General features: G+C 59.9%; 52 protein-coding genes (1 of these 52 only partly in view). 38 read left to right on the top strand and 14 right to left on the bottom strand.

Annotated features, from left to right (window positions below):
• The 12 genes from ugpQ to E6W33_RS17290 form a co-directional block, all read left to right on the top strand.
• Positions 1-379: the 3' end of a glycerophosphodiester phosphodiesterase gene (ugpQ, locus tag E6W33_RS17345; protein ID WP_136418576.1), read on the top strand. 392 nt of this gene lie to the left of the window's left edge; the window shows 379 of its 771 coding nt (coding positions 393-771); the start codon falls outside the window, past its left edge; the stop codon is at positions 377-379.
• A gap of 116 nt (positions 380-495) precedes the next feature.
• Positions 496-1,083 (top strand): hypothetical protein, encoded by a 588-nt coding sequence (locus tag E6W33_RS17340; RefSeq protein ID WP_136418575.1) that lies wholly within the window; start codon positions 496-498, stop codon positions 1,081-1,083.
• 146 nt (positions 1,084-1,229) lie between these two features.
• Positions 1,230-3,851: an alanine--tRNA ligase gene (alaS, locus tag E6W33_RS17335; protein ID WP_136418574.1), complete on the top strand. Its 2,622-nt coding sequence runs from the start codon at positions 1,230-1,232 to the stop codon at positions 3,849-3,851.
• Positions 3,848-4,372 carry an NUDIX domain-containing protein gene (locus E6W33_RS17330; RefSeq protein ID WP_136418573.1) on the top strand — a complete coding sequence of 175 codons (525 nt, stop codon included), beginning with the start codon at positions 3,848-3,850 and terminating at the stop codon, positions 4,370-4,372. Before alaS ends, E6W33_RS17330 begins: the two co-directional genes overlap by 4 nt.
• 92 nt (positions 4,373-4,464) lie before the next feature.
• Positions 4,465-4,692, top strand: a complete 228-nt coding sequence (locus tag E6W33_RS17325; RefSeq protein WP_136418572.1) for a sulfurtransferase TusA family protein — start codon at positions 4,465-4,467, stop codon at positions 4,690-4,692.
• Between the two features lie 257 nt (positions 4,693-4,949).
• Positions 4,950-5,699, top strand: a complete 750-nt coding sequence (locus E6W33_RS17320) for an electron transfer flavoprotein subunit beta/FixA family protein (protein WP_136418571.1) — start codon at positions 4,950-4,952, stop codon at positions 5,697-5,699.
• A 24-nt stretch (positions 5,700-5,723) separates the two neighbouring features.
• Positions 5,724-6,653, top strand: a complete 930-nt coding sequence (locus E6W33_RS17315; RefSeq protein ID WP_136418570.1) for an FAD-binding protein — start codon at positions 5,724-5,726, stop codon at positions 6,651-6,653.
• 148 nt (positions 6,654-6,801) lie between these two features.
• Positions 6,802-8,595, top strand: a complete 1,794-nt coding sequence (locus E6W33_RS17310) for an acyl-CoA dehydrogenase (protein WP_136418569.1) — start codon at positions 6,802-6,804, stop codon at positions 8,593-8,595.
• Positions 8,596-8,724: 129 nt separating this feature from the next.
• Positions 8,725-9,162 carry a DUF4864 domain-containing protein gene (locus tag E6W33_RS17305; protein ID WP_136418568.1) on the top strand — a complete coding sequence of 146 codons (438 nt, stop codon included), beginning with the start codon at positions 8,725-8,727 and terminating at the stop codon, positions 9,160-9,162.
• Between the two features lie 196 nt (positions 9,163-9,358).
• Positions 9,359-9,577 (top strand): DUF1059 domain-containing protein, encoded by a 219-nt coding sequence (locus E6W33_RS17300; RefSeq protein WP_136418567.1) that lies wholly within the window; start codon positions 9,359-9,361, stop codon positions 9,575-9,577.
• Between the two features lie 24 nt (positions 9,578-9,601).
• Positions 9,602-10,228 carry a DUF1326 domain-containing protein gene (locus E6W33_RS17295; RefSeq protein ID WP_136418566.1) on the top strand — a complete coding sequence of 209 codons (627 nt, stop codon included), beginning with the start codon at positions 9,602-9,604 and terminating at the stop codon, positions 10,226-10,228.
• Positions 10,225-10,983: a DUF2182 domain-containing protein gene (locus tag E6W33_RS17290; protein ID WP_211097363.1), complete on the top strand. Its 759-nt coding sequence runs from the start codon at positions 10,225-10,227 to the stop codon at positions 10,981-10,983. Before E6W33_RS17295 ends, E6W33_RS17290 begins: the two co-directional genes overlap by 4 nt.
• A 6-nt stretch (positions 10,984-10,989) precedes the next feature.
• Here E6W33_RS17290 and E6W33_RS17285 read toward each other — a convergent pair whose 3' ends face one another.
• Positions 10,990-11,340, bottom strand: a complete 351-nt coding sequence (locus tag E6W33_RS17285; protein WP_136418565.1) for an NINE protein — start codon at positions 11,338-11,340, stop codon at positions 10,990-10,992.
• 230 nt (positions 11,341-11,570) lie between these two features.
• On the opposite strand from E6W33_RS17285, the gene rpsP reads away from it, so the two are divergent.
• The 7 genes from rpsP to E6W33_RS17250 all read left to right on the top strand — a co-directional run bounded on the left by rpsP (position 11,571) and on the right by E6W33_RS17250 (position 16,197).
• On the top strand, positions 11,571-11,825 hold the full coding sequence (gene rpsP / locus E6W33_RS17280) for a 30S ribosomal protein S16 (RefSeq protein ID WP_136418564.1): 255 nt from the start codon (positions 11,571-11,573) through the stop codon (positions 11,823-11,825).
• Between the two features lie 30 nt (positions 11,826-11,855).
• On the top strand, positions 11,856-12,383 hold the full coding sequence (rimM, locus tag E6W33_RS17275; RefSeq protein WP_211097362.1) for a ribosome maturation factor RimM: 528 nt from the start codon (positions 11,856-11,858) through the stop codon (positions 12,381-12,383).
• A gap of 24 nt (positions 12,384-12,407) precedes the next feature.
• Entirely contained in the window at positions 12,408-13,154 is a 747-nt protein-coding gene (gene trmD / locus E6W33_RS17270; RefSeq protein ID WP_136418745.1) for a tRNA (guanosine(37)-N1)-methyltransferase TrmD, read from the top strand.
• Between the two features lie 100 nt (positions 13,155-13,254).
• Entirely contained in the window at positions 13,255-13,641 is a 387-nt protein-coding gene (gene rplS, locus E6W33_RS17265) for a 50S ribosomal protein L19 (protein ID WP_136418562.1), read from the top strand.
• Between the two features lie 124 nt (positions 13,642-13,765).
• Positions 13,766-14,437, top strand: a complete 672-nt coding sequence (locus E6W33_RS17260; protein ID WP_136418561.1) for a CoA pyrophosphatase — start codon at positions 13,766-13,768, stop codon at positions 14,435-14,437.
• 123 nt (positions 14,438-14,560) lie between these two features.
• The gene (locus tag E6W33_RS17255) at positions 14,561-15,517 is read left to right on the top strand and encodes a CobD/CbiB family protein (RefSeq protein WP_136418560.1); all 957 of its coding nucleotides are present in this window, start codon (positions 14,561-14,563) and stop codon (positions 15,515-15,517) included.
• Positions 15,518-15,855: 338 nt separating this feature from the next.
• Positions 15,856-16,197 carry a DUF3579 domain-containing protein gene (locus E6W33_RS17250; protein WP_136418559.1) on the top strand — a complete coding sequence of 114 codons (342 nt, stop codon included), beginning with the start codon at positions 15,856-15,858 and terminating at the stop codon, positions 16,195-16,197.
• A gap of 86 nt (positions 16,198-16,283) precedes the next feature.
• On the opposite strand, the gene E6W33_RS27595 is transcribed toward E6W33_RS17250, so the two are convergent.
• The gene (locus E6W33_RS27595) at positions 16,284-17,279 is read right to left on the bottom strand and encodes an SRPBCC family protein (RefSeq protein ID WP_247869680.1); all 996 of its coding nucleotides are present in this window, start codon (positions 17,277-17,279) and stop codon (positions 16,284-16,286) included.
• A 230-nt stretch (positions 17,280-17,509) separates the two neighbouring features.
• Here E6W33_RS27595 and E6W33_RS17235 point away from each other — a divergent pair, with 230 nt between their 5' ends.
• Positions 17,510-20,788 carry an EAL domain-containing protein gene (locus E6W33_RS17235; RefSeq protein ID WP_136418558.1) on the top strand — a complete coding sequence of 1,093 codons (3,279 nt, stop codon included), beginning with the start codon at positions 17,510-17,512 and terminating at the stop codon, positions 20,786-20,788.
• Positions 20,789-20,963: 175 nt separating this feature from the next.
• Positions 20,964-22,361, top strand: a complete 1,398-nt coding sequence (gene fumC, locus E6W33_RS17230; RefSeq protein ID WP_136418557.1) for a class II fumarate hydratase — start codon at positions 20,964-20,966, stop codon at positions 22,359-22,361.
• Positions 22,362-22,363: 2 nt separating this feature from the next.
• Here the strand turns inward: fumC and E6W33_RS17225 are convergent, their stop codons facing one another.
• Entirely contained in the window at positions 22,364-23,266 is a 903-nt protein-coding gene (locus tag E6W33_RS17225; protein WP_136418556.1) for a LysR family transcriptional regulator, read from the bottom strand.
• A 98-nt stretch (positions 23,267-23,364) separates the two neighbouring features.
• Between E6W33_RS17225 and E6W33_RS17220 the strand changes: the two genes are divergently transcribed.
• The 5 genes from E6W33_RS17220 to E6W33_RS17200 all read left to right on the top strand — a co-directional run bounded on the left by E6W33_RS17220 (position 23,365) and on the right by E6W33_RS17200 (position 28,843).
• Positions 23,365-24,072: a histidine phosphatase family protein gene (locus tag E6W33_RS17220; RefSeq protein ID WP_136418555.1), complete on the top strand. Its 708-nt coding sequence runs from the start codon at positions 23,365-23,367 to the stop codon at positions 24,070-24,072.
• 1 nt (position 24,073) lies between these two features.
• Positions 24,074-24,844 carry an SDR family oxidoreductase gene (locus tag E6W33_RS17215; RefSeq protein ID WP_136418554.1) on the top strand — a complete coding sequence of 257 codons (771 nt, stop codon included), beginning with the start codon at positions 24,074-24,076 and terminating at the stop codon, positions 24,842-24,844.
• A gap of 142 nt (positions 24,845-24,986) precedes the next feature.
• Positions 24,987-26,201, top strand: a complete 1,215-nt coding sequence (locus tag E6W33_RS17210) for an acyl-CoA dehydrogenase family protein (RefSeq protein WP_136418553.1) — start codon at positions 24,987-24,989, stop codon at positions 26,199-26,201.
• 94 nt (positions 26,202-26,295) lie between these two features.
• Positions 26,296-27,060 carry an SDR family oxidoreductase gene (locus E6W33_RS17205; protein WP_136418552.1) on the top strand — a complete coding sequence of 255 codons (765 nt, stop codon included), beginning with the start codon at positions 26,296-26,298 and terminating at the stop codon, positions 27,058-27,060.
• 67 nt (positions 27,061-27,127) lie between these two features.
• Positions 27,128-28,843, top strand: a complete 1,716-nt coding sequence (locus E6W33_RS17200) for a long-chain fatty acid--CoA ligase (protein WP_136418551.1) — start codon at positions 27,128-27,130, stop codon at positions 28,841-28,843.
• A gap of 57 nt (positions 28,844-28,900) precedes the next feature.
• Here the strand turns inward: E6W33_RS17200 and E6W33_RS17195 are convergent, their stop codons facing one another.
• Positions 28,901-29,989, bottom strand: a complete 1,089-nt coding sequence (locus tag E6W33_RS17195) for a beta-lactamase family protein (RefSeq protein ID WP_136418550.1) — start codon at positions 29,987-29,989, stop codon at positions 28,901-28,903.
• Positions 29,990-30,146: 157 nt separating this feature from the next.
• On the opposite strand from E6W33_RS17195, the gene E6W33_RS17190 reads away from it, so the two are divergent.
• Positions 30,147-30,824 (top strand): response regulator transcription factor, encoded by a 678-nt coding sequence (locus E6W33_RS17190; RefSeq protein WP_136418549.1) that lies wholly within the window; start codon positions 30,147-30,149, stop codon positions 30,822-30,824.
• A complete protein-coding gene (locus tag E6W33_RS17185) occupies positions 30,821-32,257 on the top strand; it encodes a HAMP domain-containing sensor histidine kinase (RefSeq protein WP_136418548.1) in 1,437 nt (478 codons plus the stop codon). The genes E6W33_RS17190 and E6W33_RS17185 overlap by 4 nt, the downstream gene beginning before the upstream one ends.
• A 20-nt stretch (positions 32,258-32,277) precedes the next feature.
• On the opposite strand, the gene E6W33_RS17180 is transcribed toward E6W33_RS17185, so the two are convergent.
• Entirely contained in the window at positions 32,278-33,240 is a 963-nt protein-coding gene (locus E6W33_RS17180) for a LysR family transcriptional regulator (RefSeq protein ID WP_136418547.1), read from the bottom strand.
• 136 nt (positions 33,241-33,376) lie between these two features.
• Here E6W33_RS17180 and E6W33_RS17175 point away from each other — a divergent pair, with 136 nt between their 5' ends.
• Positions 33,377-34,171: an HAD family hydrolase gene (locus tag E6W33_RS17175; protein ID WP_136418546.1), complete on the top strand. Its 795-nt coding sequence runs from the start codon at positions 33,377-33,379 to the stop codon at positions 34,169-34,171.
• Between the two features lie 173 nt (positions 34,172-34,344).
• Positions 34,345-35,643, top strand: a complete 1,299-nt coding sequence (locus E6W33_RS17170; RefSeq protein ID WP_136418545.1) for an NAD(P)/FAD-dependent oxidoreductase — start codon at positions 34,345-34,347, stop codon at positions 35,641-35,643.
• Here E6W33_RS17170 and E6W33_RS17165 read toward each other — a convergent pair.
• Positions 35,640-36,020 (bottom strand): hypothetical protein, encoded by a 381-nt coding sequence (locus E6W33_RS17165; protein ID WP_136418544.1) that lies wholly within the window; start codon positions 36,018-36,020, stop codon positions 35,640-35,642. The two genes, E6W33_RS17170 and E6W33_RS17165, sit on opposite strands and share 4 nt — an antisense overlap.
• Before the next feature lie 230 nt (positions 36,021-36,250).
• Between E6W33_RS17165 and E6W33_RS17160 the strand changes: the two genes are divergently transcribed.
• The gene (locus E6W33_RS17160; protein WP_136418543.1) at positions 36,251-36,448 is read left to right on the top strand and encodes a hypothetical protein; all 198 of its coding nucleotides are present in this window, start codon (positions 36,251-36,253) and stop codon (positions 36,446-36,448) included.
• A gap of 43 nt (positions 36,449-36,491) precedes the next feature.
• On the opposite strand, the gene E6W33_RS17155 is transcribed toward E6W33_RS17160, so the two are convergent.
• The 4 genes from E6W33_RS17155 to E6W33_RS17140 all read right to left on the bottom strand — a co-directional run bounded on the left by E6W33_RS17155 (position 36,492) and on the right by E6W33_RS17140 (position 38,197).
• Positions 36,492-36,797, bottom strand: a complete 306-nt coding sequence (locus E6W33_RS17155) for a YciI-like protein (protein WP_136418542.1) — start codon at positions 36,795-36,797, stop codon at positions 36,492-36,494.
• Positions 36,798-37,018: 221 nt separating this feature from the next.
• Positions 37,019-37,288, bottom strand: a complete 270-nt coding sequence (locus E6W33_RS17150; protein ID WP_136418541.1) for a GlsB/YeaQ/YmgE family stress response membrane protein — start codon at positions 37,286-37,288, stop codon at positions 37,019-37,021.
• Between the two features lie 249 nt (positions 37,289-37,537).
• Complete coding sequence (locus E6W33_RS17145) at positions 37,538-37,801, bottom strand: DUF2188 domain-containing protein (RefSeq protein ID WP_168798674.1); 264 nt, start codon at positions 37,799-37,801, stop codon at positions 37,538-37,540.
• 195 nt (positions 37,802-37,996) lie between these two features.
• A complete protein-coding gene (locus E6W33_RS17140) occupies positions 37,997-38,197 on the bottom strand; it encodes a CsbD family protein (protein ID WP_136418539.1) in 201 nt (66 codons plus the stop codon).
• A gap of 511 nt (positions 38,198-38,708) precedes the next feature.
• On the opposite strand from E6W33_RS17140, the gene E6W33_RS17135 reads away from it, so the two are divergent.
• Together E6W33_RS17135 and E6W33_RS17130 are read left to right on the top strand one after the other, a co-directional pair.
• Entirely contained in the window at positions 38,709-39,041 is a 333-nt protein-coding gene (locus tag E6W33_RS17135; RefSeq protein WP_136418538.1) for a hypothetical protein, read from the top strand.
• A gap of 631 nt (positions 39,042-39,672) precedes the next feature.
• Entirely contained in the window at positions 39,673-41,409 is a 1,737-nt protein-coding gene (locus tag E6W33_RS17130) for a methyl-accepting chemotaxis protein (RefSeq protein ID WP_136418537.1), read from the top strand.
• A gap of 69 nt (positions 41,410-41,478) precedes the next feature.
• On the opposite strand, the gene cydB is transcribed toward E6W33_RS17130, so the two are convergent.
• The 3 genes from cydB to E6W33_RS17115 form a co-directional block, all read right to left on the bottom strand.
• Positions 41,479-42,492: a cytochrome d ubiquinol oxidase subunit II gene (gene cydB / locus E6W33_RS17125; protein ID WP_136418536.1), complete on the bottom strand. Its 1,014-nt coding sequence runs from the start codon at positions 42,490-42,492 to the stop codon at positions 41,479-41,481.
• Entirely contained in the window at positions 42,489-43,883 is a 1,395-nt protein-coding gene (locus tag E6W33_RS17120) for a cytochrome ubiquinol oxidase subunit I (protein ID WP_136418535.1), read from the bottom strand. The genes cydB and E6W33_RS17120 overlap by 4 nt, the downstream gene beginning before the upstream one ends.
• A gap of 120 nt (positions 43,884-44,003) precedes the next feature.
• Positions 44,004-44,843, bottom strand: coding sequence for a universal stress protein (locus E6W33_RS17115; RefSeq protein WP_136418743.1), 840 nt, complete (start codon positions 44,841-44,843; stop codon positions 44,004-44,006).
• A 216-nt stretch (positions 44,844-45,059) separates the two neighbouring features.
• Here E6W33_RS17115 and E6W33_RS17110 point away from each other — a divergent pair, with 216 nt between their 5' ends.
• The 3 genes from E6W33_RS17110 to E6W33_RS17100 all read left to right on the top strand — a co-directional run bounded on the left by E6W33_RS17110 (position 45,060) and on the right by E6W33_RS17100 (position 46,897).
• Positions 45,060-45,437: a phasin family protein gene (locus tag E6W33_RS17110; RefSeq protein ID WP_168798673.1), complete on the top strand. Its 378-nt coding sequence runs from the start codon at positions 45,060-45,062 to the stop codon at positions 45,435-45,437.
• Between the two features lie 17 nt (positions 45,438-45,454).
• A complete protein-coding gene (locus E6W33_RS17105; RefSeq protein WP_136418533.1) occupies positions 45,455-46,210 on the top strand; it encodes a DUF5615 family PIN-like protein in 756 nt (251 codons plus the stop codon).
• A gap of 90 nt (positions 46,211-46,300) precedes the next feature.
• Positions 46,301-46,897: a DUF938 domain-containing protein gene (locus tag E6W33_RS17100; protein WP_136418532.1), complete on the top strand. Its 597-nt coding sequence runs from the start codon at positions 46,301-46,303 to the stop codon at positions 46,895-46,897.
• Positions 46,898-46,916: 19 nt separating this feature from the next.
• Here E6W33_RS17100 and E6W33_RS17095 read toward each other — a convergent pair whose 3' ends face one another.
• The gene (locus tag E6W33_RS17095) at positions 46,917-50,006 is read right to left on the bottom strand and encodes an EAL domain-containing protein (RefSeq protein WP_168798672.1); all 3,090 of its coding nucleotides are present in this window, start codon (positions 50,004-50,006) and stop codon (positions 46,917-46,919) included.
• 381 nt (positions 50,007-50,387) lie between these two features.
• On the opposite strand from E6W33_RS17095, the gene E6W33_RS17090 reads away from it, so the two are divergent.
• Together E6W33_RS17090 and E6W33_RS17085 are read left to right on the top strand one after the other, a co-directional pair.
• Positions 50,388-51,962, top strand: a complete 1,575-nt coding sequence (locus E6W33_RS17090) for a ShlB/FhaC/HecB family hemolysin secretion/activation protein (protein WP_136418530.1) — start codon at positions 50,388-50,390, stop codon at positions 51,960-51,962.
• A gap of 11 nt (positions 51,963-51,973) precedes the next feature.
• The coding region (locus E6W33_RS17085; RefSeq protein ID WP_136418529.1) for a filamentous hemagglutinin N-terminal domain-containing protein at positions 51,974-57,402 on the top strand (5,429 nt) is incomplete at its 3' end.

The following is a 57,402-nucleotide window of genomic DNA, read 5'->3' as shown; positions in this document are numbered from 1 at the left end:
CCGACGGCTGTTTGCCGAGGAGGTCGCTACCGGCATGTCCAAAGGCAACGCTGCTGCGCTGCCTCTTTTTTCATCCTTCTCGTTCGAGGCACTGGTAGCGGCAAAAACAGCCGCTCCCGAAATTCCGCGCGGCTATCTGGTTGATCGCATTCCAGCCGATTGGCGCGAAAAGCTGCGCGCACTGGATGCGATCGCGCTGCACACCAATCACAAGAATCTCACGCCCGGATATGCGCGCGCGATCAGGCAGGCAGGCTTTGGCTTGTTCTGTTATACGGTCAATACTCCGGAACGCGCGCGTGAAATATTCCAATGGGGCGTCGATGCGTTCTGCACCGACCGCATCGACCTGATCGGCGCGGACTTTGCGGTCGATTGATCCGCTTACCTCCCGTTACAAAGATTACAGTTGGCCTGTCGGCGAACCGTATGCGCCCGCCGTTGAAGGCAGCATGGGCATTTCACCCATACCTACTTCACTGAAAGGAAAGCAACATGAGAAAAACACAACTGATCACGGCTCTCCTGGCCACACTCCTTGCCGCACCGGTATTCGCGCAGAACGCCGCCACCTCGGTGCAACGCGACGTCAACCAGCAGCAGCGGATTGAAAACGGCCTGCAATCCGGCCAATTGACCACCCGCGAGGCGGCACGCCTTGAACGCGAAGAATCCCGCGTCGACCATGCCGAAGCGAAGGCATTGCGCGACGGCAGCATGAGTGCCCAGGAAAAGCGCAACATCAGCCGCCTGCAAAACGACGCGAGTCGCGACATTGCCGCGCAAAAGCATGACGCACAGACCGGCAATCCGGATTCGCCCTCCAGCAAGCGCATGCAGGCTGACGTGCAACGCAATATCAACCAGCAACAACGTGTCGAAAACGGCATCAAGGACGGTTCCCTGACCAACCATGAAGCTGCAAGAATGGAACGCGGCCAGGCACGTGTGAACCGGCGCGAATTCCAGGCCGGCCGCGACGGCCACGTGGGATCCGTCGAGCAGACAAGGGTGCAACGCACCGAAAACCGCCAGTCCGGCCGCATTCATCGGCAGCGGCATGACGCCCAGCATCGCGGTTGATCGACTGTCAATAGGGTTTTACTGTCATCGCGGGCCCGCCGACATGCTCCGGCGGGCCTTTTTTCGTTCCGCGAAGGGCGCTCAATGAAGAAGGGATATCACGTATAATCAACGGTTTGCAACGCATTCCCATCTTTTCGCCAAACATGAACTCGTCTGAAATCCGCGACAAATTCCTGAAGTATTTCGAATCCAAGGGCCACACCATCGTTCGTTCGTCCAGCCTGGTACCGGGCAACGACCCGACGCTGCTGTTCACGAACTCCGGCATGGTGCAGTTCAAGGACGTGTTCCTTGGCCAGGACAAGCGTGCCTACACCCGTGCGACAACCGCGCAGCGCAGCGTGCGCGCCGGCGGCAAGCACAACGACCTGGAAAACGTCGGCTACACCGCACGCCACCACACCTTCTTCGAAATGCTGGGCAATTTCTCGTTCGGCGATTACTTCAAGCGCGATGCGATCCACTATGCATGGGAATTGCTGACCAAGGTGTATGGCCTGCCGCAGGAAAAGCTGTGGGTCACGGTGTATCACGAAGACGACGAAGCCTATGACATCTGGGCCAAGGAAGTCGGCGTGCCGGCGGAGCGCATCGTGCGCATCGGCGACAACAAAGGCGCGCGTTACGCCTCCGACAATTTCTGGCAGATGGCAGACACCGGCCCTTGCGGCCCCTGCTCGGAAATCTTCTACGACCACGGCGCGGAAGTCTGGGGCGGCCCGCCGGGATCGCCGGACGCCGACGGCGACCGCTACATCGAAATCTGGAACCTGGTGTTCATGCAGTTCAACCGCGACGAGCAGGGCGTCATGCACCCGCTGCCGCGTCCCTGCGTCGATACCGGCATGGGCCTGGAGCGTATCGCCGCCGTGCTGCAGCATGTGCACTCCAACTACGAGATCGACCTGTTCCAGAACCTGATCACCGCTGCCGCGCGTGAAACCAATATCAGCGACCTCACCAACAATTCCCTGAAGGTGATCGCCGACCACATCCGTGCCTGCTCCTTCCTGATCGTGGACGGCGTGATCCCCGGCAATGAAGGCCGCGGCTATGTGCTGCGCCGCATCGTTCGCCGCGCCTTGCGCCACGGCTACAAGCTGGGCCAGACCAAGCCCTTCTTCTACAAGCTGGTCAAGGATCTGGTCAAGGAAATGGGCGCCGCCTATCCGGAACTGCCCGCCGTCCAGTCGCGCGTCGAGCAAGTGCTCAAGCAGGAAGAAGAGCGTTTCGGCGAAACCCTCGAACACGGCATGAAGATCCTCGAAGCCGCGCTGGCGAAGGATGCCGCGCGCCTCGATGGCGAAACCGCATTCACGCTGTACGACACCTACGGCTTCCCGCTCGACCTGACCGCGGATATCTGCCGCGAGCGCAATGTCGAGCTTGACCAGGCCGGCTTCGAAGCCGCGATGGAGCGCCAGAAGCAGCAGGCGCGCGCCGCCGGCAAGTTCAAGATGGCAGCCGGTATCGAGTACAGCGGTGAGAAAACGCGCTTCGTCGGCTACGAATCCCTCGCGCACGAAAGCAAGGTCGTTGCACTGTACGTTGACGGCGCTGTCGTCCATGAAGTCAACGCCGGCCAGCACGCGATCGTGGTGCTCGATTCCACGCCGTTCTACGCCGAATCCGGCGGTCAGGTGGGCGACTCCGGTTTGCTTGAATCCGTGTATGGCGACCAGGTCGTCACCTTCGAAGTGAAGGACACGCAAAAGATCCAGGCTGACGTGTTCGGCCATCACGGCGTGCTGACGCAAGGCCGCCTGCTGGTCGGCGACACGCTTAATGCCAAGGTCAATACCCGCCTGCGCGCGCAAACCATGCGCAACCACTCCGCAACCCACCTGATGCACAAGGCCTTGCGCGAAGTCCTCGGCAGCCATGTGGCGCAGAAAGGCTCGCTGGTCGATCCGGAGAAAACCCGCTTCGACTTCAGCCACAACGCGCCGCTGACCGCCGACGAGATCCGTCGCGTGGAAGAGCTCGTCAACCGCGAGGTCCTCGCCAATGAAGCGACCCAGGCGCACGTGATGAGCTATGACGACGCCATCAAGTACGGCGCGATGGCGCTGTTTGGCGAGAAGTACGGCGACGAGGTCCGCGTGCTCGGCATCGGCTCCTCGAAGGAATTGTGCGGCGGCACGCACGTCACGCGCACTGGCGATATCGGCCTGTTCAAGATCGTGTCCGAAGGCGGCGTCGCGGCAGGCATCCGTCGCGTCGAAGCCGTGACCGGCGAAGCCGCGCTGGCATTCGTGCAGAACCTCGCCGCGCGCATCAATGAAGCGGCCGGCGCACTGAAAGTCCAGCCGGAAGAACTGACGCAGCGCATCGTGCAAGTGCAAGACCAGGTCAAGTCGCTGGAAAAGGAACTCTCGACATTGAAGTCGAAACTGGCCTCCAGCCAGGGCGACGAACTGGTGGCCAAGGCCGTGGATATCAACGGCATCAAGGTTCTTGCGGCTACTTTGAACGGCGCCGATGTTCCGGTCCTGCGCGAGACCATGGACAAGCTGAAGGACAAGCTGAAAACCGCCGCCATCGTGCTGGCCGCCGTCAAGGACGGCAAGGTCAGCCTGATCGCTGGCGTGACGCAGGATGCCACTTCCAGGGTAAAAGCCGGCGACCTGGTCAACTTCGTCGCCCAGCAAGTCGGCGGCAAGGGCGGCGGGCGTCCCGACATGGCGCAAGCCGGCGGCACCGATCCCAGCGGCCTGCCCAAGGCGCTGGAAGGCGTCACCGACTGGGTTCGCCAACGCGCATGACGACCTACCAATACTGTCCGATGTGCGCCGCGCCTCTGATCGAGCGCGCGGACACCGGCGAGGGCGGCAGGATTCGCCTTGCCTGCCCGGACGGCCATTGGACGCACTGGGACAATCCGCTCCCGGTGCTGGCGGCGCTGGTCGAGGTAGAAGGTCGTATCCTGCTGGCGCGCAATGCCGCCTGGCCGGAAAAAATGTTCGCGCTGATTACGGGCTTCATGGAACGCGGCGAAACACCCGAACAGGGCGTCATGCGCGAGCTGAAGGAAGAAACCAATCTCGATGCGCATGAAGTCACGCTGATCGGCGTGTATGAATTCATCCGCAAGAACGAACTCATCATTGCCTACCATGTGAAAGCGTCCGGCGACATCCGCCTTTCCGAGGAACTGGTCGACTATCGGCTGGTCGCTCCCGAAAAGCTGCGTCCCTGGCGTGCCGGAACCGGTTATGCCATGGCCGACTGGCTGCGCGCACGCGGATTTCCCGTCGAATTCATCGATTTGCCGACCACTTCCTGATATCTTGCTGCCGGTTACTTGTTGCGTCGCACAAAAATGCGGTCAATTGGAGTAGAATTTCTGCATCTAAGCCATTCTGTAGACCGGAAATCATGGAATTTCAAAAAGACCTCGACGCACGCGGTTTGAATTGCCCACTGCCGATTCTGAAGGCAAAAAAGGCGTTGGCGGAAATGGCGAGCGGCGAAATACTGCGCGTCATTGCAACGGACCCAGGGTCGGTGCGCGATTTCCAGGCGTTCGCCCGGCAAACCGGCAACGAGCTGGTCGGCCAGGCCGAGAACAACAAAGAATTCACCTTCTTCATGAAACGCAAATAGGTCTGATATGCCGCATGGCAGGCGGCATTGATTTCGCTATTCTTCCTGGCGGAACAGGCACGCAAGCGGCATGCGCCGCCAATCCTTCTGCCGAGCAATCCTAGATCAGCTTTTTTGGATTTTTAGTGCGATTTAGTGCATACTCTCTACCAATTAATAGAACGGTCGTGCTAAATTTCAGCATGCTCTCTGGTTCTCTCTTATAATCACGGTTTGGTTTACGTTAACGTCAATTGTTTCTTTACAAAGGCAAAGCTATGAAAGTTTTGGTTCCAGTCAAACGCGTGGTGGACTTCAACGTCAAGGTCCGCGTGAAATCCGACGGTTCGGGCGTCGACACCGCCAATGTCAAGATGTCGATGAACCCTTTCGATGAAATCGGCGTCGAGGAAGCCACCCGCCTCAAGGAAGCCGGCAAGGCGACTGAAGTCATCGCGGTGTCCTGCGGCGTGACTCAGGCACAGGAAACGCTGCGTACCGCCATGGCCATCGGCGCCGATCGCGGCATCCTGGTCGAGACCGATGTCGAACTGCAGCCGCTGGCCGTTGCCAAACTGCTCAAGGCCGTGGCCGACAAGGAGCAACCGCAACTGATCATCCTCGGCAAGCAAGCCATTGACGACGACTGCAACCAGACTGGCCAGATGCTGGCAGCACTGCTGGGCTGGCCGCAAGCCACCTTTGCCTCCAAGATCGTGATCGACGGCGACAAGGCCAACGTCACGCGCGAAGTCGACGGCGGCCTGGAAAACCTGTCGCTGACGCTGCCTGCGATCATCACCACCGACCTGCGCCTGAACGAGCCGCGCTACGTCACGCTGCCGAACATCATGAAGGCCAAGAAGAAGCCGCTGGAAACCGTCAAGCCGGCCGATCTCGGCGTGGACGTGACGCCGCGTCTGAAGACCGTGAAAGTGACCGAGCCGCCCAAGCGTTCCGCCGGCATCGTCGTCAAGGATGTCGCCGAGCTGGTCAACAAGCTCAAGAACGAAGCCAAAGTCATTTAATTCAATTCAGATCAGGAACCCATCATGACAGCACTCGTCATTGCTGAACACGACAATGCTTCGTTGAAAGGAAGCACCCTCAACACCGTCACCGCGGCTGCACAATGCGGCGGCGACGTCCACGTCCTGGTTGCCGGCGGCAACTGCGGCGCTGCGGCCGAGGCCGCATCCAAGATCGCCGGCGTCGCCAAGGTGCTGGTCGCCGATGCGCCGCACCTGGCTAACGGCCTGGCAGAAAACATTGCCGAGCAAGTGCTCGCGCTGGCAGGCAACTACTCGCACATCCTCGCTCCGGCTACCGCCTACGGCAAGAATATCACTCCGCGCGTCGCTGCCAAGCTGGATGTCGGCCAGATTTCCGAAATCACCAAGGTCGACGCGCCCGACACCTTCGAGCGCCCGATTTACGCCGGCAACGCGATCGCCACCGTGCAATCGGCCGATCCGGTCAAGGTCATCACGGCACGTACTACCGGCTTCGATGCGGCAGCCATGGGCGGCAATGCAGCGGTAGAGCAGGTGACCCCGGTTGCCGATACCGGCAAGGTAGCTTTCCTGTCGCGCGAACTGGCCAAGTCCGACCGCCCTGAACTGACTGCCGCCAAGGTCGTCGTTTCCGGCGGTCGCGGCATGGGTTCGGGCGAGAACTTCAAGATCCTGGAACCCTTGGCCGACAAGCTGGGTGCCGCCATGGGCGCATCGCGCGCCGCGGTCGACGCCGGTTTCGTGCCGAACGACTGGCAAGTTGGCCAGACCGGCAAGATCGTTGCTCCGCAGCTGTACATCGCCGTCGGTATCTCGGGCGCGATCCAGCACCTGGCCGGCATGAAGGATTCGAAGACCATCGTCGCGATCAACAAGGATGCGGAAGCGCCAATTTTCTCGGTGGCCGATTACGGCATCGTGGGCGATCTGTTCGAGATCGTGCCGCAACTGGTTTCCGAACTCGGTTAAACAAGCAAGCAGGGCAGGTGTTCGCCCTGAAGAAAAACAATAGTTGAAAATACCGGGCAGGACCTGCCGGGTTTGTCGCGGAGTTGACAGGAAATTTTCCTGCATTCCGTAATAATTCCCGCAGTCCTGCCTTTTTTTGGAGTCTTAGATGAGCTACGTCGCCCCGCTGAAGGACATGCTGTTCGTTTTGAACGAACTGGCAGGTCTCCCCCAAGTGAATGCATTGCCCGGCTGCGAAGATGCAAGCCCGGAAACTGTCGAAGCGGTACTGGAAGAAAACGCCAAGTTCTGCAGCGAAGTGATTGCACCGCTGAATGTCGCGGGCGACAAGGAGCCGAGCTTCTGGCACGATGGCGACAAGGTCACCACCACCAAGGGCTTCAAGGAAGCCTTCAAGTCCTTCGGCGAAGCCGGATGGCAAGGCGTGCAGCACCCGGTGGACTTCGGCGGCCAAGGCCTGCCGAAGCTGGTCGCCACTCCCTGCATCGAGATGCTCAACGCGGCAAACCTGTCCTTCGCGCTGTGCCCGCTGCTGACCGACGGCGCGATCGAAGCACTGATGACCGCAGGCAGCGACGAGCAGAAAAATATCTATCTCGCAAACCTGATTTCCGGCAAATGGACCGGCACCATGAACCTGACCGAGCCGCAGGCAGGCTCCGATCTTGCATTGGTGCGTTCGCGCGCCGTGCCGCAGGGTGATGGCACCTACAAGATTTTCGGCACCAAGATTTTCATTACCTACGGCGAGCACGACATGGCGGAAAACATCGTCCATCTCGTGCTGGCTCGTACCCCGGATGCGCCGGAAGGTGTGAAGGGTATTTCGCTGTTCATCGTGCCGAAGTTCATGGTCAATGCAGACGGTTCGCTCGGTGCGCGCAATGATGTGCATTGCGTGTCGATCGAGCACAAGCTCGGCATCAAGGCCAGCCCGACTGCAGTGCTGCAATTCGGTGATAACGGCGGCGCCATTGGCACCCTGGTCGGCGAAGAAAACCGTGGCCTGGAATACATGTTCATCATGATGAATGCCGCGCGCTTTGCCGTCGGCATGCAAGGCATCGGCGTTTCCGAGCGCGCATACCAGAAGGCGGTGCAATACGCACGCGACCGTGTTCAGTCGCGCGACCTGGCCGGCTCCAGCGGCCCGGTGTCCATCATTCACCATCCGGACGTGCGCCGCATGCTGATGTCGATGCGCGCACATACGGAAGCAGCACGCGCATTGTCCTATGTGACCGCCGCCGCGCATGACGTCGCGCATCACCATGCGGATGATGCGACACGCAAGGCCAATCAGGCCTTCTACGAGTACATGGTGCCGGTCGTCAAAGGCTGGTCCACGGAAATGTCGATCGAAGTCGCTTCCAATGGTGTGCAGGTGCACGGCGGCATGGGCTTCATCGAGGAAACCGGCGCAGCGCAGTACTACCGCGATGCGCGCATTCTGACCATCTACGAAGGCACGACCGCGATCCAGGCCAACGACCTGGTCGGTCGCAAGACCGTACGCGACGGCGGCGCCACGGCGAAGGGCATCCTCGCCCAGGTCCGCAGAACGGAAGAGGAACTGTCTGCTGCCAACTCCGCCGAGCTGCTGGCAATCCGCAAGCAGCTCGCTGCCGGCTCCAAGGCGCTGGAAGAAGTGGTTGACTACGTTGTTACCAACATGAAGGCCGACATCAAGGGCGTATTTGCCGGCAGCGTGCCCTACCTCAAGCTGGCGGGCGTGGTGCTGGGCGGATGGCAGATGGCGCGCGCAGCCCTGGTTGCCGAGCGCAAGCTCAAGGCAGGAGAAGGCGATGCCAGGTTTTATCAGGCAAAGATTGCGACCGCGCGCTTTTTCGCAGATCACATCCTCGCGCAAGCGTCCGGTTATCGCACGGCGATCATCGAAGGAAGCGCCGGCGTACTGGCTCTCGCAGAAGAGCAGTTCTAAGCTGTTCGATGCGCATCAAGAAAGGCAGCCGCCAGGCTGCCTTTTTTTCATCCACAAGCGAACTCTCGGCGTTTTTTTGGATCTGCCATATTAAATCAATAACGTGCAGCGTCTCATCCGGAGGCGATCATGAAACGCATATTGGCAGTGGCAAGTCTGCTCGCCGGGTTAAGCATGCCGTGCTGGAGCAATGCAGAGGCGATCGGTGACATTACTACGGCGGATGCCATAGCGATTCATGAGGTCGTGCAGTCGCAGCTGGACGCATTGGCCAATGACGATGCGGTCAGCGCATTCGAACTGGCAACGCCGGAAAAGCGCCTGCTGATTGGCAGCCCGGACAATTTCCTGCGCATTATCAAGGAAGAATACAACCCCATCTATCGCTACCAGCGCGCGATATTTTCCAAGCCGGAAGTCGTCGACGGTGATGCCATCCAGGTAGTGCGCGTCACCGACGGTGTCGGGCATGTATGGGTTGCGATCTTCTCGATGCAGCAAGAAGACGACAGCAGCTGGAAGATCGACGGTTGTCAGTTGCTGGAAACGGCAAGCGTTTCAATCTAAATCAATCTTTGTCAAATTGGCAGGATACTTTCGCTCGTAGCGAACGAAAGTGTCTTGAATCGCGTTCTCTCCCTTCCTATAAATCGACATGCGGCGACATCGCCGCATGTCGTCCCGTCGAGCGCAGATTCTCGCGCTGCAGTTGATCGGAAATCTGCCTCGTGACATTACTCTTCAATTCACGGAGGCTAACATCATGGCCCGCAAATACATCGACTGTCGCGAATTCCCAAGCGACATGAATTGTTCCGTCGCGATTGCCGCGGATAACGATCAGGAGCTGCTGGACGCAGCGGTTCAGCACGCGGTCGCGGTTCACAAGCACCAGGACACCCCCGAGCTGCGGCAGCAGATCAAGCAGTTGTTCAAGGAGGGCACTCCGCCCATCGAGCGCCCGGTAAGCCACGCGCAATAGGAGCAAGGCAAAGGAGGGCAAGTCATGTCTACCTGGAAAATGAAAGGTGAATACCTGAAGAACTGCAACTGCCTTGCGACCTGCCCCTGCGACACGGAAGGATTTCCCAGTCCGCACAAGTATTGCGAGGGCATCGTCGGAATGCATATTACCGAGGGAAATTTCGGCGACGTCCGGCTTGATGGTCTGTACTGGGCCGGTATCGCGCACTGGCCGGGAGCGCTGCACGAAGGGAACGGGCGGCTGCAACCACTGATCGACGAACGCGCAAACGAAGAACAACGCGCGGCAATGCTGGAGATATTGAGCGGCAAGAACGGCGGACCGCTGTTTGAGATCCTCGCCGCGGTTTGTCCGACTGTCTATCCGCCGCAATTTGTGCCCTTCACCTGGGAATTCGACAAGGACGGGCGGCATGCGCGTCTGACGGCTGGAAAATTGCTGAAGGCGTCTTCCGAGCCCTTGACGGTGCCCGCCACCGGCGAGCAGCAACGCGTCAGGGTGGTGATGCCCGATGGCTTCGAATATCGAGAGATGGAAGTTGCAAGGTCGACCGAACTCGAAGCTAGCGGCGAAATCAGTTTCAGCTACAAAAACACGCACAGTTCGCTGGCGCAGGTCGAACATACGCAGGCAGGCCTGGCTGCATGAAACTGAATGACCATGATCGCGCGCCGCTACTTGCCGGCCTGTGCGGCGTCGCGGGTCTGTCCTGGGCGTACCTGATCTTCCAGGACTGGGCGATGCGCCACATGGATGTCGTCGAAATGGCCATGCCGAGCCTCGATGAGTGGGGTATGGCTGACCTGTTCCTGGTGTTTTCGATGTGGGCGATCATGATGGTGGCGATGATGCTGCCGTCGGTCACGCCAGTCGTTCTGTTGTTCGAGAAGGTGAATCGCCGCTATCGGGCGCAGCACCGGAGTGCGTCGGCCACATGGGCATTCCTGCTTGGCTATCTGACGATATGGACGTGCTTCAGTCTGCTGGCGACTGCGGGACAGTGGTGGTTGCACCACCTTTCATTGATCTCTCCCGGAATGGTTGCCAGCAACCGGACGCTGGCCGGAACCTTATTGATTCTCGCCGGCACTTACCAGTGGAGCTCGTTGAAGTTCGCCTGTCTGGCGCATTGCCGCTCACCGCTCGATTTCTTGATTCTGCGCTGGCGACCCGGTGGATGGGGAGCGCTGCGCATGGGTTTTACGCACGGACTTTATTGCACTGGCTGCTGCTGGCTCTTGATGGCTTTGCTGTTTGTGGTTGGCGTGATGAACCTGGCCTGGATCGTCGTGTTGAGCGCCTTGGTACTTGCCGAAAAGGTCATTCCGCGGGGAATCTGGCTGGCACGCGTCTCCGGAATTCTGCTGGCCTCCTGGGGAGTTTGGCTGGTGAGCACGACGTGAGTGCCATCAGCCATAGGCGCCGCCGGTAAACAGCAAATCGAAGGTGCGGGCTATGGCCGCGATCACGGCGATGGCGCCGCCGCCAAAGGTCAGCACAAGCAATATGGCAAGCGGCCAGCCCGAATCCGATTGCCGGCCGGAGTCGCGATTATGTAGCGCGTCCCATTTTTCGTCTGGCGTCAAGCCGATCACAAGGGCTTCAATAAAGCCGGCAAAAATAGATAAGGGAAACAGGACAAGATGTACCCATGCCCATACGTCTTTCTTCCCGTAAAGATAAAACCGGTGCACGCCGAGGCCGCCAAAAATCGAAGCGAAAAAGGCTGCGAGTGTCTTGTTTTTATGGGGTGTGGTCATCGGATTGCGCGCTTGGCCGTTGTATTCTTGTTAAAATGATTGATTGTCTACCGGGCGATACCGATACGGTCGCCCGACCGAGGCGTAGTGTGCATGAGGAAGGTCTGCAAAGCAACGCCATCGCAGATTGACTACCACCTCGCGTCCCATTACTAAACTTGCAGGAGCCGGGAAAAATAGGCTATAATTCCCGGCTTTTTCCGTCTTCGAACAATTTTTGGAAGCACATTATGGTCGTTATTCGTTTATCCCGTGCCGGCGCCACCAAGCGTCCTTTCTACAACATCGTTGCAACCGATTCGCGCAACCGTCGCGATGGCCGTTTTATCGAGCGCCTGGGTTTCTACAACCCGATCGCCGCTGGCAATGATGAAGGTTTCCGCATTGCGCAAGACCGCCTGGCACACTGGCAAGGCGTTGGCGCACAACTGTCGCCGACGGTTGCTCGCCTCGTCAAGGAAGCTGGCAAAAAAGCCGCTGCGTAATTCAGTTTGTCGATTAAAGCTGCATCGGGGATGACTATCCCTGACGATCTGGTGCTGGTTGGCTATGTGGCCGGCGCCTATGGTATCAAGGGCTGGGTCAGGATCCGGCCTTATTCGAGCGATGCCGATGCGCTGCTGCATGCAAAGACGTGGTGGCTGGACAAGCCTGCCCTGCGCGACGTCGATATGATGCAGGCCAAGATTCACGGCGAAGATGTAGTCGCCCAGTTGATGGGCGTGGCGGACCGCGATGCGGCCGAAGCGCTCAAGGGTGCAGCCGTGCAAGTGCGGCGCAGCCACTTCCCGCCGCTATCGGATGACGAGTTTTACTGGATTGATCTGATCGGACTGTCAGTCGAGAACCTGCAAGGCGAGAGCCTGGGAACGGTTGCCGACTTGATGGACAACGGTGCGCATCCGATCTTGCGCGTGCTTGAACCGGTGACTCCTGGTGGCGACAAGCCGCAGGAACATCTGATTCCGTTTGTCGACCAGTTCGTCAAGACGGTCGATCAGTCGGCAAGGAAGATAACGGTGGACTGGGGGCTGGATTATTAGCCCGGAATTGAGGGATCGGTGAAGATGCAATTTGATGTCGTCACGCTCTTTCCCGAGATGTTTGCCGCGATAACGCAGTCGGGCATCACCCGGCGCGCGTTTGAGCAAAAGAAATGTGCCTTGTCATTGTGGAATCCGCGTGATTTCACGACAGACAACTACCGGACCATTGACGACCGGCCTTATGGCGGCGGACCTGGAATGGTGATGCTGGCGAAACCTCTGGAAGCCGCCATCGAGGCCGCGAAAGACCGTCAGTTGCAACAGGGTTTGCCGAAACCTCAGGTAGTGTATCTGTCGCCACAAGGCAAGCCGCTCACGCATGACCGCGTGATGAGGTTCACAACCGAATCAGGCCTGATCTTGTTGTGCGGACGGTATGAGGCAGTGGATCAGCGTCTGCTGGACCGCTGTGTCGACGAGGAAATCAGTCTCGGCGATTTCGTTCTGTCAGGCGGTGAGTTGCCGGCAATGGCACTGATGGATGCCGTTATCAGGCAGTTGCCGGGCGTGCTGAATGACGATGTGTCGGCGGTCGAGGACAGTTTCGTCAACGGCTTGCTCGATTGCCCGCATTACACGCGACCGGAAGTGTACGAAGGCGTGTCGGTCCCGCCGGTATTGATGGGCGGGCACCATGCGGAGATTGAAAAGTGGCGGCGTGAACAGGCGCTGCTGGCGACCGCGAGAAAGCGGCCGGATTTGATCGTAAAGGCGCGCGAAGCAGGATTGCTGACGCGAGCCGATGAAAAGTTTTTGAGCAGTTTGTAGTTGTTGTATCGCGCGGGGTCATTCCCGTATTTGTAAAACCCCATCCTCTACCGGGCAACGACGTTGAAAGCGCCGGCATGATGGTCCAAGGAGCTGAAAAATGGACTTGATCCAGAAACTCGAGCAAGAAGAAATCGCCCGCCTGGGCAAAAACATCCCTGACTTCGCACCGGGTGACACCGTCGTCGTCAACGTCAACGTGGTTGAAGGCACCCGCAAGCGTGCACAGGCATACGAAGGCGTCGTGATTGCACGCCGCAATCGCGGTCTGAACTCCAACTTCATCGTCCGCAAGATTTCTTCCGGCGAAGGCGTGGAGCGTACGTTCCAGCTGTACTCGCCGCTGATCGCTTCGATCGAAGTCAAGCGCCGCGGTGACGTGCGTCGTGCGAAGCTGTACTACCTGCGTGAACGTTCGGGCAAGTCGGCACGTATCAAGGAAAAGCTGCCGAATCGTCGTACTGCTGCTGCGCAAGCCGCAGAGTAATCGACGCGTACTGCAGGAAAAAGGCACCCGCGGGTGCCTTTTTTCATTTCCGGCCAGTCTTTGGCAAACGGTATTCACGTTAGAATCGATAAACACTCCACTGCATGTTCCAGGAAACAATACATTGTCCAAACTGATTTTCGATCCAGAAGCGCTTCCCGTCGATTCGATCGCCGGCGAACCGGCGGTCGCGCCTGAGCGGCTGACCGAGGCATGGCTGCGCGAACGATTCGCCAGCCCGCCGTCATGGAATCCTGAAAACTTTGAAGAGCCTTTGATCCGCAAAGGTCTCGGCGAGCCGACACCGGCTTCGGTGCTCATGCCGCTGGTCGCCCGCGACGAGGGCTTCACCATGCTGCTCACGCAGCGTACCGCGCATCTCAACGATCATGCCGGGCAGGTCAGCCTGCCGGGCGGCCGGGTGGACGAGGCCGATACGACGACTATCGACACCGCGTTGCGCGAAACGGAAGAGGAAGTCGGCCTGCATCGGCGTCATATCGAAGTGCTTGGCACCCTGCCGGATTACATTACGGGCACCGGCTTCCGCGTTACGCCGGTGGTATCGCTGGTGCGACCGCCTTTTGATTTGCGGGCCGATCCGTTTGAAGTGGCGGAGATTTTCGAAGTCCCGCTGTCCTTTCTGATGGATGGCATGAACCATCAACGCCGCATGATTGAGTTGCCAAACGGGCTTGGACGGCGTGTCTTTTATGCCATGCCATACCAGCGTTTTTTCATCTGGGGTGCCACCGCCGGCATGCTGAGGAACTTGTTCCATTTTTTGCGGGCGTAGGGATTTGTCCTCCGTGCAGCCACCTGCATGGCGTTGCCTCGGCGACTTCGCTGCGGCGGTCCCGTTTGATTACCTTGTTGCGCTGCGTTATCGTATCGGTTGTATGACTATCAAGGCAGGCTGATGACCTTCTTCTCCATTCTCTTGGCGCTGTTATTCGAGCAACTCAAGCCGCTGCGCGCGGATAATCCGATGTATGCCGCATGCAAGCAATTGGCGGCACGCATGGAAGCGACGTTCAATGCCGGTGAGGAGAGGCATGGGCGCACGGCCTGGATCGTGACGATGCTGATCCTGATGGTGCCGACCTTGCTGGTGTACTGGTTGTGTGCAAGGATCAGCCCGCTTCTTGCGCTTGCATGGAATGTGCTGATTGCCTATCTCACGCTTGGCTTTCGCCATTACAGCCATTACTTCACCTCGATTCAGCTAGCGCTCAATAGCGGCGACGAGACCACGGCGCGCACACTGCTTGCCGAGTGGACCAGGCAGAACACAGCCGGCATGAGTGTGAGCGAGATTTCGCGCATTGCAGTCGAGAACGCGTTGATCACTAGCCATCGCAATGTATTCGGCGTGTTTTTCTGGTTCATCATGCCGCTTGGCCCGGCGGGGGCGATCATGTATCGCGTGGCCGAATATCTTGCGCGCGCCTGGAACGAACCAGAACACCTGAAGAACGAGCCGTTCGGCCGTTTTGCGACGAAGGCGTTTTACTGGATCGACTGGATTCCCGTGCGTCTGACGGCCATTGCGTTTGCCATTGTCGGCAATTTCGAAGACGCGGTGTACGCGTGGCGCAATTTTGCCGATCGCTGGCAGGACGAGGCCATCGGTATCATTCTGTCAGCCGGCGGCGGTGCGATGGGCCTGCGCCTGGGAACGGCGAATGAAACCGCGGCCGATATTCCGGTCGCCGATGCCGCCACGGTCGATTCCGCCAGTGCCGAGCCGGAGGCCCTGCCGGGCGAGGAGGCAACCGCGCGCGCGCTGCAAAGCACGGTCGGATTGGTGTGGAGGGCATTATTGCTGTGGATGCTGCTCCTGCTGTTGCTGTCTTTCGCCGTGTGGCTGGGCTGATTCCTATCAGCTGCGCGAAAGTGCTGCTACCTCTCATCGTCGGCAGTGCATTATCCTGGCCGGCAACGGTCTAATGGATGGTTCCTTTTCGAGGGACAGGAGCTTGGCGGAAAAGACTTCGAACGACGAAGTCACGACCGGACAACCGACGGTTGCCCACCTGCTGGGGCATCCCATAATATGGGATCTTGTTTCGCAACAAGTCTTCTATAAGATATAATATGCAAGAATTCTGAAAGCTTTGCGCCGCATAATGGCGCATGGCAAGGAGCCGGTTGCCGCACCAGAAGCAACCGACGCCGGAACAATAGCAACCGCTATAAAGGCAAGCCGCGCACATGGCAGATTCGACTAAACCCAAGATTGTTGCCCGCGAGTTTTTCATTCAAGGGGTTACCAGCGATGGCAGGCAGTTTCGCCCGAGTGACTGGGCTGAACGCTTGTGCGGTGTGATGTCCTGTTTCCGCCCGGAGGGAAGTGGTGGGCCGGGTGCCCATCTGCGCTACTCGCCTTATGTGCGGCCGACCGTGCTTGGCGGCGTGAAATCCGTGGTCGTCAACGAAGCCTTGCGCGAAATCGAGCCGCTGGCTTTTCACTTCGTCGTTGATTTCGCGAAAGACAACGACCTGCAGATCGTGGATGCATGCTTGTTGCCCGAAACGAATGAAAAGCTGGCCTGATCGGCACTATCCAGTTTCCTCTCTTTCTGTTTTTCTCCCGTACTGCCTTCGCGATTCCACTTCACCAAACCGAGCCGGGAACGCGTTCAGATCGATCGCTTTCCCCGGAGCGTTGCCGAACGGTCTTGCCACAGTTTGTAGGCCAAGGCGGCCGTGATGCCGAAAACCGCGTGTGCCGCAGCCGTGATCCAGTCGCGGCTAGCCTCAAACCAGGGGAACAAGGCGGTAAATCCATACATGTTGATCGCGAAGAGCGACAACCCGGACAGGCAGCCCGCAAGCGCAGACCTCCATCGGCTCAGATTTTCAATAAATGGCGCCAACAACAATCCGTACACAAGCGAGAGCGCGAGGTGCACTACGCTTGCCACCAGCATGATTCTCAAGTCAAAAGTGGCCGGCGGCGGGAGGATGGTCGGGCCCAGCACGATTGCCGCCGCGAGCCGTGTATCGCGCAGCAGCAAGTCGACCGGCGGGTAGGAGTCCACCCACCACAAGGTGACTTGCACGATTGTCGCAATGCCTCCTGCGACAATGCCGGCCGCGCCGGCGGCCGCCCAGTTGATCTTCGGCGAGGGTATGCTTTTCACGGCGGGAGGCAATTCATGGTACGTGGCGTCGATCAGGTGCGCGCCCAGCTTGCGGGCCAGCGCTTCGGCACCTTGCTGCATGAGTGCGTGGTGATTGCTTGCAAACACGCTGCGCACGGCCGGTGCGGCCAGATTCATCCACAACCTGGTGGTGTGCACATGCCATTCGTAATGCACGGTAGTGATGTCGTCATGATGAGAGAAGGTCCAGCGGCCGATGCCTTCCAGATCGCCGCTCACGCTGGCTTCGAGTACGTTTAACGGTACGATCCGGGTCGCACAGGCATCGAAGCGCAGCCGGTACGGCAGTTTCCCTTTCCAGATATAGCGCCGTACGCTGCCGATTCCATTGGCGTCGCCTTCAGCGCAGTGCTCGACAGCATCTGCGCCCGGCCACCAGGCGGGCCACTGGAGCGAGTCGAAAATGGTATCGAAGACATGCTGCAAGGGCGCCGCAATGTGCCAGACGGCGACTAAGCGGTACTCGGTCATGGGAGATGGTCATTTGACAAGGAAAGTCTATCGTAATGCCCGGCTTCAGCCTCAGGATTGATGTATTTCGCCCGCGGGACTGAAAGCGATTTGGAGAAGGGTGACAGCCGTCCGGAATTGTTTCAATTACGACATTTATTTCCTATAAGAAATAAGTTACCCTATTGCAGGGAGAAGCACGTCCAGGCGGCTATTCTTCTGTCGAGTTTCCAAAACCAACCGGAGCCGGGATGTTTCGCAGCCGTCTGTCATTCAATCTGTCGATCGCCACCGTGCTGGCGACGGTGATTGGCCTGACCTGCACCTCGGCACTGTTCCTCGGCCTGCGCAGGCTGGAACATGACAAGATTGAGCTCGATTTCCAGCAGCACGCCAACGCGCGCATCCTGAGCGTGCAACAGCAACTGGACGAGGCGGTTCAGGTGCTGCGGGTGATCAATCAGCTGTTCGCAACGTTCGGGCAGGTCAGCCGCGAGCAGTTCCGCGAGTATACGCAGCCGCTGCTCGGTCGTTACCCCTATGTTCAGGCTTTCAACTTTCATCGTTTTATCGCCAGCGGTGAGCGCGCGGCGTATGAAGCCGGCATGCGGGCGCAATTTCCCGGATTCATGATGACGCAGCTCCGGGGCGGCAAACCGGTTCCTGCACAGCCGCGCGATCGCTATCTGGTGGTTGATTACATCGAACCCATGCGCGGCAATGAAGCGGCATTCGGCATGGACGTCTCGCCCAACAAGCAGCTGCGAGACGCCGTGCAATATGCGATCGATTCGGGCAAGCCTGCATCCACCGGTCTTCTGCAACTGGCGCAAGGGGAGGGGTTGCGGCGTGGCTTCCTGGTGGTGATGCCGGTCTACAAGCATGGTGCGCCGCTGAGCAGTGTTGACGCGCGACGCCGCGCAGCTATCGGCGATACTGCAGCGGTGTTCGATGCTTCCGGTGTCATCGAAAAGCTGTTGAATGATGATGGCCTGCTGAATACGCGCGCGCTCGACATCAGCGTGTATGCCGGCGGCGCGCTCGACGAACGATTGCTGGTCTATCGACAGGGGGCGGCGGCATCGATCGATACGGCGACACCATGGGTGCCGCGCTGGGTAGTGATGGACCAGCCTGACAGTATCGTGCGCAATCTTGAGGTTGCAGGCCGCGTCTGGAGCATCAGCGTAGCGGCACGTCCGACGCTGTTCTCCGCACGGCACAACGGTTCCTTGTACGGACTGGTGGCTGGCGTGCTGGTCAGCCTGCTGCTCGCCGCTTATGTGCAAGCGCTCGTCGTGCGTTCGCGGCGGGTCCACAAGCTGGTTGAGCAGCGCACCGGGGAACTGCGGCTGGCCAACGAATTGCTGGTCGATGACATTGCCGCGCGACGCCGCGCGGAAGAGGGGCTGCGATTGCGGCAGCGCGCGATCGATGCCAGCGCCAATGCCATCATCATCACCAGTGCCGTGCCGCCCGAGTATCCGATCGAATACATCAATCCGGCATTCGAGCGCATTACGGGCTATTCCGCGGCCGATGTCGTCGGACGCAGTTCCGCGGTGCTCTGGGCACATGACCGCGATCAGCCGGAAATCGAGGAACTCCGTGCCGCCGCGCGCGAAAAGCGCGAAGTGCATACCATCCTGCGCAATTACACCAAGGATGGCGAGATGTTCTGGAGCGACGTCTATCTCGCTCCGGTGCGCGACGAAGCGGGAGAGGTGACGCATTTTGTGGTGGCTTTGTACGACATCACCGCGACCAGACGCTATCAGGCCGAGCTGGAATTCCAGGCCAACTGCGACACCTTGACCGGTCTGGCCAACCGCAATCTTCTGCATGACCGCCTGCGTCTTGCGATCGCCTATGCGGAGCGCTACGGCAATCCGGCGTGGGTGCTGTTCATCAATCTCGACCGCTTCAAATTCGTCAACGACACCCTTGGCCATCGCGCCGGGGATGAGGTCCTGAAATGTGTCGCCAAGCGATTGCAGGAAGTGGTGCGCGATACCGATACCATCGCGCGCTTGTCGGCGGATGAATTCGTGCTGGTGCTGCCGGAGCGGGCCGACGACAACCTCTCGCCGGCCGTGGTACAGCGCATCATGGATGCGATTGCGCCGCCGATCATGATCGAGGGATATGAATTCGTAATGGGATGCAGTGTCGGCATCGCGGTTTGCCCGAACGACGGCACCGATCCTGACGTACTGATCAAGCACGCCGGCATTGCGATGTATCGCGCCAAGGAAATCGGACGCAACAACTTCCAGTTCTATACTGCGACCATGAATGAGCGGGCCATGGAGCGCTTGCGAATCGAGGGCGATCTGCGCAATGCGCTGGAACGCGAAGAGTTCGAACTGCATTATCAGCCGCAAGTAGACCTGGCCACGGGGCGTGTGCTCGGCATGGAAGCGCTGATCCGCTGGCGACATCCGTCGATGGGCATGGTGCCGCCGGTACGATTCATCCAGTTGGCCGAAGAGATGGGCTTGATCCTGCCGATCGGGACCTGGGTGCTGCGAACCGCGTGTCGCCAGAGCGTCGAATGGCAGCGCGCGGGACGCGGGCAAGTGCGGGTGGCGGTCAATCTGTCGGCACGCCAGTTCTATCAGCAGGATCTGGTGGCGACAATCAGCGAAATCCTGGAGGAGACCGGCATCGCGCCGCAACTGCTGGAGCTGGAGTTGACCGAGAGCATGATGATGAGCGACGTCGAGCATGCGGTCGGCATCCTGCGCAAGCTGAAGGCGCTTGGCCTGCACCTGTCGATCGACGATTTCGGCACCGGCTACTCCAGCCTGTCCTATCTCAAGCGATTCCCGATCGACCTGCTGAAAATCGACCAGTCCTTTGTGCGCGATATCACGGTCGATCCGGACGATGCAGCGATCGTCTTGTCCATCATTTCGCTGGCACACAGCCTGCGCCTGAAGGTGGTTGCGGAGGGTGTCGAGACCGAGGCTCAGCTCGCCTACCTGCAGCGGCATGGTTGCGATTTCGTGCAGGGTTTCTTCTTCAGCCACCCCTTGCCTGCGCAGGAATGCGCGCAGCTCATTCAACGCGACATGCTCGTGTTCCACTCGGCGGCAAAGGGCGCGCCGCGCTTGCAAACCAGGACGCTTCTGATCATTGATCGCGATCCGGACGTAGTCCGTACATTGCGTCGCTTGCTGCTGCAGGACGGATACCAGATTTTGCATGCGTTCACGGCAGACGAGGCATTCGAGTTGATGGCGCGGCATGAAGTGCATGTGACCTTGTGCGAGCAGGGCATGCCAGCCCGGAACGGATCAGACCTGCTGGACGCGGTGAAGGAAAGACATCCGCATGCGATTCGCATCCTGCTGGCTTGCGACGAAGAGGAAGAAGCAGCGATCGATGCCATCAAACGCGGCGAAATCTTCCGATTCTTTACTCGTCCATGGAATGACAAGACCTTGCGCGACATCATTCGTGATGCGTTTCATCACCACACCCTGTTGCGCGATGCTCAAGCCGAACGCATGCGCGCCCGCGCCTGACATTCGCCGTCTCCCGCCCGGCTGAATATCCCTTTTTCAATGATCGCGGCTAGCCTGTGCCTGCTTCAATGGTCTTGATCGGCAGCCATTGATGCACTACGTTGAAATGTGAGGGCAAGCCGGAACGCTTGCCAGTGTTCGACGATCGAAACGGCAAACAACAACGGAGTGCGCAATGGCAACGACGAGAACGGAACATGACACGTTTGGCGCCATCGAGGTGCCTGCTGACCGGCTGTGGGGAGCGCAAACTCAGCGCTCAATGCAACATTTTCGAATTTCCTCGGAGCGCATGCCGGTTCCGCTGATCGTGGCATTGGCGCAGGTCAAGCGCGCCTGCGCGCTGGTCAATCGTTCCCTGGGCAAGCTCGAAGAAAAGAAGGCGAACGCCATCATCGCGGCGGCGGCGGAGGTCATCGACGGGCGATGTGGGGAGGAATTCCCGCTTTCCGTCTGGCAAACCGGATCCGGCACGCAAACCAACATGAACATGAACGAGGTGCTGGCCAATCGCGCGTCCGAACTGCTTGGCGGTGTGCGTGGCGAAAGCAGGCTGGTGCATCCGAACGACGAGGTGAATCTCGGCCAATCCTCCAACGACGTTTTTCCGACGGCGATGCATGTGGCCGCCGTGAGCGTCATGACGAATGCGCTGCTGCCGGCCTTGCGTGCATTGCGCGGGACGCTGGATGCCAAGGCGGCGGCCTTCGCTGACGTGGTCAAGATCGGTCGCACGCATTTGCAGGATGCGACGCCGCTCACGCTGGGCCAGGAGTTTTCCGGTTATGCAGCCCAGCTCGATCATGCGGCAGCGGCCATCAGCAGCGCCTTGCCGGCCTTGTCCGAACTGGCGATCGGCGGCACTGCGGTAGGCACGGGATTGAATGCTCCTGCGGGATTCGGCGAGCGGGTGGCCTCGGAGTTGGCGCGCGCGACGGGATTGCCGTTCAGGAGCGCAGCCAACAAGTTCGCCGCGCTGGCGGCACACGACGCCATGGTGTCGGGCCATGGCGCATTAAAGACCTTGGCGGCGGCCCTGATGAAGATTGCGAATGACGTGCGCTGGCTGGCCTCCGGTCCGCGCTCCGGGCTGGGTGAAATCACGATCCCGGAAAATGAGCCGGGCAGCTCCATCATGCCCGGCAAGGTGAACCCGACGCAGTGCGAAGCACTGACGATGCTGTGCTGCCAGGTCTTCGGCAACGACGTCGCGATCAATTTCGGCGGCGCATCCGGCAATTTCGAACTCAATGTGTACAAGCCGCTGATCGCGCACAATTTCCTGCAGAGTGTGCGCCTGCTGGCCGACGGCATGGACAGCTTCGACCGGCATTGCGCGCGCGGCATCGAAGCCAATCGTGTCCGCATCGCCGAGTTGATGGAGCGCTCGCTCATGCTGGTCACCGCATTGGCGCCGCACATCGGCTACGACCGCGCGGCGCAAATCGCCAAGCGTGCGCATCATGAGGGCAGTACCCTGAAAGAGGCCGCAATGGCGCTGGGCTATGTGACGCCGGAGGACTTCGACCGCTGGGTGCGGCCTGCGGCGATGACGCATCCTGCCAGTACCTAGAATCAGTCTCGGCTCGACAGAATGACTTGCTCGCGAAACCAGCGATTGGCCGGATCGTTGTCGACGTTCGCGTGCCAGTACAGGAAAACGTCAAAGGCCGGCACTTCCAGCGGAAAGGGGATGATCTGGTTGCCGAACTGTTCGTTGGCGATTTGCGCGTAGCGGCCGGGCATGGTGAGCAGCATGTCGGTCTGGCTGACGACGCGACAGGCGGCGAAGTAGTGCTGGCAGCGCAGGCGAATATGCCGCTCCAGCCCGAAGCGGCTGAGTTCGAAATCTTCCAGTCCGGGGCCGCGCCGGCGCGAGCTGGCGAGGATGTGGTCTTGTTTCAGGTAGGTGTCGATGTCCAGCTTGCCGTCGATGGCCGGATGGCCCTTGCGCGCGACGACCACCGTCGAGTCCTGGTAGATCCGCGTGTGCAGGATGTCGCTCGACAGCGGCAGCAGGACGTCGATGGCGCCGTCGAGCGTGCCGGTGGCCAGTTCGGTTTCCAGTTCGCGCCGCTCGACCTGCATGGCAGCAATGTCCACCAGCGGGGCGGTTTGTCGCACGCGTCGCATCAGCGGCGGCAGGATGGTGGCCTCCAGCACGTCGCGCAGCGCAATATTGAAGCGCTTGCCGGTGGTCTCGGGATCGAAGGCATGCAGCCCATTGAGCGTGACCTCCAGCCCGCGCAAGGAGCGCCGAATTGGCTCGATCATGCTGCGTGCCAAGGGCGTTGAAACCATTTTGTGGCCCTGACGGACAAACAGTGGATCGTCGAACATCAGGCGCAGGCGACTCAGGGCATGGCTGATGGCGGGCTGCGTGAGGCTCAGTTTCTGGCTGGCACGGGTGACGCTGCCTTCGGTGTAGATGGCTTCAAAGACCGTAAACAGGTTCAGATCGACGCGCGATATATGCATATCGTTTATGTGATTCGATAATAACTATTCATTTGATCGATTCTATACCTGGCGATATGCTTCCCACAACAGATAACGCATGAGAAGGCAAGCGTACGATGGGGCAAATCTACCTGGTTCGTCACGGACAAGCATCATTCGGCAGCAAGAACTACGACCAGTTGTCAGAGCTCGGCGCCGAGCAGGCGCGCCTGTTGGGCGAGTGGTTTGCCAATTCCCATCAGAAGTTTGATCGCGTTGTCACCGGCAGCCTGAAGCGTCATCGGCAGACCGCCGATGCCTGCCTGATGGCGCTGCCGAAGGCGCTGCGCGTTGAAACCGAATGGGAACAGGATCCTGACTTCGACGAATACAACCATCATGAAGTGATGGTGCGCCATCGTCCCGACTTCGAAGACCCGGAGGCCGTCAAGCGCTTCCTGGCATCCGGCCCGAGTGCGCGCCATGCCTTCCAGGAAATGTTCGAGGCAGCCATGACGCGCTGGATGGACGGCGAATTCGACGCCGACTATGACGAGCCGTGGCCGGCGTTCAAGCAACGCTGCGTGAATGCGCTGCAGCGTCTGCTCGAAGGCGCGGACAAATCGCAAAGCATCATCGTTTTCACCTCCGGCGGAACGATTTCCGCGATCTGCCAGCATCTGCTCAAACTGCCGGACCGGCAAATGGCCGAGATGAACTGGTCGCTGGTCAATTGCGGCGTCACCAAGTTGCTGTACCGCCCGGGTCGGGTCACTCTCAGCTACCTCAATAATTATTCCCACCTTGAATGGCTGGGCCAACCGAATACCATTACTTATCGCTAACATGACAAACGCAAACCTGTTCGACCTCAGCGGAAAAATCGCACTCGTCACCGGCGCCAGCCGCGGCATCGGCGAATCGATCGCCAAGACCTTTGCCGCCTATGGCGCACATGTCATCGTTTCCAGCCGCAAGGCGGAAGCCTGCGAGACGGTGGTCGCCGCGATCCGCGAAGCAGGCGGATCGGCTGAAGCGATCGCCTGCCATATCGGCGAAATGGCGCAGATCGAAGCCATGTTCGCAGCCATCGAAAAGAAGCATGGCCGCCTCGACATTCTGGTCAACAATGCCGCGACCAATCCCTATTTCGGCCACATTCTCGATACCGACCTCGGATCGTTCCAGAAGACGGTCGACGTCAATATCCGCGGCTATTTCTTCAGCTCGGCGATCGGCGCGAAGCTGATGGCCAGGAATGGCGGCGGCAGCATCATCAATGTCGCCTCGGTCAACGGCGTCATCCCCGGCGACATGCAAGGCATTTATTCGATCACGAAGGCGGCGGTGATTTCGATGACGCATGCATTCGCGAAGGAGTGCGGCACGTCGAAAGTGCGGGTGAACGCATTGCTGCCGGGCGCGACCGACACCAAGTTCGCTTCGGCGCTGATGCATAACCCGGAAGTGCTCAACAAGCTGCTGCCGCATGTGCCGATGCGCCGCATCGCGGCTCCGGACGAAATGGCGGGAGCGGTGCTGTACTTGGCATCCGATGCGGCGAGCTATACCACCGGCACCTGCATCAATGTCGATGGCGGTTATCTGATCGGATAGGTTTAACGAAGGAAGAGAAGCAGGAGACAGCAAAAAGAAGATGGCGGCAGGGCGGGTTCGCCCGTCCTGCAAAGCCTGTCTCCTCAACAAGGATTGGCACTTAACTGTCCGTGCATGCATGCACAATTTCATGGAGCAACAAATGGACTTCGAATACAGCCCCAAAGTCAAGGAACTGCAAAAACGCCTGATCGCCTTCATGGATGAGCACATCTACCCGAACGAGGCGAATTTCTTCGGCGAGATCGAGCAAAACCGTGCCAAGGGCAATGCCTGGGTGCCCACGCGGATCATTGAAGAACTGAAGGAAAAAGCACGGGCGCAGGGCCTGTGGAACCTTTTCCTGCCGGAGTCCCATCGCGGTGCCGGCCTCACCAATCTCGAATATGCGCCCCTGTGCGAAATCATGGGCCGCGCCTTGTGGTCTGCCGAGGTGTTCAACTGCTCCGCGCCGGACACCGGCAACATGGAAACGCTGGAACGCTATGCCAGCGAAGAATTGAAGCAGCAATGGCTGGTGCCGCTGCTGGAAGGGAAGATTCGTTCCTGCTTCGCAATGACCGAGCCGGCGGTAGCGTCGTCGGATGCGACCAACATCGAATCATCGATCGTGCGCGACGGGAACGAGTATGTGATCAATGGCCGCAAATGGTGGTCGTCGGGCGCCAACGATCCGCGCTGCAAGGTGTTCATCTTCATGGGCAAGACCGACCCGAGCGCGGAGAAGCACAAGCAGCAATCGATGATCGTTGTGCCGCGCGATACCGCCGGCGTGAAGATCGTTCGTCATTTGCCGGTGTTCGGTTACGACGATGCGCCGCATGGCCACGGCGAGGTGCATTTCGAAAACGTCCGCGTGCCGGTAGCCAACATTCTGCTCGGCGAGGGCCGCGGTTTTGAAATCGCGCAGGGTCGCCTCGGGCCGGGCCGCATCCATCACTGCATGCGCCTCATCGGTTTGGCCGAGCGCGCACTGGAAGACATGTGCCGCCGCAGCCTGAAGCGCGTCGCTTTCGGCAAGCCGATCGCCGAGCAGACCGTGACGCTGGAGCGCATCGCGAACGCCCGCATCCTGATCGATCAGGCGCGCTTCCTGGTGCTGAATGCGGCCTACATGATGGACACCGTGGGCAACAAGGTCGCCGCCAAGGAAATCGCGATGATCAAGGTGGCCGCACCCAACATGGCTTGCCAAGTTATTGACTGGGCCATTCAGGCGCATGGCGGCGCCGGGGTGTCGAACGACTTCGGTCTGGCCTATTCCTACGCGCAGGCACGCACGCTGCGCCTGGCGGACGGTCCGGACGAAGTGCACCGCAACCAGATCGGCAAGATGGAACTGCGCAAGTACAAGTAAGAAGAATGGGCGGTGCCAGATCGGTCGCGACGGCTGGTCTGTCGCCTGCCTGCGGGGTTTGGGACGAACGAGACAAGTAGATCAAAGTAGATCAATGAGCGGACAAAATTTTTCGGGCAAGTCGGTGCTGGTCACCGGCGGCGCAAGCGGCATCGGGCGCGCTGCGGCACTGGCCTTTGCGCGCGAGGGTGCGCGCGTGGCGGTATCGGACGTGGACGCCGCCGGCGGCGAACAGACGGCGAGCATGATCAATCAGGCCGGCGGAAATGCGATCTTCGTCAAATGCGACGTGTCGCAGGCGGCGCAGGTCGAAGCCTTGATCGACAAGATTGTGGCCAGCTTCGGCCGGCTCGACTGCGCGTTCAACAACGCCGGAATCGAAATCGAGCATGTGCGCCTGGCCGACGCCGAGGAGGCGACCTTTGACAAGCTGATGAACGTCAACGTCAAGGGCGTGTGGCTGTGCATGAAGTACGAAATCCGCCAGATGCTCAAGCAGGGCGGCGGCGCCATCGTCAATACCGCCTCGGTGGCGGGATTGGTCGGCGCACCCTTGCAGCCGATTTATGCAGCGAGCAAGCACGCGGTGGTCGGATTGACCAAGACGGCGGCGGCCGAATACGGGCGCACCGGCATTCGCGTCAATACGGTGTGCCCGGGCATCATCCGCACGCCGATGATGGATCGTGCCATCGAGCGCGAGCCCAAGCGCGAAAAGATGATCCAGAAGGCGCATCCGATCGGGCGTCTCGGTGAAGCGGAGGAAATTGCCAATGCCGCGCTCTGGCTATGCTCGGATAGCGCGTCCTTCGTGACTGGCCATCAACTCGCGGTCGATGGAGGATTGACAGCGGTCTGATCGCTTCAGCGAAGGGATCGGGCGAGTGATGCGGTAGAACAAGAAACAGAAAAGAGGTTGTGCAAGCATGAAACGCGACATCAAGCATTTCCCCTGGATCAAATCCTATCCGCCCGGTGTGTACTGGGATGCGGAATTGCCGATCATGCCGGTGCAGCAATTGCTGGACGATGCAGCCGCGAAATGGCCCGACCGGCCGGCGCTCGATTTCATGGGACGGAAGACGAGCTATCGCGAACTGGCCGTGCTGGTCGATCGCGCCGCAAAAGGACTGCAGCAGCTCGGGGTCAGACCCGGCGTGCATGTCGGGCTCTACCTGCCGAACACACCGCACTACGTCATCAGCTTTTTCGCGGTATTGAAGGCGGGCGGTGTTGTGGTCAATTACTCGCCGCTGGATGCGGAGAAAGTGCTGGCGCATAAAGTCGAGGATAGCGAAACCGATATCCTCATCACGCTCGATCTCGCCGTGCTCTATCCGCAACTGGCAAAGCTGCTGGGCAGCACGCGCGTGAAGAAGCTGGTGGTCGGCAATATCGCCGAAATGACTTCGCATCCGGATGCGGTGCGAGCGCAGCTGCAGACGAGCGGCCAGCTGGTCGATGTGCCGGTGAACGAGGAACATGTCCGCTTTGCGCAACTGCTCGACAACGATGGCAAGTATCAGCCGTATCCCCTGAGCGATCTGAAGGAAGACATCGCGGTATTGCAGTACACCGGCGGCACGACCGGACTGCCCAAGGGTGCGATGCTCACGCATGCCAACCTGACGACCGCCTGCAGCCAGATTTACGCGGTGGTGAGTGGCGAGCCGAAAGTGCTGAACGAGGGCCAGGAGCGGCTTCTCGCGGTGCTGCCGCCGTTCCACATCTATGCGCTGACGGTCAACATGCTGTTCGGCGTGCGCCTCGGCGCAGAACTCATCCTGCATACCCGCTTCGAGCTGGATGCGGTGGTCAAGGACCTGGCGGAGAAAAAGGTCACCGTGTTCTGCGGTGTGCCGACCATGTACACCGCGATCATCAACTATCCCGTAATCGGCAAATTCGATCTCAGTTCCCTGAAGTTCTGCAATTCCGGCGGCGCGCCATTGCCGATGGAAGTGAACCAGAGCTTCCAGCATCTGACCGGCTGTTGTCTGGTCGAGGGCTGGGGCATGACCGAGACGTCGCCGACCGGGACCTTCACGCCCGTCTACGGCATGCAGAAAGTCGGTTCCTGTGGCATGCCGACGACCGGTGTCCTGCTCAAATTCGTCAGCGTTGACGACCCGTCGGTGGAAATGCCGCGCGGCGAACGCGGCGAGATGTGCATCAAGGGCGCGAACGTGATGAAGGGTTATTGGAAAAATCCGAAGGCAACCGCCGAATCGATGACGCCGGACGGCTACTTTCGCACCGGCGATGTCGGCTACATGGACGAGGACGGCTTCGTGTACATCGTGGACCGCACCAAGGACATGATCCTGTGCAGCGGGTACAACGTGTATCCGCGCAATATAGAGGAAGCGATCTACGAACATCCGTCCGTCGCCGAAGTCAGCGTGATCGGCATCCCCGATTCATACCGCGGACAGGCGCCGAAGGCATTCATCACGCTGAAGCAGGGCGCCGAGCCCTTTACGCTCGATGAACTGAAGGCCTTCCTGCGCCGCCGCCTCGGCAAGCACGAGATGGTGCAGGCGATGGAGATTCGTGCGCAGTTGCCGAAGACGCCGGTCGGCAAGTTGTCGAAGAAAGAACTGTACGACGAGGAAGCGAAAAGGCGCGAGGCACGCTCCTGAACCATTTCAGCGAAGGTCGAGTATCACCTCAACCTTCGCCGTCAGTCAGTCAGTCAGTCAGGAAGTCGCCTGCAGCGCGGCCAGAAACGCCTTCCTGATCTGCCGCCCGCATCGCGCCGAGGCGCCACCGGCCCCGGCCTCGAATCTGCTATGCCGGGACAAAATGCCGTAGTACTTGCGGTCCGGCGAAATCCAGGGATAGAAACCGAACTTGCCGGGGCTGGAATAGGCATCGACCGTGCCATTGCCGGTTTCGGATTCGACCCAATGGTTGTAGGAGTATGACCATGGTTCGTTCTGCAAGGCAGGCGGAGCGTAGACCGCTTGATCCGGACAGATTGCGGGTTGGGCGCAGACTGCATCTTCGCCCAGGTGAGAACCGATCACTAATTGCTGACGCATCACTTTACGCAGGAATTGCGCGAAGTCGGATGCGCTGGCGATGAGTCCGCCGCCAGCCAGCGGGGCGAAGGTCGAGGTGCTGAAGCCGGCACCCAATCCAAGTGTCGATTGATATTCCTGATCCAGTTGCTTGGCGGTGAAGGTATACATGCCGAGGTCGATTGCGGCCAGCTTCTGATCATGCCCGCCGTTGTAATAGAAGCGGCCTTTCGTATTTGGGTCGGGCAGGAGGGGATGTCCCCCGTTGCCGGCTTTGAAGCAGCCACCGATGGTCAGCGAGCCGATGCAATCGTTTTCGTTGAAGTCGGAATAGCCGGACAGGAAACGCAGGCCATCATGCAGCGACGGGTTGTTGCGGACTTCCTCAATGCCCTTTTTTTCAAGCACGTACGCGCCGAACACGAATTTGGATGCCGACGCGATGTTGAACCGGGTCGAGGCGGTTACCGTGCCGCCTCCGCGCGTTCCTGAGGCCACGGGAAGCTCGCTGTCAGCATCGCCGATCTCCCAATAATAATCGCCCAGCTTCGCCGGATCGCAGAGCGCGTCAGTCGAGGCGGCATTTTCTGCGGCCTTGACAGCGCTTGCCATCTTGCTCGCAGGCGCTGTCCTGACCACCTCTGTCTTTGTCGCTTCCGTGCTTGTCGTCGATGCTGTGTCAGCGCTGGAACCTCCGCCGCATGCGCAGAGCAGCACGCTCGAAGCGATTGACGTGCCGCACGCGAGCCATAATGATTTCTGCATATTGTTTCCTTTGTCGGTAATTGACGGTCCGCAAGTTGCGGTTGCCCGCATGCCCTCTGGTGTAATCTCTGTGGTGTACTTTATTTCGCAATTCTGTAATTTTTGTGGAAGATGGCGTTCGTCAAACCGCTTCCCGAACCGATTTTCGAAACGAGCAATGAACCAACCCACCCTAGTCCTGCTTGTCGAAGACGATCCACTGATTGCCAGGACGCTGTCCATGAGCCTGCGCTATGAGGGATTTGAGCTTTCTGTCGCGCCTACCGTACGCGACGCGGAGCGTTCGCTCGCGGGCGGACGGTTTGACCTGGTGATGCTTGATGTGGGCCTGCCGGATGGGAATGGAATCGATCTTTGCCGGCAGTTGCGCGCGCAGGACGAGAGCATTCCCATCCTGATGCTTTCGGCGCGTACCGATGAATCGACTGCCGCTGCTGGCATTGAAGGCGGCGCGGACGACTATGTTCGCAAACCCTACGGCGTGCGGGAATTGACGGCACGCATGAATCGCCTTCTGGCGCGCGGCCGCAGGCAACGGGATGCCGCCGGTTTTGGCCTGGTCACCATTGACTTGCAGAGGCGCGTCGCGACTGCCGCTGAAACGCCCCTGCAACTGGGGAAGAAGGAATTCGACATCCTGCTGCTGCTGGTTCGTGCGCAGGGTGACATCGTCACGCGTGAGCAGATGCTCGATATGCTCGACGATGGCGGCGCGATGTATGACCGTACGATCGATTCGCACCTGAGCCATCTTCGCAAGAAGCTCCGCGATGCGGGGGCAAGGGTGCGCATCGTTGCCGTGTACGGCGTTGGCTACCGGATCGAAAAAGAATGAATCGCTCGCTCTGGCTGCGCTTTCTTGCCATCAGCGTCGTGTTTGCGCTGCTGCTGAGCCTGCTCTATGCACGATTGATTCGCGAGATCGCCGGCGACGCAAGCGACGATGTCCAGCGCAGCATGTATCTGTTCATCGCCCGTGTCGTCGAGGAAGCGCCGTATCCGGCATCGATTCTCCGGCTCGACAGCCTTCGTTCCGAATCGCCTTCGTTGGCGCTGGATGTGTGGGTCTTGTCCGCGAGCGGCCAGGTCCTGGCCAGCAATACCGCGGCTGCGCCGCCGCAAAAACTTCTGGCACTCGGCAGGCCGGCGCGGGTGCATGATGTCCTGACGCGCGGACGCTTCTTCTCCAGCACGACGGCTTCGGCCATTGTGCGGCTCGACGCTCCGGAACCGACTTACCTCGTTGTGCGCAACGCCGGGCAATCCGGGCGGCACGTTTTCCTGACGCTTGGCATATTGTTCGTTGTGTCGGTGATCGGCGCGATTTTCCTCGGACTTTCACTCGTGCTGCTTTACCTGCGCGGCCGCTCGCGCGAAGTCAAGCAGGTCATCGCGCGCATCGAATCGGGTGATCTCGCTGCGCGATTCAAGGTCGACAGACTCGATACGATAGGCCGACTGATGCACGACTTCAACAGCATGGCTGACGAGATCGGACGCCTGGTCACGCGACTTCAGGACACCGAGCGGGCACGGCGCGAGCTGTTACAGGAACTGGGACACGACCTGCGCACGCCGATGACAAGCCTGCGGACCGCGATCGAAACACTGGCCGCGCATGGCAACGCCATGTCAGATGCGGAGCGACGTGAATTCTTCAATGTGGTGTCCAGCGAATTCGGCTACTTCAGGAAACTGGTTGACGACTTGTTCTTTATCGCGGAAATCGACGAACCGCGCTATCGGAATACGGCGGAGCTGATCGATGTCGATGCGGTCGTCAACAACGAGATCCAGAGCATGCGAAGCAGCGGGCGCGGTGAATCGAGTTCGGCTGGCGGTATTGATTTTGATGTCGCACTTAGCCAGGAAAAAACAGCATCGCGCACGGTCATTGGCGATGCTTACCTGATCGCGCGGCTGTTCCGCAACCTATTGGAAAACGCAATCAAACATGCGCGCTCGGTGGTGCGGGTGAGAACAAGGACACGGGCCGGTTTTGTCGAGATCCTTGTCGAGGACGACGGCCCGGGGATGAGCCCGGAGGCGATTGCAGCGTTCGGGCAACGCCGCAGCCGGCGCATGCTTGCGGGTCAGGGCGACTTGCGAGCATCGCTTGGACTGGGGTCGGTGATTATCAAGACCATCGTTTCTTTGCATGGCGGGCACATTGCGCTCGAAAGCGAAAAGGCCGGGAACGCCCTGCAAGGCACGCGCATCACGATTTCCTTGCCTCTGGAAGAATCAAGCTCGCCGGTGGACGCGTGAAGCTCGCGTAGCATCCGCTATCAGCGCGCCTTTTTGGCAGGTCGCAGTTTCGCCGTTTCACGAAGAAACGCACCGAGCTGGCGGCGCACGACTTCCTGCCCGTTTTCAATGACAAAATCCTGGAATGCGGCGGCGACGGTGGGAATATGCTGGTCGCTGAGATGCATGACATACCAATCGGCTTCCACCGGGTTTTCCGCCATGGGGAGCATCTTCACCAGCCCGGCTTCGAACTCCAGCGTGCATGCATGCACCGAGAGAAATGCCACGCCCAGATTGGCGACAACCATGCGCTTGATTGCCTCATTGCTGGATAATTCCGAGCCGATGCGTAGCGGATAGCCGGACTCCTTGAACAGGCGTTCGATGGTGGTGCGCGTGCCGGAACCGCGCTCGCGGACGAGCAGGTTGGCGTCCATGATGTCGGCCAGCGATACCAGCTTCTTTTTCATCAGCGGGTGGTCCGGGCTCGCAATGAATGCCATCGGGTGACGGGCAAAACGTGCGGCATTGGTGCGCAGTTCGCGTGGCGGCGTACCCATGATCGCGAGGTCGATTTCATGCTTGCTCAGCATGGCCACAATTTCATTGCGGTTTCCCACCTGCAGCTTGATGCGCACGTCGGGCCTTTCGGTGGTGAAGCGGACCAGCATCGGCGGCAACAGGTATTCCGCGGTGGTAATCGCGCCGATGCGCAAGGTGCCGCTGATGACGCCCTTGAGCGCGGCGACCTCGTCCGTGGCTTCTTCCCACAGGCGCAGGATGCGCTCCGCAAATTCAACCATGACTTCGCCCGCGGCTGTCAGCTGGATGCCGCGTCCGACCTTGCGCGTCAAGGGCGTGCCGGCGGCTTCCTCCAGCATGCGCAATTGCAGCGATACGGCAGGTTGCGTCACGTGCAATGCCTCCGCGGCGCGTGAAACGCTTTCATGGCGCGCCACCAGGAGCAAGGCCTGCAACTGCTTGAAACTGGCGTGATGCATAAGTGTTGCCTTATTAAATAACTAGAAAAATTAATTTTTCTTTTCAATAGCTTGCGCTTATATTAACAGTGAATTGATCAATATTGGCGCATCGCTTTCAGGCTGCTTTGCGCATCACTTATTCGGGCGAATTGACATGGGAATCGAAGCACTCATCCTCGGGCTGGACGGCGTCATCCTTGAAACCGAGGCGGCGCATCTGGACGCGTGCAACGAAGCCTTTGCGCGCTGCGGGCTGGGCTTGCGCTGGTCCATGGCGCAACTGCGTCAGGCTAGCAGGATCTGGGGGGCGACCAATGCGGTAGCTGCCTTGATCGACAAGCTGGGCCTGCCGGTTGCGGGCAAGGAAGCGGTTCGCCTGATGCAGGAAAAGAACATGCTGTTTCGCGACGCCGTGCTGGCGCGCCGACCCGAGCTGAATTCCGCATGCGCCGCATTGATGGAGGACGCGCTGCAGCGCGGATGCAAGCTGGCAGTCGTCACCGACATGCCGGCACAAACGGCCACGGCGCTACTGGACCGCGCGTTCGGTAATGCGGTAACCAACATGTTTGCCGCCGTGGTCAGCGGCGTCGATCTGAACGGCTCAAGCGACAATGGCCCGTGCCAGCTGGTATTGCGCACCGTGGGCGTCGATGCGGAAGCTTGCATTGCCATCGATGCCGGCGCGCCCGGCCTGCGTGCGGCGCAATGCGCGGGCATCTGGGCCATGGCGGTCGGGCCGTATGAGAAGGATATCGCGCGCATCTCCGGCGCGGACGTGTGGTGTCCGCAATGGCAGGAATTGCGCCACTGGATCAAGCCGGGAAACCCGGCCCAGTCAGGTGGCGGGCCCTGCGTCGACTTCGATACCTTGCGTGCCTTGCGTCATGGACGCCGGGTGAACCCAGCCACCTTCAAGCCGGCGGTGCCGGTCCAGCTGGCCGCCTGACAGGCTGATCAAACTCCTGCTGTGCAGTCCGATGCCGGGGCCGGCGGTGCCCGGCGTTCCGATCACGCGCGCGCGCTCCTTGCATCGAGCAAGGAGGGCTCGCGACGGCTAGCAAACAGTCACGACGCCGAGGTCGTCATGACCCGAATTTTCAATCAGTCTGGAGGCGCGAAATGGAAACTATTGTCATCGTGGGAGGAGGCGCGGGCGGACTTGAGCTTGCTACCCGTCTGGGCGACAGTGTCGGCAGGAGCGCGCGGGCCAGGATCGTTCTGGTGGACCGTTGGCCGACGCATTTCTGGAAACCGCTGCTGCATACCGTGGCGTCCGGCAAGCTTGATCCGCAAGTGCATCAGGTCGAATATTCCGCGCAGGCCGCGGAGCATGGGTTCGAGTTCATACACGGCGAAGTGCAGCGCGTGGACCGCGGCACGCGCACCATCGAGATCGGCGCATACCATGCCGATGATGGCATGCAAGTGCTGCCGCAGCGCAGCTTGCGCTACGACAGGCTGGTACTTGCCTGCGGCGCCATTACCAATTTCTTCGGCATCCCGGGTGCCGCCGAGCATTCGCTCACGCTCGATAGCGTGCACGACGCGGAATTGTTCCGCCGGCGTTTTCTGGCAAGCTGCATGCAAGCCAGCAGCCGCGGAATGGAAGGTGCGCATGCAAGCGTGAATATCGTGATCGTCGGTGGCGGTGCTACCGGTATCGAATTGGCGGCGGAGTTGTGCCACACAGTGCGCACGTTGGCCCAATACAAGGTGCATTCGCTTGATCCGGCGCAGGATGTGCGCATACGTATCATCGAACGAGGCGATCGCTTGCTGCCGCAACTCAACCCGCGGCTGTCGAAGAGGGCGGCAAGGTATTTGCGCGCGCTGGGTATCGAAGTGTGTACGTCAACGACGGTGGCGCGCGTCGATGCCGATGCGGTGCATGACACGGCCGGTGTCCGGCATGCGTCCGATATCACGCTGTGGGCGGCTGGCGTGGAAGCGCCCGACCTGTGCTTGTCGCTCCGGCTGCCGGTCAACCGGCTGAAGCAGATCTCGGTGAGTCCCAGTCTGCAGACGGTCGGCGATCCGAAGGTGTTTGCGCTTGGCGACTGTTCCAGCTATGTGTGCCCGGTCAACGGCACGGCGCTGCCGCCACGCGCGCAGGTTGCGCACCAGCAGGCGGTGTTCCTCGCCGAGGTGCTGTCGCGGCAGCAGGACGGCATACTGCCCGGCTTTCAGTACCGGGATTATGGATCGCTTGTATCGCTTGGGCCATTTGCCGCAGTCGGTGTCCTGATCGGCGGTCTGAGGGGGCGAGAAATGCTGGTCGGAGGATGGTCCGCGCGTGTGCTGTACAGCCTGATGTACCAGAGGCATGTCATGGCGCTGCATGGCTTCATCCGGATGGCGGCGCAGACGCTTGCGCACTGGATCCGCGCCAAGCTGACCCCGCCGGTCAAGCTCCATTAGCGTCCCGGCTTGCGGTCCTGGATTTCGGACGCACCGAAGCGCCGCATGATATCGGCGGCGCGCGCCTGCTGCTCGTCGTCGGTGGCATCGACAGTCAGCAGGTAGTTGCTGTACTTTTCCGGGTTGGCGTAGTCGCGCGCGTAGGTCTGGTCGAAGCTGTCGTTGGGCGTGGTGGAGGATGCGGAAAACAATCCGCTGATGCCGCCGCGCGTCGAAGGTGCATTGCCTACCGAGAAATTACCCCGCATCGCGCCCGCTTCGTCGTCCCGGGAAACGAGCTGCACGCTGTCGGCGCTGAAGCCGGCATCAAGCAACTGGTTCCGTGCGTTTTCGGCGTTCGAGAAGCTGTCGAATACCCTGATGAGCGTATTTGCCATGTCGATCTCCATACTTCCGCCAACCTTCTGAATGCCGGCCAATCAAGCCAGACGGGCACAGCCAGTCAATGTGACCCAGGCAAAATGGATAAGTGCCTTGAGCGCCTCGCCCATTTCCGTCGGGCGAGCTGACGCACGGAAAGGATGTTTGCGGCAGATCAAGCTTGCCCGCCTTGAACGGCCTACACTTGCGCCAGATTTCTCTCCACATGAACAATTCTGGACAACGCATGACGACAAGACCGGAGAACCTTTTTGAGGCGGCAAGTTACGACCTGAACAAGTTCAGGGAGCGGCGCATGGCCGAGAGACGGGCCACCCAACGCGATACGCCGGACCGCCGAATGCAGCACAACGCGGCACAGCCTCCAGCGCAGCCCGACTGTCCTCCGGACGACGCCGGGCTGAAAAAGGACGACTCGGTCTGAGCAGCCTGGTCAGCAAGCAGAGAGTGCCTGGCTGACGAATCGATCAGGCGTCTGGTCTTACCGGCGTGGTTGCGTCGTCGCCGACGACTGTCGTCCAGGGCCGTATCGACCATCGCTTCACCAAGCCATGTTGCACATAAGGATCGGCTGCAGCGAATCGCTCGACCGCCTCCGCCGAGTCGCTTTTAAACAGCAGGACTCCGGTATCCACCGGATCGGCCAGTGCGCCGGCGAGAACCAGTTCGCCGCGTTCATGTGCCTGCCAGGCGAGCTTCAAGTGCTCCGCGCGGAACGTACCTCGGCGTTCGAGATAATCGTCGCTGACTTCATAGAACAGAAAATAATGCATGCCATCGCTCCACGACAAGTTGATCAACCCAGGGGATTCATTGTAGAGATCCGCGCGGATTATTGATACCGGCAAGAAGCTGTTGCAGCGCGGTTGCGTGGCTGGAGGGGAGCAGGCGGGAAATTTCAGGAGGGGAGCAGGTGTCGTAGTGCAGGACTCCAGCAGGGATGAAGTCCTGCACTGTAGATTCGACACCCAACCAGGCTCATGCAGCCGATCCGTCAGCGCGGCGTGCCGCGACGCAGTAGATTGACGACGGCAAGCAAGACAACGGCGCCGAGGAACGATACCAGCAACGATGAAATGCTGAAGTCATTCTGATTGATGGTGCCGGTGCCGAATAGCGGCGCAAGCAGCCAACCGCCAAGCAACGCTCCGACGATACCGACCACGATGTTGAGCAACAAGCCCTGTTGCGCATCCGTACGCATCACCAGGCTGGCGAGCCACCCGAGAATACCGCCGACGACGATCCAGATAATGAAATTCATTTTTACCTCCTAAGTAAGTTGACAGACTGGCTATTTCATAGACATGGCTGCGTATGGAATGGTTCATCCCCGACTTGTCCGCGCGATTCGCTGCGATTCGTTTCTTCAGCCCCGAATGCCACAGCATCTCCCGCCTGACCACCACGTTACTGTCCCGGCCACGCTGCCTCGAGTAGTGCCGGAGCGAATGAGCCATTACACACATGAAGCCACCGGATCTACCCAATGCAAGGAACGTGCGCTGTGCGATCAACCATCGCCCGGCCGGTTCAATTCGTCTCCGGCATCGCTGCCCTGTCCCTGTATCGGGAGCAGCGAGAAGCCATCCTCGTCTTCGACCAGAACGGTGGCGTTTTCCTTTGATTTCATCAATTCCGTGGCATACGCATAGGCATCCTCCTTATCATCAAATGACGCGAGTGGCTCTTCGAAACCCTTTTCCGACACATCCCACTTACCTTTGATGCCCGGCGAAACGCAGATCACCACGGTGTCCTTTTCATCGAATCCCATATTGCTGGTCCTTGTCGGTGGGAGGCGGGTTGCGAGCCCGCCAATCCTGATTGGCCGGATTGATGGAAGACCGGGCGGTGTGCAATGCGTTGGAAGCACCTGCCAGTGCACAGGCAAGAATGCATGCATCGTCGGTTTGCTACAGGGTGAGGGGAAGCGTCATGGCGCGCGCATCAGAACCGATGCGTGCAATGCTCAGTGCAGGGTGCGCTCGAATCCCTGGATTTGCTGCTCGGCCTCATCCTTGCCGATGCCGTATGCCTCCTGGATTTTTCCGACGAGCTGATCGCGCTGTCCGTTGATCACGTCCAGTTCATCGTCGGTCAGCTTGCCCCAGCGCTCTTTCAACTTGCCTTTGAACTGTGTCCAGTTGCCTGCAACGGTATCCCAATTCATGACAATCTCCTTTTTCACAAGTAAAGAATGCTTCTTTGGTGCTGCGAGGGGAGGTGCAAATCCTGTGCCCGTGACTGGGCGCGCTAAAAGATGGAGGTCACGACGTTTTGGCAATGCTTTCTTGTAAATGTTCCAAGCGGCTTTGAAAACAATACAGCGCGATGCAAAGAGTCGGAGTTGCGCAAAGTGAACGAACCGGGAAGTTGATAGGCCGCAAATAACAGCCCACTATTGCTTTGCATGATGGATAGACAACATGGCTGGCAAGTTTCATCGGCGGAAGACGCCGGGAAGAATTCGCCGGATCAGGGAGGCAGACACGCCGTGGCAGAGCTCAAGCGATGCTTGCTGCAAGCCAACACACGGCTTGGCTCGGCGGAAATCCGGCCTCGACTAGGGCTATCGTAACAATTTGTGAACAATTTCTGATGCGGCGGGAAACTTAATTGAGGTCAAGGTGTCATTTGTTACACCTAAGTACGATGTTTTTTATATATTTCAGGAGCCAATCATGACCGAACACGCGCTATCCGGGCAGGAAACTTATGATCCGAACCGATTGCTGGACACGCTGCTCGAAAAAATGAATTTGAAGAACGATGCAGCCCTCTCGCGCATGCTCGAAGTCGCCCCGCCGGTCATCAGCAAGATCCGGCACCGGAGACTGCCGATCGGCGCATCCTTGCTGATCCGCATGCATGAGACCACCGGCATGAGCATTCGCGAACTGCGCGATTTGATGGGCGATCGCCGCACCAAGTACCGCCTGAGCGACGCCCAAGGCAAACCGAAGCCGACCGAGGTTGCCCCGGCTGGCGGAGGTCAGCCTACGCACTTTCACTGAGGATCAAACTCCGTCCGAGCCGAAATCCTGATACTCCGCAGGAAATTCCCTCGGATGTCGGTAGAAATGCGCTTCCTGGTTCCTGCGCGGAGCCAGGAGGCGTGCTCTGCCTTCTGCAACAGAACGCGGAAGAGCTGACGCAATCGACCCGTCCGCAGCCCTTCCGGGTGGGTCGGCTGCGCTCTTCATCGCTCATCACCCTCGCCAGTCTCCTCGTTGGCCGCCACCCTCTATCTGGTCGCCCGCTCCGCTTCATTCTGAGGCGGCCGGCGCCGCCGCGGGGACGTCGCGCATTCATTCAAATTTTGACAAGGCCGGTGTCGTTCGCATGCAACGACGCCCGCCGTGGCAGCTGTTTGCCTGCCGGGGCGGAGGAGAGGACTGGCGTTGCCGGCTTCCCGGCGCTTCCGCAGCGCATAAATTGGCCCCACAAAGTATCTGTAGGCCGTTTACTTATGCTTCCATATCAAATTTTCCTGACTGGCGTCATGGATTTAATTGTTCGGTGCTAATATTCTGTAGTTGATTGGAATCAATATTTTTCCAAGGAAATGTTTGGCCGATTTAACTTGCAGGCGCATCGCGAATGTCTGCATTTGACAGAAATATATATCCAGCCCGAAGGTACAACATGCTCAGAAATCTCACGATCAAGTCACGTCTGATCTTTGTGGTCGCCTTTCTGTCCCTGAATTGCATCATTGGCGCAGTGATCGGCCTCTCCAGCCTCTATATGGCCAATGAAGGCCTCAAGACCAATTTCAAGCAACGCCTGGTTCCAATGGAGCAACTGGACGACATTGTCCGCCTGATCGACCGGAATCAGATTGCCATCGCGCAGGCGTTGACGGATGAACCGGCAGCCGTTGCCAAGGAAATGGATGCAGTCGACAAGCGCATTGCAGAGATCAATGCCCGGTGGGACAGCTTCGTCGCCGGCACGGCCAGCACCATGTCTCCCCAGGAAAAGGAACTCGCCGACAAGTTCGTCGCAAGCCGCGGCAAGTTTGTCGCCGAGGGCTTGAAGCCGGCGGTGGCGGCGCTGCGCGCCAACGACGTGCAGGGGGCCGGCCGCATCATGCGCGGGCCGATGAATGAATTGTTCCTCCCGGTGTCCGAGGCCGTCAGCAGGCTGATGCATTATCAGGAAGACACTGCAAAGAAAGAATACGAAAAGAATCAGACCATTTACTTCTGGGTGCGCGTGAGCTGTATCGGCGGCATGGCCTTCGCCGTCCTTCTTGCTACCGTGATTTGCATCTGGCTGGTGCGCGCGATCGCCAAGCCGCTGGCGGATGCGGTCAATGTCGCGCGCAGCGTTGCCGCGGGCGACTTGACCAGGCGCATCGACGTCACGACCATCGATGAAACCGGCCAGCTGCTGCAGGCGCTCAAGGAAATGAATGAAAGCCTGGTCAGGATCGTGAGCGAAGTGCGCGGCGGTACGGAAACCATCGCGACCGCATCGAGCCAGATCGCTTCCGGCAACCTCGATCTGTCGGAGCGCACCGAGACGCAGGCGAGCGCCTTGGAAGAAACCGCATCCTCGATGGAGCAACTGACCGGCACGGTCAAGCAGAATGCCGATAGCGCCTATCAGGCCAACCAGCTCGCGATGTCGGCCTCCGAAGTCGCCGTCAAGGGCGGTGCGGTGGTCTCGCAGGTGGTCGATACCATGGGCTCGATCAACGAATCGGCCAAGAAGATCGCCGACATCATCGGCGTGATCGACGGCATTGCATTCCAGACCAATATCCTGGCGCTGAACGCCGCGGTGGAAGCGGCACGTGCGGGTGAACAAGGCAAGGGTTTTGCCGTGGTGGCGACCGAAGTGCGGCAGCTGGCGCAACGCTCGGCGGCGGCTGCGAAGGAAATCAAGGCCCTGATCGACGATTCCGTCGAGAAGGTCGGGGTGGGCGCCAAGCTGGTCGATCAGGCGGGCGCGACCATGCAGGAGATTGTCGACAGCGTCAAGCGCGTGACCGACATCATGAGCGAAATCTCGACCGCGAGCAAAGAGCAGACGGATGGCATTCAGCAGGTGAACAAGGCGATCGCGCAAATGGATGAAGGCACACAGCAAAATGCGGCACTGGTGGAAGAGGCGGCCGCTGCTGCCGAGTCCCTGCATGAACAGGCAGACAATCTTGCGCACGTGGTGAGCGTGTTCAAGCTCGGCAACATGCAGGTCGCTTCGGCTGCGCCTGCTGCACCGAGTGCACCGCGGAAGGCGGCGGCGGGCAGCGTGATTCCGCTTGCGAGGAAAACGGCACTGAAAGCGCCCGCGAAAGCGGCGCCGGCCGCCAGCGGCACGAAGCGCATTGCCGGCCTGCGCTCCGGCGATGAAAGCGATTGGGAAGAGTTTTGATGCCAGCGTGACGATATAAACGGAAATAAAAACGGCTGCTTCATGCAGCCGTTTTTATTATCGGCGGCCTTAGTGATAACCCTCGCCCGGCTGCACCTTGCCGCGGAACACCCAGAATACGAAGACCGTGTAGCCGATAATCATCGGCAGGAGGATGACCGCGCCGATCAGCAGGAAAACCTGCGAGGACGGATGCGCGGCGGCATCCCACAGCGTGATGGAAGGCGGTATCAGATAAGGTGCGTTGGAAATCACCAGACCGGCGTAGGCGAGCATGAACAGGCCGACCGCCGATGCGAATGGCAAGATGGCGCGATTGTTCTGGATGCCGCGCCAGCAAAGCCAGGCGAGCAGGAGCGTCGCCAGCGGCAGCAGCGCCAGCCAATAGAAATCGGGAAGCCTGAACCAGCGCTCCGCGATGCGCTCGATCTGCAAGGGCGTCCACACGCTGACGATGGCGATGAATGCGAGCAAGCCGAGCAGCAGCGGCATTCCGACGCGTCGTGCAATCTGCTCGACCTCGCCGCCGGCCTTCATCATCAGCCAGGTCGCACCGAGCAGCGCATAGCCAACCACCAGCGCAACGCCGCACATGAGGCTGAATGGCGTGAGCCAGTCGAGCGCGCCGCCGGCAAACTGGCCGTTCGCGACATGGATTTCCTGCAGCAAGGCGCCCAGCACCACGCCTTGCGCGAATGCCGCCAGCGTCGAACCGGCAGCGAATGCCAGGTCCCACTTGCGATGGCGCGGTTTCGCAATCCAGCGGAACTCGAAAGCGACGCCGCGGAAAATCAGCGCAAGCAGCATGACGATGATAGGCAGATACACCGCCGGCATCAGCACCGCATACGCCTTGGGAAATGCGACCCACAACCCGCCGCCGCCCATCACCAGCCAGGTTTCATTGCCATCCCAGAAAGGGGCGACGGTATTCATCGCTTGGTCGCGCTGCGCTTCGGTTTTAAAGAATGGAAACAGGATGCCGATGCCGAGGTCGAAGCCGTCGAGCACGACATAGAGGGCAACCGCCAGGCCAATCACCAATGCCCAGATCACCGGCAGCGTGTATTCGAGTGTGCTCATGGAGTGTCTCCTGCGCCGTGCTGTGCCGCCGACAGCGGACGGTTGGGAAGGGCTTCCGGGCCGGGCGACACCGGTTGCGGGCCTTTTCTCAGCATGCGGTGGATGTACACAATGCCGATCGAAAACACCACGCAATACACCAGCACGAACAGTGCAAGCGATATCGCTACCGTCGAGCCGGACACCGGCGAGGTGGCGTCCGCGGTGCGCAGAATCCCGAAGGCCACCCACGGCTGGCGGCCGGACTCGGTCACTACCCAGCCGGCGATGATGGCGATGAATCCGAGCGGCCAGCAGCGACCGACCGGTCTGAGGAACCACGGCGTGATGAACAGACGCTTGCGCAGCCACAGCACGGCTCCGATCACGCCGATTAACAGCATCAGGACGCCGAGCCCGACCATCAAGCGAAACGAAAAGAAGACCGGCACCACCGGTGGCCGGTTCTCCGGCGTGAAGTCGAGCAAGCCCGGAAAGAGCCCTTGCGGATCATGCGTGAGGATCAGGCTGCCGGCATTCGGAATCGTGACTTCCGCGAAGTTGCGTTCCGCTTGCATGTCGGGCCAGGCGAACAGCACCAGTCCGGCCGGCTTGCTGCCATCCCAATGCGCCTCGATGGCGGCAATTTTCGACGGTTGGTGCTTGAGCGTGTTCAGGCCGTGGACGTCGCCGACGAGCACCTGCAACGGCGCAAGCACAATGACCATGCCCAGTCCCATGCGCACCATGGTGCGCGCTTCACGCTCGAAGCGGCCGGCGAGGATGTAGCGTGCGCCTGCCGCCAGCACGACCAGGGACGTGGTGAGGTAGGTGGCGATCATCATGTGCGCGAAGCGGTAGGGGAAGCTCGGATTGAAGATGATCTGCGACCATGCAACCGGATAGGCGATCCCGTCGCGCATGGCAAAGCCGGCCGGTGTCTGCATCCAGCTATTGGCCGAAAGAATCCAGAATCCCGACAGCGCGGTGCCGAAGGCAACGATGATCGAAGCCAGCGTATGCAGCCAGGGCGGCACGCGATTCCAGCCGAACAGCATCACGCCAAGGAAGCTGGCCTCGAGGAAGAACGCGGTCAGCACCTCGTAGCCGATCAGTGGCCCGACGACGTTGCCGACCACCTCGGAGAAGCGGCTCCAGTTGGTGCCGAACTGGTAAGTCAGCACGATGCCCGACACCACGCCCATCGCAAACGACACGGCGAAGATCTTGGTCCAGAAGCGGGCCAGCAGATGATAGTGCGCTTCGCCCCGGCGCAGCCACAACACTTCCAGCGTGGCGATGAATGCCGAGAGGCCGATCGAGAACGCGGGGAAGACGATATGGAAGCTGACCGTGAATGCGAACTGGATTCGGGCAAGCAGTGTGCCGTCGATGCCGCCGAAGTTTTCCATGAGGATATTCCTAGCCTTGAATAGAATGGAATGCGATTACTTTCCCGCCATTCGCCGCACGCGCAGTGAGGAATGTCAAGCCGAGGGCGTTGCGGCGTCGTGCCGCGCTTCCTGCGGGAATCAATGCGACATCAGGACCGGCACGGTCATGGTTTCCAGCACCGCGCGGGTTGCGCCGCCAAGCAGGATTTCCCGGAATCTGGCATGGCCGTAGCCGCCCATGATGATGAGATCGATATCCATGTCGGCAGCTTGCGACAGCAAGGCATCCCCGATTTCCAGATCGGTCTGCTGTTGCGACACCTCGACCTTGATGCCGTGACGGGCCAGGTACAAGGCCAGGTCCGAGCCGGGCATTGCACCATGCGCCTGCGGCTGCAGTTGCGGATTGAAGACGACGACCTCGACCACCTGCGCGCGCCTGAGCAAGGGAATGGCGCCGCTCACGGCACGCGTTGCCGCCATGCTGGCGTCCCAGGCAATAAGGACGTGATTGCCGATGTTGTCGAAGCGGCCGGCATACGGCACCAGGAGCACCGGGCGGCCGGAATTGAGCACCACGTATTGCGGGAAGTCCGGCATCACGACCGGCGACACTTCGCCGGGATCGTTTTGTCCGATCACGACGAGGTCCGCGTAGCGCGCCTGCAGGCAAACGCCTGCACCCGCCTCGTCGTCCACCAGGCGCTTCTCGAACGAAGGCAGGCCGAGGCGCCGGACACAGTTTTCGAAATCGTCCAGGCCGCGCTCGGCACGTGCGCGCAACAAGTCGAGATGCGTGCGCAGGTTCGGATTCGTATCCGCCAGCATCATGGTCTGCACCAGATAGCGGGAGGCGCCGGTCATGGCGGTGCCGATCAGGTGAGCGTTCTCGGTCATCGCGATGGCCGACGCGATCTTGATCCGTTCGCTGGCGCGGGTGGATTCATCGACGTGCACCAGAATGGTTTTATATGACATGGTGAATTCCTTGTTGACGCGGGCGAAATCGCGCATGACAAGCCTTGCATTTAGACCGGCCGAAAGACGAAAAACAGACATGCGCGCGCGTAAGCTTGATGCGCATCAAACGATCTCGGCCGCGCGGCAGAACTGAAGCAAACCATGCGGGCTTCTTCCCTTGATTTCACTCAAGCCTCACATAGAATGAAATGCAGCCGTTCCATGGAGGAGTGCATGCAATCGATTCAAGAGCAGGTTTCAAGAGCGGCCCAGGCAAAGATCGAGTCCGGTGGCCTGCTGGCGGACAAGGCGATGGACGGCGTGAAAAAGATGGCCGATCTGCATCTGAATCTGGCGAGACTCGCGCTGGAACAGGTGAATTTTGCGGCGCGGAAACTGGCGACCTCGAAGGATGCGCAGCATCTCGTTTCGCTGGCCGCAACGCAGATGGAATCGGATGCAAGGTGCGTCATGGATTACGCGTATTACCTGATGACCATCATGTTCGATACGCTGCTCGATTTTCTCGGAATCATCGGCGGCGCTTTCGCCCCGAGCGCACCGCCGGGGCATGCGCAAGGCAGGGCCGGCATCCTCAACGGTAAATCGTAAGGCAGGCAACGACCATCGTGGCGACCGCGCATTTTCGCTTCTATGCAGAACTGAATGACTTCCTGGCGCCATGGCAGCGGCAGCAAACCTTTCCTTACCCGCTCTCGCGCGATGCGAGCGTCAAGCACATGATCGAAGTCCTCGGCGTTCCGCATACCGAGGTTGAACTCATCCTGGTCGACGGTGTATCAGTGGATTTTTCCTGGCGCTTGCATGACGGGGAACATGTCAGCGTTTACCCGAGCTTTTCCTCGATTGATGTCACGCCGCTTGTTCGGCTGCGGCCGACGACCAACGGCATGGTCCGGTTCATCGCCGATGCGCACTTGGGCCAGTTGGCGAAAAATCTGCGCATGCTCGGCTTTGATGTCCTGTACCGCAACGACTACAGTGATGCGGAAGTCGCACGCGTTGCCGCGGACGAAGACCGCATCGTGCTCACGCGCGATCGCGATCTGCTGATCAGGAAGGAAATCGTGCGCGGCTGCTATCTGCATTCGACGTCCAGCGACGCGCAGGTCATGGAAGTCATCAGTCGCTACGATCTCACCCAATCCGCGCGCGCGTTCAGTCGCTGCCTCACCTGCGGCGGCGAACTGAAACAGGTCGACAAGGAAGTCGTCGGGCACCGCGTGCCGCTGCACAGCCGGGAGTTTTATGAGCGCTTCTTCGAGTGCCAGGGGTGTTCGCGGGTATATTGGGAAGGGTCGCATGTGGAGCGAATGCGATCGCGGGTGGCGCGGATGCTGGGGACGACGGACGATGCCGGCTGAGCGCGAAAAGCCACGTTCGCGTCTCACATGCGAGCGGAGAAGACATGCCTTGTTGAACGGACTGCAGACCTACTACGCCATCTATTTGCCATGACTAAACAATTCTCCGCCGCGTGCGAGCGTAACAGCCAACCTATTCTTGCGGTGCTGAGCGAGTTGCTGCCCCATCCAGCGCGCGTGCTGGAAATCGGCAGCGGGACCGGGCAGCACGCAGTCTATTTCGGCGCGCATCTGCCGCATGTCACCTGGCAGACCAGCGATCTCCCGCAGAATCATGCGAGCATCCATGCCTGGATGAACGAGGCCGGGCTGCCTAATGTGCTGCCGCCCTTGACACTCGATACCTCCTCGGCGGACCATTGGCCGCAGGAGCAGTACGACGCGGTGTTCACCGCCAATACCTGCCACATCATGGCGTGGGAGGAGGTGTGCGCGATGTTTGCCGGCATCGCACGCGTCTTGCGCCCGGGCGGACTGGCCTGCGTCTACGGCCCCTTCAACTATGGCGGACAATTCACCAGCGAAAGCAATGCCGTTTTCGATGCGTCGCTGAAGGCGCAGGCAGAGCATATGGGTATCCGCGACTTCGAGGAAGTCGATCGCATGGCAACCGGGCACGGACTGGCATTGAAACGGGACTATGAAATGCCGGCGCACAACAGGCTGATCGTCTGGCGGCGCGCCTGAGAAGCTGTTCGGTATGCTTTCAATGCAGGTGCAGATTGGATTGCACCTTGATCAGGTCGGCGAAACTCTCCGCAGGAATCGGCTCGCTGAAATAGAAACCCTGCACGCTGTCGCATGCATGCTCGCGCAGGAAGTCATACTGCTGCTGCGTCTCCGCGCCCTGTGCAATCACGCTGCAGTCGAGGCCGTGCGCGAGACTGATGATGGCCCTGGCGACAGCCGAATCGTCACGATTGGCGGGAATGCCTTGCATGAATGAGCGGTCGATCTTGACCGAGCGAATCGGAAACTGCTTGAGATAGGCGAGCGACGAATAGCCGATCCCGAAATCGTCGATCACGATGCTGACGCCGATGTCGCGCAGCGCATTGAGGATGTTGACTGCTTTTTCCGGATTGGCCATCACCGCGCTTTCGGAAATTTCCAGTTCCAGATAGTGCGGATCGAGTTCCGTGTCGCGCAGTATTTCCGCGATGTTTTCGACCAGCTTTTCGTCGGCAAGCTGGCGCGCGGACAGATTCACCGAAACCTTCAGGCGCGCCGGGCTGGTGTCCTGCCAATGCTTGTTTTGCTTGCATGCCGCGCGGATCGCCCAGTAGCCGAGCGGCTTGATCAGGCCGGTGTCTTCGGCGACCGGAATGAATTGATGCGTCGGCACCATGCCGAGCGTGGGGTGCCGCCAGCGCAGCAGCGCTTCCATACCGGTGATCAGCTTGCTGACGACATCAACTTTAGGCTGGTAGTACAAGCTGAGTTGCCCTTGTTCGAGCGCATGGCTGAGCGCGTATTCGAGCGATAGACGCTCGGTGGTATGGCGGTTCAGTTCGGGCGAGTAATAGCAGAAATTGTTGCGTCCCATTTCCTTGGCGCGGTACATCGCGACGTCGGCATTTTTCAGCAGCGTATCGGCGTCGGTGCCATCGTCGGGAAAGCTGCTGATGCCGATGCTGGTGGTGATGTTGAGCGGGGTGGATTCGTGTAAAAAGGGTGGGGCGAAGGCAGCCAGGATTTTCTCGGCGATGGTGCCGCCGCGATGCGGCTCATCGACGTTTTCCACCAGCACCACAAATTCGTCGCCGCCGAGCCGGGCCACCGTGTCCGATTCGCGCAGGATGTCTTGGAGCCGGGACGCGGTTTCCTGCAGCACGCGGTCGCCCGCGCCGTGGCCGAGCGTGTCGTTGATATTCTTGAAGCGATCGAGATCGAGAAACAGCAGCTCCAACGATCGGCCGGGGCGCTCGGCGATGGTGAGCGCATGCTCCAGCCTTTGGTGAAACAGCATGCGGTTGGGCAAACCGGTGAGCGAATCGTAATGCGCGAGATAGGCTAATTGCTCGGCGGTTTTCTTGCGCTCTGTTATGTCTCGCATGATGAATAGCGATGCGCGGCGACTTCGATTCAGAAAAGGCGAGGAATTGACTTCGACATCGACTGAGGTGCCGTCCAGACGGATGAACTTTTCGTCGAGCGATGAGAAGGTTTCGCCTTCCTGCAAGCGCGCGATGCGCTCCTGCTTCAAGGCATGGAAATCGGCGTGCAGGAAATCGGCCAGCGGCCTGCCGACAATCTGGCTGGCGCTGCTTGCGCCCAGCAGTGTCATCGCGGCCCCGTTGGCGAAGACGAATACGCCATCCTGTTGGACCAGAATGGCATCCGGCGACAATTCGACCACCTTGCGATAGCGCTCTTCGGCTTCGCGCAGCGAGGACTCGGCGAGCCTGGCATCGGTGACATCCTGCACGGTGCCGAACATGCGCACAACGCGGTTGCCGCCATTCCTGTCGCCCTGGCCGCGCGCCGTGACATAGCGCAGCGATCCGTCTTGCAGCACGATGCGGTAGTCGACGCTGAATGGCTGCCCGGTTTCGAGGCATTGATCGATGACACGCTTCAACGGGGCAAGGTCGTCGCTGTGGATGTGGGGCTGGCAGCTCGCCGGCGAGACGATGAAGCTTTCCTTGCTCACGTCGTAGATCCTGTAAAGCTGGTCCGACCAGGTCACCACGCCCGATTCGATGTCCCAGTTCCAGCTGCCGATCTGCGCCACACGCTGTGCCTCGGCCAATTGGCGCTCGCGCGATGCAAGTTCCTGTTCGAAGTGCTTGCGCTCCTCGATCTCCGTCTGCAAATCCGTGGTGCGCTGGCGCACCTGCTGCTCCATGCCATCACGTTCCTTGCGCAGCGCAGTTTCAACCAGGCTGCGTTGATAAATCTCGCTGGCAAGAGCAAGGCTCATGGTGGCGACCACGCTGAAATAAATCATGAGCAGCAGCAGCGAGGCGTTCAGGTCGTCGCTTGCAAATGGTCCGTCCCCGTTCGCAGTGTTCCAGACGGCGATGGCGCATACAACGACAGTCGTCCAGGTGACGGTCGGCAGGTTGAATCTGAAGGCGGCCCACAGGAAAAAAGGAATGGAGAGATAAGCGACCGGCCAGCGTCCGAGAAATCCGCCAAAGACGAACTGAGTAATAGTTGGTAACAGGATCAAAAATGCGACGGCTTCCGCAATTTTGGATGCGCGCCAATTGACGCCGACGCGGATGTTCCATGCGAGCAGCAGCGGCAGCACGATGATCATGCCGGTTGCATCGCCCAGCCACCAGGTCACCCAGCTTTGCAACAGGGCGGACGTCGAGGGATGGCTGGCAATGCGGATGCCGATCGTTCCGATCGAGGCACCGATCATCGCGCTCAGCAACGCGATGCCGATGAAACGGAAGATCGGTCCGCGGTAGATGAAATCGGAGCGGTTGCGGCACAAACGCTGGATAAGATAGGCCGCCATGCAGGCTTCCAGCGCGGAACTGATGCCGAAGATGGACGCGGCCGGCCAGGGCGCGCCGATGGCGTAGGTGTTGAGCATCGACCCGAACCAAATCGCCGGCGCGTAGCGCATGCCCCATGCAAGACAGGCGTACAAAGCGATCGCGGACGGCGGCCAGAACGGGCTGGTGAGCTCGGGAAGGAAAGCGAAATGCACGGAGAGCCGGGCAAGGAGGAAATATGCGCCCGCTGCAATCACGAAGCGCATGAGGTAGGTGCCGACGGCGGCCCAATCGGGCCGCGGCCGGATGCCCACCTGCGCAATGAACTTGCTGATCAGCCTCATCCCCTGGCCCTTCATGGAGCGACAAGCGAAAACGCGCGGGATGACCCGACGCAATTCACCGTCTGCGCTTTCCATCGTTCCGGAAACAGCCAAACGGTACGGCCATGAGCCGCCGGTTGCTTATATGACTTGCGACGGCAGGCGCGGTTCAACGCGAATGCCGCTTTCACCCCGTGCGACGCGACTGAAAGCGCCATCGCTCCGGATGCATTTGCGGAGTTGTGCGCTGTGAGCAAAATGCCCGGAAATTTTGCTGAAAAAAAAGCAACAATTTTGAGAACTATCAATGTCATGCGTTATAGTTCATCAACAGAAAAGGCCGATATCGGGGAAGCCCGGCGGCGATAAAAAATACAGCACCACCCCCTAGAGTGATCACCTATGAGAAATCATGTTTCGCGCCTGCTGGTCGGTGCGGCGTTTGCCGTATCGGTGTTTCCCGTTGCGGCAGCGGATGCGCCGGACGAGGTCGGCCGTTTCGAGATCAAGCGTTTCGAGGTCAGCGGCAATACCTTGCTCACCACGCAGGCGGTCGAACGTGCCGTCGCACCTTTCGCAGGCAAGGATCGCAACTTCGGGCATGTGCAGATGGCGCTGGAAGCGCTGGAAGCGGAATATCACCGGCTCGGCTTCAATGTAGTACAGGTTGCCTTGCCAGAGCAGGAGCTCAACCAGGGCGTGGTCAAGCTGCAGGTGGTGGAAACCCGGCTCGGCAAGGTCCGCGTTGAAGGCAATCAGCATTTCAGCGAAGCCAATATTCGCAACAGCCTGCCCGGCCTGGTGGAAGGCCGGACGCCAAACATCGGTCAGGTGTCGGCCAGCCTCAGACTTGCCAACGAAAATCCCGCCAAGAAAACCGCGCTGCAATTGCAAAGTGGCGACGAGGACATCGACGCCACGCTGAAGGTAACCGACGACAAGCCGTGGAAACTTTCGGCCAGCCTGGACAACAGCGGCAACAAGAATACCGGCGAATCGCAACTGACACTGCAATACCAGCACGCCAACATCGCCGATCGCGACCAGGTGCTGAGCCTGCAGTACACGACAACGCTGGAGCATCCGAGCAAGATCGGCGTGTATGGCGTGGGTTATCACATTCCCCTGTATGCCTTGGGCGATTCGATCGATCTGTTCGGCAGCTATTCGAATGTCGATTCCGGCTCGGTGTTGGCCGGTATCGTCAACCTGCAGGTGAGCGGGCGCGGCACGGTCGTCGGCGGGCGCTACAACCAGGTTTTGCGACGCAAGGGTGACTACGACTCCAGGTTCATCTACGGGATCGACCACAAGGCCTTCAATAACAGCGTGTTGCTGCAGGGGGCGCAACTGGGCAACGACGTCACGGTCCACCCGCTCAGCGTTGCCTACGTCGGCAGCTGGAGCGGGGCGGAAAACGCGGTCAACTTCAACCTCACGGCATTGCGCAATATCCCCGGCGGCGGCAAAGGTGGCAGCAGCGACTTCAACGCTGCACGCCCCGGTGCCGAGGACGCCTATCGCATATTGCGCTACAGCGCCGACTACAGCCGGGTATTGCCCGCGGCCTGGCAATTGCACGTGTCCCTGTCGGGTCAATACACGAACGACGTCCTCATCCCCGGTGAACAGTTCGGCGCAGGCGGCGCCAGCTCGGTGCGGGGCTTCACTGAACGCGATGCGTCCAACGACATCGGCCACATGGCAAGCGCCGAAGTGTACACACCAGAACTGTGTGCAGGCAGTCAGGATGCGTGGGCGCAATGCCGCATGCTGGCGTTCTACGACACGGCGCAACTCAGAAACAACGGCATCGCACCGGCGACGGTCTCGATCGGAAGCGCCGGGCTGGGCCTGCGGCTCAACGCCGGCAAGACCATGGCGCTGCAGCTGGACTATGGCCAGGTCATCGACGCCGGGAACACACGGAGCAAGGGCGACAGGCGACTGCACGTCAAGATCGCATTGTCGTATTAGCAGGGGACAACATGAACATCACGAAGCGTCAACATCGTGCTGCAGGACATGCAGCAAATCTGCGCCGTCGCGCACTGCCACTGCTGATCGCCGGTTGTTTTGCCGGTAACATCCTCGCCAATCCGCTAGGCCCGCAAGTCGTCAACGGCCAGGCGAGCTTCGTCTCGCAGGGCAACACCCTGTCCATCACGAATACGCCCGGCGCGATCATCAACTGGCAGAATTTTTCGATCAACCCGGGCGAGCTCACCCGTTTTCTCCAGCAAAATCCCGACAGCGCCGTGCTGAATCGCGTGACCGGCGGCGATCCCTCCGCGATCCTCGGCGCACTGCAGTCGAACGGCAAGGTATTTCTGATCAATCCGAATGGCATCCTGTTCGGACAGGGCGCGCAAGTCGACGTCAACGGCCTTATCGCGTCCACACTGCACCTCAGTAACGAAGACTTTCTGCTGGGCCGCATGAACTTCCAGGCGGGCAGCACCGCCGGCCGGATTCAGAACCAGGGCGCCATCACCACGCCAAGCGGCGGACAGGTGCTGCTGATTGCGCCGAACGTGGAAAACAGCGGCATCATTACGTCGCCCAAGGGTGAAGTGCTGCTGGCAGCCGGCCATACGGTACAACTCGTCGACAGTGCCAACCCGGCTCTGCATGTCGTGCTCAGCGCACCCGAGAACGAAGCGATCAACCTCGGCCAGATCATCGCGCAAGGCGGCAAGACCGGCATCTACGGCGCGCTGATTCATCAACGCGGCATCGTCAATGCCAACAGCGCGGTGGTGGGCGAGAACGGCAAGATCGTGTTCAAGGCGAGCCGCGACACCATTCTGGATACGGGCAGCGTGACGACGGCCACCGGCGAGGGACGCGGTGGCGAGATCGACGTTCTTGGCGATCGGGTCGGGCTGGCCGGCGGCGCGCGTGTCGATGCGAGCGGCAAGACCGGTGGCGGCACTGTCCTGGTGGGCGGCGACTATCATGGCAGCAATTCGTCTGTTCCCAATGCGAAGCGAACTTATGTAGGGATTGACGCAGAAATCAGGGCCGATGCGACAGGGAGCGGTGACGGTGGGAAGGTTATCGTATGGTCGGACGAGGCGACGCGCATGCATGGGGCAATCAGTGCCCGTGGGGGTGAAAAGGGCGGCAACGGCGGACTTGTCGAGACATCGGGAAGTTATCTTGACGTCGCGAATGCGCGCGTCGACACCAGAGCGACAATGGGGCGCGCCGGAAGCTGGCTTCTTGATCCGACGGACATCGAGGTGACGACCACTGCGAATGGCGGAAGCACGACATTGACCGACTTCGATGCGTTTGCGGACACCCCGGGGGGGACAAAGGTCAGTTCGGATACCATCTCAGCTGCGAATGCCAATGTGGTATTGCAGGCAACGCATGACATCACATTTACCGATCCAGTCAACATCACGGCGAATACTGTCAGCCTCACGGCGCAGGCCGGAAACAACCTCACCGTCAACGGCAGTATTGCCACCAACGGCGGCGCGATTACCTTGTCCGCGAACGATGCGGGCGGGCCTGCGAGCGGAACAGGCGCACTGACCATCAATAATGCGATCTCGTCGAACGGCGGGGCTGTCAACCTTGCAGGCAACACGATCAATATCTGGAGCGGGCCGATTGCATCGCAAGGCGGCAATATCACGGTCACCTCCGCCGGTAATATCGAAGATGATGGCGGAACTCTGAACGCCGGCACCGGCCAGATCAACCTGACGTCGACTGCAGGTTCGATCCATGTTTACAGCGGCACCAGCCTTGTCGCGAACGCGCTAAAAATGTCTGCGACAACGGACATCACCGACGGCGGCGGTGGCAGCGTGCAAACGCAAGTGAATTCGCTCAATGCATTCAACAGCGCCTCCGGTGACATCAAGATCAGCAACAGCAATACAGACTTATCGATCGCCGATATCGGCTCTGTCGGCTATGGCGTGAATAATCTCGCTTCCGGCGGTGCCATCTCCATCGAGACAAATGTCGGACATTCGCTGAACGTGCATGCTCCCATCAACAGCACTAACGGGGCAATCTATCTGAATGGATTAAGCGGCATCAACGTCTACGCATCGTCCACACCGGAGATAAGCTCGAACGGCGGCGCGATTTCTCTCTATTCCTCGAATCCCGACGCGAAGATCGGTATCGCAGCAGTCACGCAGATCAACAGTGGTGGCGGTGCCATTAACATAAACGCCGACCATATCCAGATGCTAGGCGCGATCAATGCCGGCGCCGGCAATGTGACGCTGATGCCAAGCGCGGCGTCAGCGATCAAGATCGGCAGCGGCGCCAACAGTGCCAATACCACTGCGGGCCTGCTCGAACTGAGCACTTCGGAGCTGGCGAACGTTGCCACCAGCGGACAGCTGCTGATACAGGGAGCGGGCACAACCACTCTGGATACGGCAGGTTCCCTGGATCTCAAGACGCCCGGTAACCTGACTGGCAGCCTGTCCCTGCTATCCGTGGACGGCGCGGTCACGACCGCCGGCGGCAATGTCATCAAGGCGCCGGCGATCAGCATTGCATCGACTTCGGGCACGGTGACGAACAACGCTCAGATCACGACCGATTCCGCACTGACGATTTCCTCTGCGTCCGGTGCGGTTTCCAACACAGGCGCGCTCACCTCAGTCAGCGGAGCTGTCGGCTTGTATTCGACTTCCGGCACGGTCAGCAATACCGCGGCGATCAATGCCGGTACCAACGTATCCCTGATATCGACCAACAATACGCTGTCCAATAGCGGGCAAGTGACCGCTGGTGGCGTGGTGTCCCTGAGCGGCGACACAGGCGGCCTGACGAATAGCGCGACGCTCTCCGGCAACCAGGCAATTCTGACCGCCGGACACGGGACGTTGACGAATAGCGGCGCGATCAACGTCACCTCGTCGCTTCAAATGACTGCGACCACAGGCGATATCCTGAACAGCAATACGCTTGCGTCGTCCGGCGACATCACGGTATCGGCGCCGGTCGGTAAATTCACGAACAGCGGCAATATCACGGCCGCCGGCCCGATTTTCCTGACGGCGCAGAAGATGAATCTCGTCGACAGCGGTACGCCGACGATCAACTCCGGAAGCGGCACCGGTTTTGTGCTGCTCAGCAGCGACAGCGATATTGATCTCGGCAGCGCTGTCGATACCAATCCGAAGCTTGAGCTTTCCACCGCCGAACTCGGCGCGATTCATGCCGGGATCCTGCGCATTGACAGCACCGGTGCTGGCGGCACAGGCATCAACGTCTCGAGTGCGCTCACCACCATGGGCGCGCCCGTGCTCGATCTCGTTGCAACAGGCAATGTCACACAAGCTGTCGGAGCGACAATCGACAGCGTGAGCAGCCTTTCCGTGAAAGGCGCGAGCGTCAACCTGCCGGAGTCGAACAATGTCGGCATCATCGCCGGCACGGCGACGACCGGCGATTTCATATACCGCTCGCTGAACCAGATAGCGGTCGACACGGTGCATGCCCAAAGCGGCATCACGGTGTCGCAGAATACCGGCACCATCAAACTGAAATCCGATACCGCCGGCATTTCGCAGGCGGCGATTTCCAATGGCGATTTCGCCCATCCGAATGCAGTCTGGGCCAACGGCGGCGGGCTGGTGCTGGAAGCGGCCGGAGACGTCAAGCTGCTCAATACCAACAACAATTTCGGCAAGCTCGCCGTCAATCTGAATACCAACAGCGCCGGTATCGGAAAATCGATGGTCGGCACGGCATCCAGTCTCGACATTGCGTCGCTGACCGGCGTGGCAGGCAACCCGATCAATGGCATCAATACCAACAACACAACGCTCGACCTCGAAACGAGCGTCGCGGACGCTGCTGTTACCGTCAGCCAGGCAATTGCCGCGGGAACCGGTGCGGTGGGTTTCAAAACCGACGGCATCACGCTGAACAATTCAGTGACTGCGAGCAGCGTGCAGATACGTCCTTATTCTTCCGGCCGCCCGATCACCGTCGGCTCCTTATCCTGCAATGCCACGTTCAACGGCGGCTGCCTGACGCTCACGAATCTCTACAAGCTCGTCACGCCGATGGTTGGTATCGGCACCGAGGATACGGTTAATCCGCCGGGCGATATTTACGTCGCTGGCATCACGGTCGGCGGCAACACTGCGACCGATCGCAATGCAGCGACGACGCGAATCGGCTTGCTAAGTGGCGGCGGTGTGAGCCAGGCCGGCGGCACAGCGATCAACGTCCAGGATCTTGGTGTGCGCGCCCGCGGTACCGGCGTGGTTTCGCTTACCAATAGCGGCAACGCCGTGACGAATCTGGCAGGCAAGACCGACGGAGGCAGCTTCTCCTTTTCCAACGGCGCAGACCTTTCCGTGTTCAATGCAAGCGGCACGGTTGCGGGTGACACCTACAGCATGCCTGGCATCAACGCCGGAACGGGCACCGTACAACTGACGTCAGCGGGAGCGATCAGCGGGCCGGGGAACGTGGCCGGTGGAGTACTCGTTGCATCCGCTGCGAACGGCATTACGCTCGGAACGAGCGTGAGCACGCTGGCCGCGACGAATACGGGGGCGAGCGGCGATATCGCAATCACCAATTCGCTGCCGCTGACACTGGACGACGTTGTGCATAGCGCGGCAGGCGGTGCCGGCGCAATCACAATCAATAACAACGGCGCACTGACAGTGACGGCGGGAAAGACCGTGTCTACGGCAAGCGGACCTATTACGCTGACAGCGCACAGCCCGCTGACCGTCAACGGCGCTGTGCAGTCGACCTCGGGTGCTATCCGGCTTGAGGCTGGCGCCAGCGGGCTGACGACCGACAAGCTGAGCATAGCCGCCGGGGCGACCGTCTCAACGGGAGGTACAGTGACGCTGGTGGCCGGAGATGCCATCAATATCGCATCGGGCAGTACGGTTGCTGGCTCGACAATCACGCAAATGCCCAACCAGAATACGCCGCCCGGCCCGACGCTATCGGATTGCATGGCCAATCCGAACCTATCGGGCTGCTCGGCGATACTGCCGACCATGAGCCAATGTATCGCTGATCCCGCACTGACCGGCTGCAGTGTGGTGCTGCCAAGCTTGAGCCAGTGCACGGCTGATCCGACGCTGGCAGGCTGTTCGGTCGTGCTGCCGACCATGAGCCAATGTATTGCCACTCCAACGCTCACCGGTTGCAGTGCAGTGCTTCCGACCTTGAGTCAATGTACGGCCGATCCGACGACGGCGGGTTGCACAGCGGTGCTGCCGACACTGGCGACTTGCACTGCATCGCCGACGACGGCCGGATGTACGGCGGTCTTGCCGACGCTTGCGACTTGCACCGCCTCGCCGACGACGGCGGGTTGCACGGCGGTGCTGCCGACACTGGCGACTTGCACTGCATCGCCGACGACGGCCGGATGTACGGCGGTCTTGCCGACGCTTGC

Source organism: Herbaspirillum sp. ST 5-3, assembly GCF_004804275.1.
In the GTDB taxonomy this organism is placed as follows: Bacteria; Pseudomonadota; Gammaproteobacteria; order Burkholderiales; family Burkholderiaceae_D; genus Noviherbaspirillum.
The sequence above is the reverse complement of the archived record's forward strand: the minus strand, read 5'-3'. Positions and strand labels throughout refer to the sequence as shown.

Excerpts from the sequence above, each read along its gene's own strand:
- E6W33_RS17340 (WP_136418575.1), top strand. The coding sequence starts at position 496 with ATGAGAAAAACACAACTGATCACGGCTCTCCTGGCCACACTCCTTGCC.
- alaS (WP_136418574.1), top strand. The coding sequence starts at position 1,230 with ATGAACTCGTCTGAAATCCGCGACAAATTCCTGAAGTATTTCGAATCC.
- E6W33_RS17330 (WP_136418573.1), top strand. The coding sequence starts at position 3,848 with ATGACGACCTACCAATACTGTCCGATGTGCGCCGCGCCTCTGATCGAG.
- E6W33_RS17325 (WP_136418572.1), top strand. The coding sequence starts at position 4,465 with ATGGAATTTCAAAAAGACCTCGACGCACGCGGTTTGAATTGCCCACTG.
- E6W33_RS17320 (WP_136418571.1), top strand. The coding sequence starts at position 4,950 with ATGAAAGTTTTGGTTCCAGTCAAACGCGTGGTGGACTTCAACGTCAAG.
- E6W33_RS17315 (WP_136418570.1), top strand. The coding sequence starts at position 5,724 with ATGACAGCACTCGTCATTGCTGAACACGACAATGCTTCGTTGAAAGGA.
- E6W33_RS17310 (WP_136418569.1), top strand. The coding sequence starts at position 6,802 with ATGAGCTACGTCGCCCCGCTGAAGGACATGCTGTTCGTTTTGAACGAA.
- E6W33_RS17305 (WP_136418568.1), top strand. The coding sequence starts at position 8,725 with ATGAAACGCATATTGGCAGTGGCAAGTCTGCTCGCCGGGTTAAGCATG.
- E6W33_RS17300 (WP_136418567.1), top strand. The coding sequence starts at position 9,359 with ATGGCCCGCAAATACATCGACTGTCGCGAATTCCCAAGCGACATGAAT.
- E6W33_RS17295 (WP_136418566.1), top strand. The coding sequence starts at position 9,602 with ATGTCTACCTGGAAAATGAAAGGTGAATACCTGAAGAACTGCAACTGC.
- E6W33_RS17290 (WP_211097363.1), top strand. The coding sequence starts at position 10,225 with ATGAAACTGAATGACCATGATCGCGCGCCGCTACTTGCCGGCCTGTGC.
- E6W33_RS17285 (WP_136418565.1), bottom strand. The coding sequence starts at position 11,340 with ATGACCACACCCCATAAAAACAAGACACTCGCAGCCTTTTTCGCTTCG.
- rpsP (WP_136418564.1), top strand. The coding sequence starts at position 11,571 with ATGGTCGTTATTCGTTTATCCCGTGCCGGCGCCACCAAGCGTCCTTTC.
- rimM (WP_211097362.1), top strand. The coding sequence starts at position 11,856 with ATGACTATCCCTGACGATCTGGTGCTGGTTGGCTATGTGGCCGGCGCC.
- trmD (WP_136418745.1), top strand. The coding sequence starts at position 12,408 with ATGCAATTTGATGTCGTCACGCTCTTTCCCGAGATGTTTGCCGCGATA.
- rplS (WP_136418562.1), top strand. The coding sequence starts at position 13,255 with ATGGACTTGATCCAGAAACTCGAGCAAGAAGAAATCGCCCGCCTGGGC.
- E6W33_RS17255 (WP_136418560.1), top strand. The coding sequence starts at position 14,561 with ATGACCTTCTTCTCCATTCTCTTGGCGCTGTTATTCGAGCAACTCAAG.
- E6W33_RS17250 (WP_136418559.1), top strand. The coding sequence starts at position 15,856 with ATGGCAGATTCGACTAAACCCAAGATTGTTGCCCGCGAGTTTTTCATT.
- E6W33_RS27595 (WP_247869680.1), bottom strand. The coding sequence starts at position 17,279 with ATGACCGAGTACCGCTTAGTCGCCGTCTGGCACATTGCGGCGCCCTTG.
- E6W33_RS17235 (WP_136418558.1), top strand. The coding sequence starts at position 17,510 with ATGTTTCGCAGCCGTCTGTCATTCAATCTGTCGATCGCCACCGTGCTG.
- fumC (WP_136418557.1), top strand. The coding sequence starts at position 20,964 with ATGGCAACGACGAGAACGGAACATGACACGTTTGGCGCCATCGAGGTG.
- E6W33_RS17225 (WP_136418556.1), bottom strand. The coding sequence starts at position 23,266 with ATGCATATATCGCGCGTCGATCTGAACCTGTTTACGGTCTTTGAAGCC.
- E6W33_RS17220 (WP_136418555.1), top strand. The coding sequence starts at position 23,365 with ATGGGGCAAATCTACCTGGTTCGTCACGGACAAGCATCATTCGGCAGC.
- E6W33_RS17215 (WP_136418554.1), top strand. The coding sequence starts at position 24,074 with ATGACAAACGCAAACCTGTTCGACCTCAGCGGAAAAATCGCACTCGTC.
- E6W33_RS17210 (WP_136418553.1), top strand. The coding sequence starts at position 24,987 with ATGGACTTCGAATACAGCCCCAAAGTCAAGGAACTGCAAAAACGCCTG.
- E6W33_RS17205 (WP_136418552.1), top strand. The coding sequence starts at position 26,296 with ATGAGCGGACAAAATTTTTCGGGCAAGTCGGTGCTGGTCACCGGCGGC.
- E6W33_RS17200 (WP_136418551.1), top strand. The coding sequence starts at position 27,128 with ATGAAACGCGACATCAAGCATTTCCCCTGGATCAAATCCTATCCGCCC.
- E6W33_RS17195 (WP_136418550.1), bottom strand. The coding sequence starts at position 29,989 with ATGCAGAAATCATTATGGCTCGCGTGCGGCACGTCAATCGCTTCGAGC.
- E6W33_RS17190 (WP_136418549.1), top strand. The coding sequence starts at position 30,147 with ATGAACCAACCCACCCTAGTCCTGCTTGTCGAAGACGATCCACTGATT.
- E6W33_RS17185 (WP_136418548.1), top strand. The coding sequence starts at position 30,821 with ATGAATCGCTCGCTCTGGCTGCGCTTTCTTGCCATCAGCGTCGTGTTT.
- E6W33_RS17180 (WP_136418547.1), bottom strand. The coding sequence starts at position 33,240 with ATGCATCACGCCAGTTTCAAGCAGTTGCAGGCCTTGCTCCTGGTGGCG.
- E6W33_RS17175 (WP_136418546.1), top strand. The coding sequence starts at position 33,377 with ATGGGAATCGAAGCACTCATCCTCGGGCTGGACGGCGTCATCCTTGAA.
- E6W33_RS17170 (WP_136418545.1), top strand. The coding sequence starts at position 34,345 with ATGGAAACTATTGTCATCGTGGGAGGAGGCGCGGGCGGACTTGAGCTT.
- E6W33_RS17165 (WP_136418544.1), bottom strand. The coding sequence starts at position 36,020 with ATGGCAAATACGCTCATCAGGGTATTCGACAGCTTCTCGAACGCCGAA.
- E6W33_RS17160 (WP_136418543.1), top strand. The coding sequence starts at position 36,251 with ATGACGACAAGACCGGAGAACCTTTTTGAGGCGGCAAGTTACGACCTG.
- E6W33_RS17155 (WP_136418542.1), bottom strand. The coding sequence starts at position 36,797 with ATGCATTATTTTCTGTTCTATGAAGTCAGCGACGATTATCTCGAACGC.
- E6W33_RS17150 (WP_136418541.1), bottom strand. The coding sequence starts at position 37,288 with ATGAATTTCATTATCTGGATCGTCGTCGGCGGTATTCTCGGGTGGCTC.
- E6W33_RS17145 (WP_168798674.1), bottom strand. The coding sequence starts at position 37,801 with ATGGGATTCGATGAAAAGGACACCGTGGTGATCTGCGTTTCGCCGGGC.
- E6W33_RS17140 (WP_136418539.1), bottom strand. The coding sequence starts at position 38,197 with ATGAATTGGGATACCGTTGCAGGCAACTGGACACAGTTCAAAGGCAAG.
- E6W33_RS17135 (WP_136418538.1), top strand. The coding sequence starts at position 38,709 with ATGACCGAACACGCGCTATCCGGGCAGGAAACTTATGATCCGAACCGA.
- E6W33_RS17130 (WP_136418537.1), top strand. The coding sequence starts at position 39,673 with ATGCTCAGAAATCTCACGATCAAGTCACGTCTGATCTTTGTGGTCGCC.
- cydB (WP_136418536.1), bottom strand. The coding sequence starts at position 42,492 with ATGAGCACACTCGAATACACGCTGCCGGTGATCTGGGCATTGGTGATT.
- E6W33_RS17120 (WP_136418535.1), bottom strand. The coding sequence starts at position 43,883 with ATGGAAAACTTCGGCGGCATCGACGGCACACTGCTTGCCCGAATCCAG.
- E6W33_RS17115 (WP_136418743.1), bottom strand. The coding sequence starts at position 44,843 with ATGTCATATAAAACCATTCTGGTGCACGTCGATGAATCCACCCGCGCC.
- E6W33_RS17110 (WP_168798673.1), top strand. The coding sequence starts at position 45,060 with ATGCAATCGATTCAAGAGCAGGTTTCAAGAGCGGCCCAGGCAAAGATC.
- E6W33_RS17100 (WP_136418532.1), top strand. The coding sequence starts at position 46,301 with ATGACTAAACAATTCTCCGCCGCGTGCGAGCGTAACAGCCAACCTATT.
- E6W33_RS17095 (WP_168798672.1), bottom strand. The coding sequence starts at position 50,006 with ATGAGGCTGATCAGCAAGTTCATTGCGCAGGTGGGCATCCGGCCGCGG.
- E6W33_RS17090 (WP_136418530.1), top strand. The coding sequence starts at position 50,388 with ATGAGAAATCATGTTTCGCGCCTGCTGGTCGGTGCGGCGTTTGCCGTA.